This window comes from Streptomyces sp. NPDC051563 (assembly GCF_044454225.1).
Lineage (GTDB): Bacteria > Actinomycetota > Actinomycetes > Streptomycetales > Streptomycetaceae > Streptomyces.
Genome location: NZ_JBITDL010000029.1, coordinates 56394 through 112011, shown reverse-complemented (window position 1 = coordinate 112011; position 55618 = coordinate 56394). Strand labels below are relative to the sequence as shown.

The window sequence follows — 55618 nt, the reverse complement described above, 5'->3', positions numbered from 1 at the left end:
CGAGGCCTTCCGGTGCGCGGAGATCCGGCAGCAGGGCCCCGGCGGCGGGGCGGAGCCGCCCGCGGCCGACTGCGCCATCGCGCACGCGATGGGCCGGGCCGAACTGGCCTGGCGCCGCGCACTGGCCGCCCAGACCCTCGACGAGATCCGGCAGCAGGCCGAACGGCAGGCCCCCGAAGCCCCCGAGCGGCTCCGCGCCTGGCTCGCCGCCGCACACCCCGTGCCCAGCACCCAGCGCACACCGGACAACTGACCCAGGAGCTTGGAATGACGCGCAGCATCACCAACCCGGCAGAACTCCACGACCCCACCGGCTACGGCTACAGCCACGTCGCCTCCGCACCCGGAGAGCAGGTCTTCATAGCCGGCCAGTACGGCTCCGACCCGGCCGGCCACGTGGTCTCCGACGCCTTCGACGCCCAGGTCGCGCAGGCCTTCGCGAACCTCCGCACCGCCCTGGAGGCCGTCGGGCTGGGCCTCGGCGACGTGGTCCGCATCGGGACGTACGTCGTCGGACACGACCAGCAGAAGCTGGACGTGCTGCTGAAGCACCTGCACGCCGCCTGGGGCACCGAACTGCCCGCCCAGACGCTGATCGGCGTGGCCGCGCTCGCCCTGCCGGACATGCTCTTCGAGATCGACGCGGTGGCGGTGCGGACGCCCCCCGGCGCGTAGCCGCCGGCTGCTCCGGTTGCCGGTCACGGGTTGCGGGTGTGCCCTGGATGATGGGAGAGAGGAGCCCGTCATGGCACATGCGGCACCCACCGCCCCCCGGGGGCACCGGCAGCCGGCGTCCCGTACGGCGGCCCACACGAGCAGGGCGGCCCTCGCGCGACCGCTGCTCATGGGACTGGTCTACGGCGTCTACGCCGCCTTCATGAATCGTCAGACGGGGCCCGTGGACGCGGGCAACGTCTTCTACGGGATCCTGTGCGGCGCGATCTTCGCCGCCTGCCTGGTGGCCCTGGCCCGGATCGGCCCGCGGCTGGCGCAGGAGCCGCACGCGGCGGCGTACGGGATCTTCGCGGGCATCTCCTTCGGCTACCTGTACAGCCTGGGCGGCGAGTCCATCCTGAAGAGCTCGGGCCTCGGCCTGCTCGTCGGCGCGGGCGTCGGCGCGGCGGCCTTCTACCGCTATCACAGCCGAAGCCGGGCCTAGAGACGCGTACGACGGAGCCCCGGCCCCCGCGGATCGATCGCGGGGGCCGGGGCGCAACGGGTGACTTCCTTCGGCGAGATGCCTGTAGCGGTCACTGCTGGGACCGCGGGGTTCGGTACTTTCGGCCGGGCGTATCCGGACAAAAGGCCGAGGTGGTGGGGTGGGTCGGTGGCTGAGACTGGTGGAGGCGCCGGTTCCCGTGCTCCGTGGTCGAACCTCACGTGACCACTCTCCGTTGCCGAGGGCGCGGGAACCGGTGCCTCCCCATGTGCTGATGTGCGTTTCTGTACGCGTCCTACGCGCCTACGCGTCCTACGCGGCCGTGTCGTCTCCGGCCGGGGACTCGGCGGTGGTCTGGGCGGTCTTGGCGGGCTCCGGTTCCGGCTGGCGTGCGGGCGGGGCCGGCGGGGAGAAGCGGGCGGCCTCGGCGCGGAGCATGGCGTTCAGGGCGAGGTACGGGTCGAAGGGCATGGCGGAACCTCACGGTGTTTCGGGGGGGTGTGGGGGACGCGCGCCAGGGCCACGGGGCAAGCACGGGGCAGCGTGAGCTGCCGGGTGTGCCCGGTGCCGGGTGCGCGGTGCTGCTGCTCGGACGCTCGGCGCCGTCAGCAGCGCAGGACCACACTCCGTACCGCTCGCAGGGATGCCGCCGGGGCGCCTGCCTCCGCCGGGTGCGGGGCCGTCTCCGGGGGGCCGGACCGGGGAGGTTTCACGTGAAACACCGGGCGCTGGAGTCCCCGTACGCCGGGAACGCTGCGCGCGGGCACCCGTACCGGCACCCGTACTTCGGGATCGCCGGCCGGATCGGAGGGCGCCTCCGTGGGCTCGGCCGGGGCGCTTGGGGCGGAGCGGGAGCTTTCGGCCGCGGTGGTGGACGGGCCGGCCCCGCCGATGCCGAACAGGCAGAGCAGCACGGCGCAGAGCACCGTCAGGGCCGTCATCAGGGCCCTGTCCGGTGTCGTTCGCGTCTGCCGTGTCCGCGGCGGCCTGCTCATGCGGAGGGTGTGCCCCGACACGCGGGCTGACTCTCCTCCGGGACCGCAGCATCCCCCGACCGGGGGACGAAGACACCCCCCACGGCTGTCAGGTGGCCGCAGGGGGTGTCCGTCTTCCGGGGGCCGCCCCGCCGGTCAGCGAGGGGTGCGGCGGTGTCCGGTGAGGCGGGCCAGGACCGCCGTTTCGCCGCTGATCAGCCGGAGTTGGGCCCGGCCGGACGGGCCGCCCCGTCCGGAGATCCCGGGGGAGACCCGGGTCACGGTGAACACGGCCGTACGCCGGTCAGCGCGCGTCACCTCGATCGTCTGCCCGCGCCGCAGTTCGCCGAGCCGGGGCAGGTCCCCGGAGACCACGGCGGTGCCGGCCGCGCCCGGGGCCGGGCTCGCCGAGTCCCACACGGCGCTGTCCTGGACGTGGGGCTTGGCATCGGCGGCGCCGGATTCCAGGTCCGGGGCGTACGGCCCGCGCGGCCCGCCCGGTCCCGCGCCCGTCCCGCCGGGCGGGGCGGCGGCCGTGACCGGTACGTCCGTTCCGAGGGCGGGGACGACCAGGCGCAGCGGAAGGGAGGCCGAGAGGGCCGTGGCCCCCGACCGGCCGGGCCGCCGGGCGCCCTTGCCGGTGGTGTGTGCGCCGGAGTGCTCCAGCTGGCGGGCCAGCCGGCGCGGCCCGGACAGGCCCAGGACCCGCGAGGGCAGGGCGTCGCCCGCGGTCGGGACGGCGGGCCGGCCGCCCTCGGTACTGCGCAACACCCCCAGGCCGGTGCACAGCAGAGCCACCGTCAGTACGGCGACCACCCACTTGGCGCGGGGCATGGGAATCCCTCCTGGTCCGGCTCGGGCGGCCGGTCCCGAGAGCAGTGGACCCTTCCCCGCCCTCCGGAGGTGCACGTAACACGGAAAACTGACGGCAAGTCATTGCCGTATCACCCTCTACGGGGCGCGTCTTCGCAGATGGAGGCGGGTGGGCCGGGGCGGGGCCGCGCATGCGGGCTGTGCGCCCGAACGGGTGAGAACGTCAAGGAGGAACCTTGGGCGTGTCGGATCGGCGGCACGTTCTGCCACGTGCGAAAACCTGTCAAGGCGGACGATATGACGGGTCGTCGGCCGGAGTTGCGGGGTGGGGCCGGGCGGCTTGTCCTTGGACCATGAATGATCCGTATGCATATGCCTTGGTGATGGGACCCCCAGCTCCGGCCGCCGGGCCGTCCAGCACGCGCCGCTCCCACCAGGGGCGTTCCGCCTCGCTCACACCCGCTCCGGGGTCCGCGCGGGCCGCCGGACCGCCGGCAGGGCGGGCGCCGCAGCCCGGGTGAGGTATCCGGCGCCCAGCACCGGGCCGTCCAGCTCGGTCGTGGCCACCGCGGGCCGGAGCCCCGACAGCCGCCGCAGCAGGCCGGGTGCCAGCTCCGGGCCGACGGCCCGGGTCAGAGCCGAGGCCTCCGTGGGGTGCGCGTACACCCAGCCGATGCGGCGCAGCCCCGACCAGCCCGGGTCCTCGGCGGCCGCCGCGAGGGCGCGGGCGGCGGGGGCCAGGGGCAGCAGCCCGACCGCGGCGGGGGATCCCGGCGCCGGAGACCCCGGCCCCAGAGCCCCCCGCTCCGGGGCGTCCGCAGTCGGCCCGACGGACTCGGCGACCGCGAGCCGGGTGAAGGCCGGCCGGGGCAGCTCGGCGTGGTCGGGCAGATCGCTGACGGTCGGGGCCAGGCAGTGCACCCCGGCGGGAAATCCGTCCCGTACCGCCGCGGCGGCGACCGTACGCCCGGCCGGACCCGCGTCACCGATGGTGACCAGGTGGAATGCCGTACGCCTCTCCCCTCCGGAGGCGAGCGGCAGCAGCGCGGCCGCGGTGGCGGCGGGCTGCTCCACGCACCAGACGGCGTCGAAGGGGCCGTCGGGGGCGGACCGGCCGGGGACGGACGGCTCGGGCGCGGACCGGGCGGCTGCCGATGCGGACCGGTCCGCTGCGGCGCCGGCCAGGACCTCGGCGCCCCGACGCGCGTGGAGCCGGGCCGCGAGGAGGTCCACGTACTCGGGATACAGCCCGATCAGCGCGAGCTGACGGGCCAGCAGCAGCCTGCTCTGCCGGACGTCGGAGGCGGTGAGCAGGGTCAGGTGGTGGCCGCGGCCGAGCAGCTCGGCGGCGAGCCGGATGCCGGTGGGGCTGGCGGCCCCGACGAGAGCGATGTGCACGGTGGACTCGTTTCGAAGGGGGTGGGGCGCGCGTGCGTCTACGCGGTGGCGGTGGTTCGGATGGCTCCGGGGGCGTCGGCGGTCCGGGCCGCGCCCGCGGTCCCGGCGGCGGCCGGCACGGGCGGCAGCGGTGCGGTGACGGTGACCTCGCCCGGAATCGCCACCCGCACGAGGAAGGCCCCGCGTTCGGGACCGGCGCCGATGCCGGAGAAGCCGACGGAGTCGCCCGTACCGACGAGCCCGTTCACCACGTCGGTGTAGAAGAGCACCGGGGTCGCGGAGGTGACGAGGTTGCCGAGCTCGCGGGCGTGCGCGGGGGCTTTGCGGGTGTCGAGGCCGGCGAGCCGGTGGTAGTCCTCGACCAGGGCCAGGCCGGCCTGGTGCGTGGAGATCCGCCGCACCTCGTCCACGAAGCCGGGGCGGTGGGCGTCCATGGTCTCCTGGTTCAGCATCATGCCGCACGAGTAATGGCGGGTCAGTTCCGGCCCGTTGAGCCCGAATGCGGACAGCTCGGCGGATCCGGGAAAACGCGGCGGGTGGGCGGCGCCGCCTCCGGGGTAATGGATGAGCGGATCGCTGAATCCAGGATCGCCCCCGAAATCGAGGGAATCGCGCGAAGAGAAACCGAGTCCGGGCTCGAAGCTCTTGTCCCGCTCGAATACCAGGGCGGTCGCGGCATCGGAGAACAGTGCCGCGGAACACCACCGGGTGTGCGCGAAGTGATGCTCCCCGTCCGCGCCGCTGTACTGGGAAATGCTGCCGTTCTCGTCGATGCCGATGGGGCTCGCGGCGTTGTACGAGATCACCAGCGCGCGGCGGGCCCCCGTGCGGGCCAGATGCGCGGCGACGCGGGAGAGCCCGCCGCAGCCGGCGCCGAGCTGGAAGGGGGGCACGCTGCGCGAGCCGGGCCCATGCGTGGAGGGATATGACCTCGCCGATCTGGGCGCCGACACCGGAAATCCGGTAGGGAAACGGGTACGCGTACACGGCGGGGGCGGGGGAACTGGCTGTTTCCGAGGCGGACATGCTTCTCCGGTCCGTGGAATCCGATGGGGACGGCTCCAGCGAACACCAGCGGGTGGACGGGGAGAAGGGAATGCGGGGGGTGGAGGGGTGAAAGCGTTGAATATCGGATGCGCGTATGGGTCCCGATCCCGGGCCTGGTCCCGGCCCTTCCCGGGGCGGGCGTCGTGAGCGGGCGGCGGGTGGCCAATGACCGGCTCGGGGACCTGCTGGCCGAGGCCGGCTGGAGCGGGGCGGAGCTGGCGCGGGCCGTCAACGCGCTGGGGACCCTCCACGGGCTGGCCCTGCGCTACGACCGGACCGCCGTGGCGCACTGGCTGTCGGGCACCCGGCCCCGCCGGCCCGTGCCCGAGCTGATGGCGGCGGCGCTGACCGAACGGTGCGGGCGGCTCGTCACGGTCGCGGAGGCGGGCCTCGGCGCGGGCTCGGCGGGACCCGGCGTACGGCCAGGCGCGGACCCGGCGCCGGCCGGAGCCGGGGGCGACGGGCTGCTCCGGCTCGCGTTGCAGGCCAGGGCGGACGGGGACCCGCACCGCAGGCCGCCGCTGCTGCGCAGCCCGTACCAGCCGGTGCCGGTGCCCGAGGCGGCGTGGGACTCGGACCCGGATCGGGACCCGGACCGGGACCCGGACCGGGACCCGGACCGGGACCCGGATCGGGATCGGGATCGGGATCGGGACCCGGATCGGGATCGGGCGAGCGGTGGCCCGGGTACGCGTACCGGTATCCCGGAGCTGGCCGCGCGTCGGCATCTCGCGGCGCACGCCCAGCAGTTGAGGGACCTCGCAGTGAGCTTCTCGGGCCTCTACCTCACCCATGGCGGCGTCCACACCCGTGCCGCCCTGGCGGCCTGGCTGGCCCAGGACGCGGGAGCCTTCGCCGCCCGCCACCCTGACGGCTCCGGAGCTGGTGCACGCGGCCGCGGCATGCCCGACCCGGGGTGCGGGGCGGCGGACGTGTGGCGGGGATACGCCCAACTCGCGCACTTGCTGGGGGAGATGACAGTGGACTCCGGGCATCACGGGCTCGCGCAGGAGTACCACGGCATAGCCCTCGCGCTGGCCCGGAAGGCCGGGGACCGGCGGATGTACGCCATCACCCTGCGCGCGATGAGCGCGCACGCCGGCCGGCTCGGGCAGCCCGCGCACGCGGTACGGCTCGCCCGGACCGCGGTGGAGACCGCGCCCGCCGACGGGGAACCCGGCACGCTGGCGTTCCTCCTGGTCCAGCGCGCGGCCGCGCACGCCCAGGCCGGGCAGCGGGCCGCCGCCACGGCGGACCTGGCCACCGCCGACCGGCTGCACGGGCGCCACGCGGTGAAGCCGCCCGAGGGGCCCTTCGACTCCTACGCCCGGGCCGACCTCGACTTCGCCCGGGCCCGCACCCACCTCGCCCTCGGGGAGTTCCCGGCCGCGGCCGAGGCCCTGGAACGGTCCCTGCGCGGCCGCCCGCCCGGGCAGCACCGGGCCACCGCACTCACCCACGCCGCGCTCGCCGAGACACTGCTGCGCCTCGGACACCTCACCCGGGCGTGCGAGCACTGGCGGGCGTTCCTCACGGCCGCCCCGGCCGTGCAGTCGCGCGGGGTGCGCGAGGCGCTCGGCCGGCTGCTGCGCGACCTGACCCCGTACCGGCGGAGCCGGGAGGCGGTCCCGACCGTGGCGATGGCCCGGGCCCTGGCCGAACGGCTGCCGTGGGCACGGCTGCCGTGAGCACGGCTGTCCGGGTGCGGCGGGCCGAACGCGACGGCCCCATGGCGGCAGGCCGAGCGAGGCGCGGCACGCGGCGGTTCGCTCAGCCCGCGACCGTGACCGCGACCGTGACGCCGACGGAGGCCCGGCGGTAGCGCAGCTCCCGCACCGGGGAGCCGTCGGCGTCCTCGACGAGGACACCGCCGTCGGGGCGGAAGCCGGCGCGTTCGTAGAACCGGCGTGCCCGGGCGTTGCCCTCGAGCACCCACAGCCGCACCGCGGGGTAGGGCGCCCGGCGCAGCACCTCGGTCAGCAGGGTGCGGCCGACGCCGGTGCCGATGACGTCGGGCCGCGCGTACAGGGTGTACAGCTCACCCTCGTCCGGAGCCGTGCCCTCGGGATCCGTGCTGGTCGCCGGCCCGTAGGCGGCCCACCCGAGGACGGTGCCGTCGGGCCCCTCGGCCACGAGGTTGGTCACGGCCCCGGCCGGGTCGGCGAAGGCGGCCCGCCGCTGCTCGGCGTACGCGGCGACGCTGAGCCCGTCCAGGTAGGCCTGTGGCATCAGCCCCGCGTAGGCGTGGCGCCACGCGCTCACGCGGACCGCGGCGACGGCGTCGATGTCGGGCTCGGTCATCTCGCGTACGCGATAGCGGGGTTCACCCGCGGCGGTGGCGTCCATGCGGGGAGTGTGCCAGCGCGGATGCGGGGCCGGCACCGGGATTTTCAGGGCCGACACCGGGACTTCAGGACCGGCACCGGGACTTCAGGGCCGACACCAGGACCTCAGGGCCGGCACCAGGACTTCAGGGCCGGCACCAGGACTTCAGGACCGGCCCGACCGGTCCAGCCAGGGCCTGCGTCCCGGTCCGGTCGGGTGGGTGCCGGTGACGCCCATGACCACCGAGTAGAGGCTGGTTTCGGCGGTGATGAAGAGCCGGTTGCGCTTGGCTCCGCCCCAGGCGATGTTGGAGACCGTCTCGGGGACGGCGAGCCGCCCGAGCAGCGTGCCGTCGGGGTCGTAGCAGTGCACCCCGTCGCCCATGGCGGCCGCCCACAGCCGGCCGCCGTCGTCGAAGCGGAGGTTGTCGAAGCGGGTCCCCGGGCGGGCCGCCGCTGCGGCGAAGACCCTGCCGTCCGACAGGGTGCCGTCCGCGCGCACGTCGAAGACCCGGATGAGGCCGCCGCGGGTGTCGGAGACGAAGAGCCGCTGTTCGTCGGGGGAGAAGACGAGGCCGTTCGGGGCCTCGAAGCAGTCGGCGACCAGGCGGACTTCACCGGTGCCGGGGTCGATGCGGTAGACGTTGTTGGCGCCGATCTCGCTCTCGGCGACGTAGCCCTCGTAGTCGCTGGTGATGCCGAAGTCGGGGTCGGAGAACCAGATCGAGCCGTCGGACCGGACCGCGGCGTCGTTCGGGCTGTTCAGGCGCTTGCCCTGCCAGCGGTCGGCGAGCACCGTGACCGTGCCGTCGTGCTCGGTCCGCGTCACCCGGCGGTTGCCCTGCTCGCAGGTGACCAGGCGGCCCTGCCCGTCGAGGGTGTTGCCGTTGGTGTGTCCGGCGTCGCGACGGAAGACGGAGGCGGCCCCGGCCTCCTCGTCCCAGCGCAGCATCCGGTCGTTGGGGATGTCGCTCCAGATCACCTGCCGCCAGGCCGGGAGGTAGACGGGCCCCTCGGCCCAGCGGCAGCCGGTGAAGAGCACCTCGGGGGCCTCGTCCCCGTTCATGCACCGTCCGGTGCGGAATCGCTCGTCGAACATCTCGTACATGAGATTCCCCCTCATCCCGGCAGAGCCGAATGAGCTTCGGCCTCAGCGCAATCTTGCAAGATTGTATATGGCTATCGCCAGATCGTTCCGAAAGGAGAGGTGTGGATCACAGTCGCCGGCCCGGCCCGGCCCGCCCCGGCCCGGCCCGGCCCTTCGTTCGGCCGGTCCCGGGACCGGCCGAAAGTACGAGGCGGGACGGGGGTGTCCGCCGGTAAGTCTTAAGCGGGGAGTAAAAGCCCCAGACCGGACCGCCGGACGCACCGCGGCCCGCCGTCCCGCGACCGGTCCCGCACCCCGCGAAGGAGCAGCATGTCCGCCACCTCCCTGAAGTCCCTCGCCCGGCGCGCCCTGCGGAGCCTGAACCGCCCCGCGTCCGCGGTGCTCCTGGCGTCGGAGAACCTCCTGGTACACACCCCCGGGCCGGGCACGGTCTGGCCGAGCGGCAGCAGGCAGGCCGTCGCCTGGTGGGTGGTGGGCCCGGCCGGCGACGTGGTGGACATCGAGCTCGTCACGATGGACGGCGCCCGGGCCCGGACGGAATCCGTCCTGGCCCGGGGCGTCCCGACCCACCACACCGGCGCCACCGTGACGGTCCCCGCCGTCGCCCCCGGCCGCTACCTCGTCCTGGTCACCTCCACCACGGGCGTGCTCGACGCCTACAGCCAGCCGGTCACCGTCACCGCTTGAGGTCCCGCAGGGCCGTGTTCAGCGCCAGGACGTTGACGCGCGGCTCGCCCATGAAGCCGAGGGTGCGCCCCTCGGTGTGGGCCTTCACCAGCTTCGCGACCTCCGCCACCGGGAGGCCGTTGCGCTGGGCGACGCGGGCCGTCTGGAGCTCGGCGTAGGCCGGGGAGATGTCCGGGTCCAGGCCGGAGCCGGAGGAGGTCACCGCGTCCGCCGGGATGTCGGAGAGCCGCGGGGCGTAGCCCGGGACGGTGTTGTCGAGCAGGACCCTGGACCTGGCCTCCTGCACCGCCCTCAGCAGCTCCGGGCTGTCCGCCGCCTTGTTGGTGGCGCCGGAGACCAGCAGCTCGTACTGGCCGTTGACGGTGTTCTTGGCGAGCCCCGCCGCCGGGCGGCCCTGGAACCAGCGCGGGTCGTCCCCGTACGACTGGCCGATCAGGGAGGAGCCGACGACCTTGCCGCTCGCGTCCTTCACCTCGGAGCCGTTGGCCTTGTGGCCGAAGGCGGCCTGGGCGATGCCCGTGACGGCGAGCGGATAGAGGACCCCGCACAGCACGGTGAGGACGAGGAGGGCGCGCAGCCCGGCGCCGAGCAGGCGGGCGGTGTTGCCTACGGAGTTGTTCATGAGGTCACTACGTTCCTAGTCAGCAGAGCCCTGGTTCAGCGCAGGCCGGGGATGAGGGAGACGACCATGTCGATGAGCTTGATGCCGATGAACGGGGCGATGAGGCCGCCGAGTCCGTAGAGGGTGAGGTTGCGCCGGAGCATCTTGTCCGCGCTCGTGGGCCGGTACTGGACGCCCTTCAGGGCCAGCGGGACCAGGGCGATGATGACCAGCGCGTTGAAGATGACGGCCGACAGGATCGCGGAGTCGGGGGAGTGCAGGCCCATGATGTTGAGCTTGTCGAGGCCCGGGTAGACCGCCGCGAACATGGCGGGGATGATCGCGAAGTACTTCGCGACGTCGTTGGCGATGGAGAAGGTGGTCAGCGCGCCGCGTGTGATCAGCAGCTGCTTGCCGATCTCGACGATCTCGATGAGTTTGGTGGGGTTGGAGTCCAGGTCCACCATGTTCCCGGCTTCCTTGGCGGCCGAGGTACCGGTGTTCATGGCCACACCCACATCGGCCTGTGCCAGAGCCGGAGCGTCGTTCGTACCGTCACCCGTCATCGCGACGAGCTTTCCGCCGGCCTGTTCCCGCTTGATGAGGGCCATCTTGTCCTCGGGGGTGGCTTCGGCGAGGAAGTCGTCGACCCCGGCCTCCTCCGCGATGGCCTTCGCGGTGAGCGGGTTGTCGCCGGTGATCATGATGGTCTTGATGCCCATGCGCCGCAGTTCGTCGAAGCGCTCGCGCATGCCCTCCTTGACCACGTCCTTGAGGTGGATGACCCCCAGGACCCGGGCGCCCTTGTCGTCCTCCAGCGCGACGAGCAGCGGGGTGCCGCCGGCGCCGGAGATCTCGTCCACCGCGGCCCGCGCGTCCGGGGCGACCGTACCGCCCTGTTCGCCGACCCAGGCGATGATCGAACCGGCCGCGCCCTTGCGGACCTTGCGCCCGTCCACGTCGACGCCCGACATACGGGTCTGCGCGGTGAAGGGGATCCATTCGGCGCCGGTCAGCTCGCCCTGGTGGCGTTCGCGCAGACCGTACTTCTCCTTCGCGAGCACCACGATCGAGCGGCCCTCGGGGGTCTCGTCGGCCAGCGAGGACAGCTGGGCGGCGTCGGCCAGCTCGGCGGCGATGGCGCCGGTGACGGGGACGAACTCGGCGGCCTGGCGGTTGCCGAGGGTGATGGTGCCGGTCTTGTCGAGCAGCAGGGTGGAGACGTCGCCGGCGGCTTCCACCGCTCGGCCGCTCATCGCCAGGACGTTGCGCTGGACCAGGCGGTCCATGCCCGCGATGCCGATGGCCGAGAGCAGGGCGCCGATGGTGGTCGGGATGAGGCAGACCAGCAGCGCGGTCAGCACGATCATCGACTGCTTGGCATGTGCGTAGATCGCGAAGGGCTGGAGGGTGACGACGGCGAGGAGGAAGACGATCGTCAGGGACGCGAGGAGGATGTTGAGGGCGATCTCGTTCGGCGTCTTCTGCCGGGCCGCGCCCTCGACGAGGTTGATCATGCGGTCGATGAAGGTTTCGCCGGGCTTCGTCGTGATCTTGATGACGATGCGGTCGGAGAGCACCTTCGTCCCGCCGGTCACCGCGGAGCGGTCGCCGCCGGACTCGCGGATGACGGGGGCGGATTCGCCGGTGATGGCGGACTCGTCGACGGAGGCGACGCCTTCGACGACGTCTCCGTCGCCGGGGATGATGTCGCCGGCCTCGCAGACCACCAGGTCGCCGATACGCAGCTCCGTGCCGGGGACCTGTTCCTCGGCGGTCCCGTTCAGGCGGCGGGCGACGGTGTCCGTCTTGGCCTTGCGCAGGGTGTCGGCCTGGGCCTTGCCGCGGCCCTCCGCCACCGCCTCGGCGAGGTTGGCGAAGATGGTGGTCAGCCACAGCCAGGCGGTGATCGCCCAGCCGAAGGGGCTGCCCGGGTCGGAGACGGCCAGCGCGGTGGTCAGTACGGAACCGATCAGCACCACGAACATGACCGGAGACTTGACCATCACCCGGGGGTCGAGCTTGCGCACCGCGTCCGGGAAGGACTTCAGCAGCTGCTTCGGGTCGAAGATTCCGCCGCCGATCTTGGCCCGTTCGGGCTTGTGACCGCTGGGCAGGTCCCCGTGCGGGGCTCGGGTGGAGGTGGCGGTGCTCATGAGGCGAGCCCTTCGGCGAGCGGGCCCAGCGCCAGGGCCGGGAAGTAGGTGAGGCCCGTGACGATGATGATCGTGCCGACGAGCAGGAAGGTGAACAGCGGCTTCTCGGTGCGCAGGGTGCCCGCGGTGGCGGGGACCGGCTGCTGTTCGGCGAGCGAGCCGGCCAGGGCCAGGACGAAGACCATCGGCAGGAAGCGGCCGAGCAGCATCGCCAGACCGGTGGTCGTGTTGAACCACTGGGTGTTGGCGTTCAGGCCGGCGAAGGCGGAGCCGTTGTTGTTGCCGGCCGAGCTGTAGGCGTAGAGGACCTCGGAGAAGCCGTGCGCGCCGCCGTTGGACATCGAGTGTCCGGGGGTGGGCAGGGCCATCGCCAGGGCCGTGAAGCCGAGCACCACGGCCGGGGTGATGAGGATGTAGCAGGCGGCGAACTTGATCTGCCGGGTGCCGATCTTCTTGCCCAGGTACTCGGGGGTGCGGCCGACCATCAGGCCGGCGATGAACACCGCGATGATCGCCATGATCAGCATGCCGTAGAGGCCGGAGCCGACGCCGCCGGGCGCGATCTCGCCGAGCTGCATGCCCAGCAGCTGGATCCCGCCGCCGAGGCCGGTGTACGAGGAGTGGAAGGAGTTGACCGCACCCGTGGACGTCAGGGTGGTCGCCACGGAGAAGATCGCCGATGCTCCGATCCCGAAGCGGGCCTCCTTGCCCTCCATCGCACCGCCCGCGGCCTGGAGCGCCGGGCCGTGGTGGCCGAATTCCGTCCACATCATCAGGGCGGTGAAGCCGAGCCAGATGGTGACCATCGTGGCGAGGATCGCGTAGCCCTGGCGGACCGAGCCGATCATCCGGCCGAAGGTGCGGGTCAGGGCGAAGGGGACGAGCAGGATCAGGAAGATCTCGAAGAGGTTCGAGAAGGGGGTCGGGTTCTCGAAGGGGTGGGCGGAGTTGGCGTTGAAGTAGCCGCCGCCGTTCGTCCCGAGTTCCTTGATGGCCTCCTGGGAGGCGACCGCCCCGCCGTTCCACTGCTGCTTGGCGCCCAGGAACTGACCGACCTCGTGGATGCCGGAGAAGTTCTGGATGACCCCGCAGGCCACCAGCACGACCGCGGCGATCAGCGACAGCGGGAGCAGGATGCGGACGGTGCCGCGCACCAGGTCCGACCAGAAGTTGCCGAGCTCACCGGTGCGGGAGCGCGCGAAGCCCCGTACGAGGGCGACCGCGACGGCCATGCCCACGGCGGCCGAGAGGAAGTTCTGCACGGCCAGGCCGCCGGTCTGCACCAGCGGGCCCATGGCCTGCTCACCGGCGTACGACTGCCAGTTCGTGTTCGACACGAAGGAGGCGGCCGTGTTGAAGGCCTGGTCCGGCTTGATGGAGACGAAGCCGAGCGAGCCGGGCAGGTGGCCCTGCAGCCGCTGGAGCAGGTAGAGGAAGAGGACGCTGACCGCGGAGAAGGCGAGGACCGAGCGCAGGTACGCCGGCCAGCGCATCTCGGCGTTCGGGTTGGCGCCGACCGCCTTGTAGATCCATTTCTCGGGGGCGTAGTGCTTCTTCGAGGAGTAGACGCGGGCCATGTAATCGCCCAGGGGGCGATAGGCGAGGGCCAGGGCCGCGACGAGCGCGAGCAGCTGGAGCACCCCGGCGAGGACGGGACTCATCGGCGCTAGAACCTCTCCGGGAAGACGAGGGCGACGACGAGGTACCCGAGCAGGGCGACGGCGACCAGCAGACCGACGATGTTTTCGGCGTTCACAGCTTGGCCACCCCCTTGGCGACGAGGACCACCAGCGCGAAGACCGCGATCGTGGTGACGACGAAGGCCAGATCGGCCATCGTGAGCTCCCGGAGGGTTCGAGGGTGGGCGTTTTCAGGACACCTCTGAGTGGAACGCCTCTTCCGGCCCCGCACAGGCTTCCTTGACGGGGCCCATACGCCCGTGGGTACGGCCTTGACGGATCCCTAACGCGGGGGGAGGGGTGGACGGGGCGGGTGGACGTGGCGTGGGGTCAGGCTAAGTCGGTGTGCACCTGTATGCCCGGTATGTAGCTATTCGTGGACCATGGATGGAAGATCGAATTCCGTCTTATGGAAATGCCATTCCGTTATGCGGTATTCGGGTTATGCTCCGGCCGTCCGCACGCGCACAGCGAAGCCCTGCCAGGAGGCATGCCATGTCCGAGACCCGTGCCGAGACCGGTGCCGAGACCCGTGCCGAGAACCGCGTCGCCCTCATCACCGGTTCCTCCTCCGGCATCGGCGCCGGCATCGCCCGCCGGCTGGCCGCGGCCGGAATCCGCGTGGTCCTGAACTCGGCGCGCAGCGAGGCCGCGGGCAAGGCGCTCGCCGCCGAGCTGCCCGACGCGGTCTACGTACGGGGCGATGTCGCGGACGCCGACGACGCGCGGCGGATCGTCCGGACGGCGATCGACGCGTACGGACGGCTCGACGTCCTGGTCAACAACGCGGGCATCACCCGGTTCATCCCCCTGAACGACCTGGAAGCCGCCGACGCCGACGCCTGGCGCGAGATCTTCGAGGTCAACGTCATCGGCACCTGGCAGATGATCACCGCCGCCACCCCCCACCTGCGGGAATCCGGTGCGGGCTCGATCATCAACATCTCCTCGGTCTCCGCGACCCGCGCGCTGGGCAGCTCGATCCCCTACGCCGTCAGCAAGTCCGCGGTCAACCACATGACCCGGCTGCTGGCCTCCCAGCTCGGACCCGCCGTCCGGGTGAACGCCATCGCCCCCGGCCTGATCGACACCCCCTGGTACGAGGGCGAGGACCAGGTCTGGGAGAGCTCGCGGGAATGGATCACGGAGAACACTCCGCTGCGCCGCGTGGGCACCCCCGAGGACGTGGCCGAGGCCGCGCTCTACCTGGTCGACGCCGCCTACACGACCGGCGACGTGCTCACCGTCGACGGCGGCCGGCACGTCGTCTGACCCGGCACCGACGCCCTCCCCACCGGATTCCACATCGTGGACAACTACCCTCGGAATATGAACGCAGAAGCCGACGCACGCGACGCCGCCGCACTGGCCACTTCGGCACGGGCCACTTCCGCAAAGGCCACGGTGAAGGACGACGACCGCAGTCACGTCTTCCACTCCTGGTCGGCCCAGGAGCTCATCGACCCGCTCGCCGTGGCCGGTGCCGAGGGTTCCTACTTCTGGGACTACGACGGCAACCGCTTCCTCGACTTCTCCAGCGCCCTCGTCTACACGAACATCGGCTACCAGCACCCGAAGGTCGCCGCGGCCATCGCCGAGCAGGCCGGCAAGCTCTGCACCGTCGCGCCCGGCTTCGCCGTCGACGTGCGCTCGGAGGCCGCCCGGCTGATCGCCGAGCGCACCCCCGGCGACCTCGACAAGATCTTCTTCACCAACGCGGGCGCCGAGGCCGTCGAGAACGCCGTCCGCATGGCGCGCGTGCACACCGGCCGCCCCAAGGTGCTGTCCGCGTACCGCTCGTACCACGGCGCCACCTCGACCGCGATCAACCTCACCGGGGACGCGCGCCGCTTCGGCAACGACACCGCCACCGCCGGCGTCGTCCACTTCTGGGGGCCCTTCGCCTACCGCTCGCCCTTCTACGCGGCCACCCCCGCCGAGGAGTGCGAGCGCGCGCTGCGCCACCTGGAGGACACCATCGTCTTCGAGGGCCCGCAGTCCATCGCCGCGATCATCCTGGAGACCGTCGGCGGCGCCCCCGGCGTGCTCGTGCACCCCGACGGCTACCTGGCCGGGGTCCGGGAGCTCTGCGACCGCTTCGGCATCGTCTTCATCCTCGACGAGATCATGGTCGGCTTCGGCCGCACCGGTAAGTGGTTCGCCTCCGAGCACTGGGACGTGGTCCCCGACCTCATCTGCTTCGCCAAGGGCGTCACCAGCGGCTACGTCCCCCTCGGCGGGGTCGCCATCTCGGCCGCCATCGCCGAGACCTTCGCCCGCCGGCCCTACCCGGGCGGGCTGACGTACTCCGGGCACGTGCTGGCCTGCGCCGCCGCCGTCGCGACGATCAACGTCATGGAGGAGGAGGGCACCGTCGAGCAGTCCGCCCGCACCGGAGCCGAGCTCCTCGGGCCGGGTCTCGCCGCGATCGCCGAGCGCCACCCGTCCGTCGGGGAGGTGCGGGGTCTGGGCACGTTCTGGGCCCTGGAGCTCGTACGGAACGAGGAGACGCGCGAGCCGCTGGTGCCGTACAACGCCGCGGGCGCGGACAACGCGCCGATGGCCGAGTTCGGGGCGGCCCTGAAGAAGGGCGGGCTGTGGCCGCTGCTCGCCGGGAACCGCATCCACGTCGCACCGCCCTGCAACATCTCGGCGCAGGACGTGGAGAAGGGGCTGCGGATCATCGACGAGGCCCTGACGGTGGCCGACGCGCACACGGTCTGACGGGTCTGACCTGCTCGGACCATACGGATGCCCAAACCGTGGGTGCCTGTCTCGGAGGATTCGGTCCCTTACGAACGACATGTGAACGTGCTGGAATCAACAGGCACCTACGGACCGGGATGCACGTCAGTCCCGGGGCGGTCCACGCGAGGAATCGGCGTGACCGAACGGCGGGGGGCGGGCTGCGCGTCCGCCGGACGCCGGGCGTACGGGATCCAGACAACCGGACTCCGTGTTCCCGAGTACCCGAAGGAAGACAGCGCATGAGCAAGCACATCCTCGCCCAGAACCAGTACGGCAAGGCCGAGAACCGCATCGTCAAGGTCACCCGCAAGGGCAGCGACGGCTCCTGGCACGAGATCCGCGACCTCAACGTCTCCGTCGCACTGCGCGGTGAGTTCCGCGACGTCCACCTCACCGGTGACAACGCCAACTGCCTGCCCACCGACACCACCAAGAACACCGTGTACGCCTTCTCCAAGGAGTACGGCGTCGCCTCCCCCGAGGCCTTCGGCATCCTGCTCGCCAAGCACTTCGTCTCCTCCCAGGCCCCGATCCGCGAGGCGCAGATCCGCGTCGAGGAGTACGCCTGGGAGCGGATCCCGGTCCCGACGCGCAAGGAGCAGCACTCCTTCGCCCTCAAGGGCACCGAGGTGCGCACCGCGCAGATCACGTACAGCGAGACCACCGGTCTCCAGGTGATCTCGGGTCTGAAGGACCTGACCGTGATGAACTCGACCAACTCCGAGTTCCACGGCTTCATCAAGGACAAGTACACGACGCTGCAGGAGGCGTACGACCGCATCCTGGCGACCAAGGTCACCGCACGCTGGGCGCACTCGGCGCTCGCCGCCGACGACGCCGAGTACGACTGGGACCAGTCGTACAAGAAGGTCCGCAAGAACCTGCTGGAAGCCTTCGCGGAGACCTACTCGTACTCGCTGCAGCAGACCCTGAACCAGATGGCCGAGCGCGTGCTCGACAACTGCCCCAAGGTCAACGAGGTGCGCCTCAACCTCCCCAACAAGCACCACTTCCTCGTCGACCTGGAGCCCTTCGGCCTCAAGAACGACAACGAGGTCTACTTCGCGGCCGACCGCATGTACGGCCTCATCGAGGGCACCATCCACCGCGACGGCGTGCAGCCGGTGATCGCGACGAGCGACTGGATCGTGGCGTAACACCCGCCCGGCGCTCGTAGGCAGTTCGGCCCGGACCGCGTCGCGGGGTCCGGGCCGTTCCGCGTCCGCGTCCGCGTCCGCCTTACGGAGCCTGCTCCGGCTGTCCCTCCTCCGCCTGTCCCTGCTCCGGCTGTCCCACGAGCAGGTTCCAGCGACCGGAGCGGCCCGTCAGGGTCGTCACCGACGCCGGCCGTACGTCGAGCCGCCAGAAGGCCGCCGCAGGCAGCCTCAGGGCCCACACCACGGCCGCCCGTACGACGCCCTGCCCGGTCACCGCCCGGTGCGTCCCGGGCGCCAGCGCGGCCAGGTGCGCGCCGACCCGGGCGATCAGCGCCTCCACCGACTCCCCGCCGCCCGCGGGCGCGTACGCGGTGTCGGTCAGCCACCGCCGCAGCCCCTCGGGGTCCTCCCCGGCCACCTCGTCCATGCTCCGCCCGGCCCAGGCCCCGTGATCCTGGCCACGCAGCCCTTCGTGCCCCGGGCACGGATCCCGGTAGGGGAACCGGTGCAGCCGCCCGGCCTCGTCCAACGGGGGTCTCACGAGCCGGACTCGTACGAGCGGGGGGTTCATAAGCGGAGCATAAGCGCGGTACGGTCACGGACGACAAGACGACGGTATGACGGAAGTCCGGTTGAGAATCCGGCACGGTCGCGCCACTGTGAATCCTCCCGGAGGGGGAGGAAAGTCAGACCCGCCACCGTCGTCAAAAGCACCACTGACCGGGACGCGTGTTCCCTCTGGAGGCTCTGCCATGGCCAACTCCGCCGTGCCCACGACTGCCACCCCCCTGGCCGTCGCGCCCATCTCCCTCACCGCTCTCGCCCCCTGGGCGCTGTTCGTCGGTGTCCTGATGCTGGTCCTGCTCTACCTCGTCGGCGCCGAGCAGGGTGCCACCGCGATCTTCGAAGGCGACACCGTCCACGAGTGGATGCACGACGGCCGCCACCTCCTCGGCTTCCCCTGCCACTGATCCACCGATCCGCAAGGGACCGACAACTCCATGAACACCATTTCCCCCCGCGTGCTCCTCGTCAGAGGCATGCTCGCCGGCCTGCTGGCCGGTGTCGCCGCGTTCCTCGTCGCGTACCTCCTGGGCGAGTCCCAGGTGGACGCGGCGATCGCCATCGAAGAGGCCGGATCCCACGACCACGGTGACGCCGAGGCCGCCCCGGTCAGCCGCGCCCTGCAGGCCACGGCCGGCCTGGGCACCGGAACCCTGCTCTACGGGATCGCGCTCGGCGGCATCGCCGCGCTCGTCTACTGCTACGCCCTGGGCCGGATCGGCCGCTTCGGCCCGCGGACCACGGCGGCGCTGGTGGCCGGCGGTCTGTTCGTCACCGTCAACCTGGTGCCGTTCCTCAAGTACCCCGCCAACCCGCCGGCCGTCGGCGACCCCGACACCGTGGTCCGGCGGACCACCCTGTTCATCCTGATGATCGCGCTCAGCGTGCTGCTCGCCTCGATCGCACTGATCGTGGGCCGCCGCCTCGCACCGCGCCTGGGCAACTGGAACGCCTCGATCGTCGCCTCGCTCGCCTTCGTGGTGGCGATCGGCATCGCCTACGCGGCCCTGCCCGGCATCAACGAGGTGCCGGCGGACTTCCCGGCTGCGCTCATCTGGAAGTTCCGGCTCTCCTCGCTGGGCATCCAGGTCGCGCTGTGGAGCGCTTTCGGCCTGGCTTTTGGATTTCTTGCCGAACGGGCCCTTGTCCCGGCTGCCGCACCCAAGGAGGCTGTACAGCCTGCGAGTTGACGTCTTGCGTGCAGGTGACTGAAAGGCTGGTGGCGGCGCGGTGACGACGGCGATCCGAGAGCTCGGGGACCACCGAAGACCCAAAGACCGCCGGGAGGGATCGCGCCGCCCACGCCTGCCCCACCTGTCGCGCCCGTCCCGCCTGTCACGCCTGCCGAACCGTCAGCAGTGGCAGGAAGTGCGGGAGTGGCGCGGCTGGACGGGCGCCGCCCCGTTCTGGCTCAACGCGGCGCTCCTGTTACTGACGCCGTTCACCACCGTCACCCTGCTCGCGCAGGTGGGCATCATCGCGGGCCTGACCGCCCTCGCCGGTCTGGCCCGTCACCTCTGGTCGGGCGACTACGGTCATGCGGCCATCCACACGGCCGCCGCGCTGATGGGCGCGGCGGCGGTGACGGTCGTGGTGGTCTGACGAGGAGGCGGTTCGGGGGCTGGCCCCCGAACGACCCTCCCGGCTGCCGGATGGAGCGGCGCAGGATGCTCAACCATCCTCGTTTCATGACCACTTACCGCAGCAGGACCGCGCTCGTCGCCCTCTGTGCCACGGCCGTGGCGGCCACCCTGACCGGGACGGCCGGCGCCGCCGCCGGCACCACGGCTGCCGCCACCGCCACCGCCACCGCTCCGCCGGTCCTGGCCTGGACGGCGTGCACCCACAAGGACCACCTCGACGGGCAGCAGTGCGCGAAGCTGCCCGTCCCCCTCGACTACGCCGACCCGGCCGGCCCGCAGGTCGAGCTCGCCGTGTCCCGGCTCCCCGCCGGCCGTCCCGCCGCCCGGCACGGCACCCTGGCCGTGGTCCCCGGCGGGCCGGGCAGCTCGGGCGTGCGGCGGCTCTCGCAGAAGGGCGCGGCGCTGGCGGGGCAGCTGGCCGGTGCCTACGACCTCGTCGCGCTGGACCCGCGCGGGGTCGGTGGCAGCGTCACCGCGGCGTGCGGCCTGGCCGAGGCCGACCGGCACATGACGACCCTGCGCTCCTGGCCCGGCGCCGACGGGAACATCGCGCAGAACGCCGAACGGGCCCGCCGGGTGGCCGGGGCCTGCGCCGCGAACGGCGGTGCGGTGCTGCGCAGTTTCACCACCGCCAACCAGGCGCGCGACATGGACCGCTTCCGGGAGGCCCTAGGCGAGCGGAAGCTGTCCATGTGGGCCGTCTCCTACGGGACCTACGTGACGGCGGTGTACGCGCAGAAGTTCCCGCACCGCACCGACCGCCTGGTGCTGGACAGCAGCGGGGACCCCGACCCGGCGCGGGTCGAGCGCGGCTGGCTCGCGAACATGGCGCAGGGCGCCGAGGACCGCTTCCCCGACTTCGCCGCCTGGGCGGCGGACCCGGCGCGGGCGGAGGGGGAGCGGCTCGCCGAACGCCCGGAAGAGGTGCGCCCGTTGTTCCTGGCGCTGGCCGCGGAACTGGACCGTGCCCCCAGGGCCTCCAACGTCGCCGGGCTGCCGCTGACCGGCACCATGCTGCGCCAGGCCATGCAGCTCGCCCTCTACGGCGACGCCCAGTTCGCCCCCTTCGCCCGCCTGGTCCGCGCGGCCCGGGACCCCGAGGCGCTCCCGGAGCTGCCCCCGGAGCTCGCCGGGGCGCTGCCCGACACGGACGCGGCGCTGATGGTGGGGGTCATCTGCAACGACGTGGCCTGGCCGAAGGGCGTCTCCGGGTACGGGCGGGCGGTGGCCGCGGACCGGGCGGCGCACCCGCTGACGGCCGGCATGCCGGCGAACATCACCCCGTGCGCCTTCTGGAAGGACGGCCCCGCCGAGCCTCCCACGCGCATCACCGACCGGGGTCCGTCGAACATCCTGATGGTGCAGAACCGCCGCGACCCGGCGACCCCGTACGCCGGCGCGCTGAAGATGCGCGAGGCGCTCGGCTCGCGCGCCCGGCTGCTCACCGTCGAGCGCGGCGGCCACGGGGTCTACCTCGGCAACGGCAACGCCTGCTCCGACCGCGCGGTCACCGCGTACCTCACGACGGGGGAGCGTCCGCCGCGGGATTCCGTGTGCCCGTCCTGAAGATCCGGTCCAGGTGGTGGCGCAGCACCGCGACGGCCGACTCGGGGCCGCGCTGGCCCACCAGGATGCTGGTGCCCATGGTCGCCGCCATGGCGAGGAGGCTGATGGCCTCGGTGCGCGCGTCGGCGTCCGGGTCGGCCAGGCCGGCCTCCTGGGCCCCGGCGATCAGTCCGGCCACCGCGTTCTCGGCGGCGTCGGGGTTGTCGATGAAGGGCTGGGCGGCGAGCGCCTCGTCGGTCACGGACAGGATCGAGTAGGAGCTGTAGAGGAGGTGGAAGGTGCGGCTCTCCTCGTCGGTCGGCAGGGAGGCCAGCAGCAGCGCCTCGATCGTCGCGCGCGGGCCGGGGGCGGGGCCGGCGGCGGCGAGGCGGGCGCCGACGCGCGCGGTGAAGCGGTCGGTGAGGTGCTGGAGCCCGTAGAAGAGCAGCTTCTCCTTGGTCTGGAAGTAGTACTGGACCAGGCGCAGGGAGACCCCGGCCTCGGCCGCCACGTCGCGCATGCCGACCGCGTGCAGCCCGCGCCGTCCGGCGACGCGGATGAGTGCCTCGGCGATCTGGGTGCGCCGTTCCTCGTGGTCCACGCGTTTCGGCATGTTCTGGTGTCTCCGCCCGTCGGTGCCCGTCCTCGGTGCTGAGCCCGCGGCTCCTTTTCATGGTACCGCCGTACCAACATCATGGTACGGTCGTATCACGAAGAACGGATCCCCTCCAGGAGGTGCCCCCGTGCCCGAGAAGAAGCCCGCACGCCGCGACATCGGCCGCTACGTGAGCGACGAACTGCGCGACCGCTACTTCGCCGCCTGCGACGCGCTCTACGCGCTGGGGGCTCCCCTCCGCTCCGAGACGGACGTGGAGACGAGCTTCGGCACCACGCACGTCTACCGCTACGGGCCCACGGACCCGGCGGCGGAGTCCCGTACGCCGATCGTCCTGATCCACGGCTCGGGCGGCTGCTCGGCCCAGTGGTACCCCAACACCGCCGCCCTCAGCGCCGACCGGCCCGTCTACGCCCTCGACACCCCCGGCGACCCGGGCCGCAGCGTCCAGCACGAGGCGATGTGGCAGCCCGAGCGGGCGGCCCGGTGGATGGACGAGGCCCTCGACGCACTGGGCCTGGACCGGATCCACCTGGTCGGCTCCTCCTACGGCGGCTGGCTGGTCATCAACCAGGCGCACCTGCGCCCCGGCCGGCTCGCCTCGGTCACCGCGCTGGACCCGGGCGGCCTGGAGAAGGTGGGGCTGCGCTTCTTCGTGTGGATCTTCGCCAGTCTCTTCGCGACCTTCGCCCCCAAGGCGCTGCGCCCGGCCCTGGCCAAGTGGCTGGAGCAGCCGGTGCTGGTCGTCCCGGAACTGCGCGCGATGATCCGGACGGGCGTCCGCGCCTTCCGGATCCGCCGGCCCGCGCCGCTGCCGCTCTCGGACGCCGAACTGGGCACGATCCGGACGCCGTTCTACCTCATCATGGGCAAGCGGAGCCTGCTCGTGCACCCGGAGCGCCAGCTGGAGCGGGTGCCCCGGGTGATCCCCGGAGCCCGCGCCGAGATCGTCTCCGCGACCGGGCACGGCCCGCAGCTCGACCACCCCGAGCTGGTCAACGCCCGGATGCTCGGCTTCTTCGAGGACGTCGACTCGCTGGACCCGGCCGCGCACGGGGCCGCGTAGCGCAGGCGGGTCGGCGCGGGTGCGGGGCGGCGCGCGTGCGGGGCTCCGTTCGGGCGGTGGTCCGCTCAGGCGGTCCGGAAGCGGAGCCGGTACTCCGTCGGCGTGATGCCGAGCGTGCGGCGGAAGGCCCGTACGAGGGTGTCGGCGGTGCCGAACCCGCAGGTGGAGGCGATGCGTTCGAGCGTGGCATCGGTGGCTTCGAGCCGGTTGCGGGCCAGTTCCACCCGGGCCGACTCGATGTAGGCGGCCGGGGTCATGCCCAGCTCGGCCTTGAAGATCCGGGCCAACTGCCGCTCGCTGACGTGCGCGTGGGCGGCGATGTCGGCCAGGCTGAGCCGCCCGCCGAGGTGCCGCCGGATGAAGTGCCGCAGCTCCTCGCCGCGCCGCGTCGCCGAGACGGGCTCCAGCGGGACGCTGAACTGGCTCTGCCCGCTGGGCCGCTTCAGGTACATCACGAGCTGCCGGGCCACGCGCAGGGCGATGCCCTCGCCGAAGTCCTCGGCCACCAGGGCGAGCGAGAGGTCCAGGCAGGCGCTGATCCCGGCGCCGGTCCACACCTCGCCCTCCCGGATGAAGATCGGATCGGCGTCCACCTCGACCGCCGGGTGCTCGGCGGCGAGCTGCTCCGCGGTGGACCAGTGGGTGGTGGCCCGCTTCCCGTCGAGCAGCCCGGCCGCGGCGAGGAGGTGGGCGCCCACGCAGACGGACGCGACCCGGCGCGCGCACCCGGCGAGCGTCCGCACCTGCTCGACGAGCTCCGGGTCGGTGAGGGCGCGGACGCGCCGCTCGGCGTCCACCTCGACCGCGCCGGGCACCAGCAGCGTGTCGATGCTCCGCGCGGCGGCCTCGCCGAAGGTCAGGTCCGGCAGGATGCGCACCCCGGCCGAGGTGGTGACGGGGTCGAGTGTCCGGGCGGCCAGCACGACCCGGTAGCCGGCCGCGTCCCCGGTCTCCCGCCGGACCAGCGAGAACACCTCCGGCGGCCCGGTGACGTCCAACAGGTCGACGCCCTCGAAGAGCACGATCACGATCAGCCGCGCGACGGGCTCCAAGGGCTCGGGGGGTGCGGGGGGCGCGGTACGGCGGTCCAGCCGGTGTCCATGGGTCTCATGGGTCTCCATGTCATCTCCGTGGGTGCTTCTCGGCCGACGCTCACGAGCAGGTGTGTGCAACGCTAACACGACATGTAAGCGTCGATTACGAAACCCTGCGATGCCCCTTCACCAGGCCCCGGTCTCCCCGGGTCGGATCTGTTAGCGCTGCTACCATCGGCGCCATGTCAACGGCCCGAGAGCGCATCCTGGAAGCCACCGCGGAGCTGCTCGCCACCAAGGACGCGGCGGCGATCTCCACCCGGGCGATCTGCGACCGGGCCAAGGTCGGCATGCCCGAGATCTACCGCCAGTTCGGCGACAAGGAAGGACTGCTCACCGCGGTGGCCGACCTCGGCTTCGAACGGTTCCTCGCCAACAAGAGGCGCAACCCGCGGACCGACGACCCGGTGGCGGACCTGCGCACGGCCTGGGACAGCCACGTCGCCTTCGCGCTCGGCAACCCCCACCTCTACCGACTGATGTTCACCCCGGCCGGCACGGCCAAGCCGCAGGCGATCGCGGAGGCGCAGGCCCTGCTCCTGGCGGCCGTGGGACGCTGCCGCGACGCCGGCCGGCTGCGCACGTCCGCGGCGCTGGCCGGACAGTCGATCCTCTCGGCGAACGTGGGCGTCTGCCTGATGGCCCTGTCCTTCCCCGAGCTGTACGGCGGCCTGGACATCTCGCAGTCGATACGGGACGCGGTGATCGGGAAGGTCACCGGCGACGAGCGGGAGGACACGAGGATCGGCGCCGCGACCGTCCTCGCCCAGACCCTGCTCGACACCCTCACGGGAGCGACCCCCGCGACCTGATGCGGCTCGACCCTGAGCTGACGACGGCCCTACGCCCGGCCGCCGCGGGTGAAGCCGGAGACCAGCTCGACGAACTCGTTCTCCCTCTCGAAGAAGGCGACGTGCCCGGCCTCGATCTCGGCGTACGTGCTGTGCGCGATCGCGGCGTGCAGCGCGCGGCTGTTCTCCACCGGGACGGTGATGTCCAGGGTGGCGCCGATGACGAGCGTCTCGGCCTCGATGCGCGGCAGCAGGTCGCGGATGTCGACGCGGGTGTCGAGGTCCACGTGGCGCAGGGTGCCGGGGGTGGGCGGCATGTTCGGGATCAGGAGCTCGACCTGTTCCCGGCCGATCGCGTTGAGGAAGCCCCGGCTGAAGCCGGTCATGGCCACGGAGCGGCCGAAGGCGGCCGGGTCGGACATGCCGAGGCGCTGCCACAGGGCGAAGAGGTTGCGCAGGTACTCGTCCCCGTCGGTATGGGCCCATCCGGCGACCAGGATCAGCCGCCGCACGAGGTCGGGGCGCAGCGCGGCGACGGCGGCGGACACCGGGGCGCCCATGGAGAAGCCGAGCAGGTCCACCGGACCGGTGCCCGCGTCCTCGATGACGGCGATGACCTGTGCGGCCAGCCCCTCCACGGTCAGCCGGCCCCCGTCGTCCGCGGTGCGGTCGGTGCCGGACAGGTCGGGGGTGATCACCGTGTGGTCGGCGGTGAACCGGGGCAGCGTCTGACCCCAGTTCACGGCGGCGCCTCCCGAGCCGGTGCCGTGCACGAGGACGAGCGCGGGGCCCGAGCCGGTGCGCTCGTAGAACACCTCGGCGTCGGCGACGCGCACGGTGGAGCTCACGGTGGTGGTCGCGGTGGAGCTCGCGGTGGTGGCTACTGAGGTGGTCGCGGGGGTGGTCACGGGGGTGGCGTCGACGGGGGCGGTGAGGGTCGTGGACATGGCTGCTGCTCCTCTGGGTGGCGGTGGCCGCCGGGGTGCTTCCCCTCCGGCAACGCCCACTGTGCCGCCGGGCCGAGGGGGCCGGGAGAGCCCCCTCGAACCTGGGACCGGCGATCCCTGGATACGCCGCCGCGGCGCCGCCCGCGAGGCGTCCGGCAGGATGATCCACATGACGACAGACCGCCGTGAGCTCGCCGACTTCCTCCGCCGTTCGCGCGAGCGGGTGCGCCCGCAGGACGCGGGTCTCACCGCCGGGCCCCGGCGGCGCACGCCCGGGCTGCGGCGCGAGGAAGTGGCCCAGCTCGCGGGCATGTCGGCCGACTACTACATCCGGCTGGAGCAGGCCCGCGGCCCGCAGCCCTCACGGCAGATGCTGTCCGCCCTGGCCCGTGCCCTGCGCCTGAGCGACGACGCCCGCGACCACCTCCACCTGCTCGCCGGGCACCGCCCGCCCGCCGCGCGGGTGGCCGGTGACCAGGTCGGCGCCGGCCTCCTGCACCTCCTCGACCAGCTGTCCGGCACTCCGGCGCAGGTCCTGAGCGACCTGGGCGACGTACTGGCCCAGAACGAGATGGCCCGCGCGCTGCTGGGCGGCGTGTGCACGGTGTCCGAGCACGGCCGCAACGTGGTCTGGCGCTGGTTCGCCGATCCGGCCGCGCGGGACGCCTACCCGGCCGGGGAACACGAGCAGTACAGCCGCCTCCACGTGGCGGACCTGCGGGCGGCCGTCGGCCGGCGCTCCTCGGACCCGGCCGCCACCCGTCTGGTGGAACGGCTGAAGGAAGCCAGCGCGGAGTTCACCGCCCTGTGGGAGCTGCACGAGGTCGCCGTCCGCCGCCACAGCCGCATGCGGGTGATCCACCCGGTCGTCGGCCCCGTCGACCTCGACTGCCAGGTGCTCCTCGCCCCGGAGGGGGACCAGCGGCTCCTGCTCCTGACGCCCCCGCCGGGCACGGACACGGCCGAGCGGCTGAACCTGCTCCGTGTCGTCGGCACCGAGCAGTTCGCGCAGCCGGGCTGACGCGCAGTCCTCGTAAACCATCCATCTCCGCAAACCACCCCGAAGTGCGTCAAAGTGGATCAGGTGTTCAGATGAGGCGATGCCCGGTCCCGGTGTCGCCCCCGCTGAAATGGAGCGAGAGATGGCCAACCCGCCCTTCGAGAGCCTCCCCTTCGAGGACACGACCGACTTCGAGAACGCCGACCGCGGATTCATCGGCGCCCTCGTGCCCGCCGTGGTCAAGGGCGCCGAAGGCCGCACCGTATGGGACAACGACGCGTACGCCTTCCTGAAGGCCGACTGCCCCGGCACCGCGAACCCCAGCCTGTGGCGGCAGGCGCAGCTCGCCTCCAAACAGGGCCTCTACGAGGTCGCGGACGGCATCTACCAGGTCCGGGGCCTCGACCTCTCGAACATGACCCTCGTGGAGGGCGACCGCGGGGTCGTCGTCATCGACCCGCTGATCTCCGCCGAGACCGCCGCCGCCGCGCTGGCGCTGTACCGCGAGCACCGGGGGGACCGCCCGGTCACCGGCATGATCTACACGCACTCGCACGGCGACCACTTCGGCGGGGCCCGCGGCGTGCTCCCGCGCGGCACGGAGGAGGGCGTGCCGATCCTCGCCCCCGAGGGGTTCCTGGAGCACGCGGTCAGCGAGAACGTGTACGCGGGCAATGCCATGACCCGCCGCGCCGTCTTCATGTACGGGGACCGGCTGCCCAAGGCCCCCGACGGCCAGATCGGCGCCGGCCTGGGCATGACCACCTCCACCGGCACCATCACCCTCATCCCGCCCACCGTGGACATCACGTCCACCGGGCAGGAGGAGACGGTCGACGGGGTGCGGATCGTCTTCCAGCTCACGCCCGGCACCGAGGCGCCGGCCGAGATGAACTTCCTCTTCCCCGACAGGCGGGCACTGTGCCTGGCGGAGAACGCCACGCACAACATGCACAACATCCTGACCCTGCGGGGCGCCGTCGTCCGCGACTCCCGCATCTGGTCGCGCTACCTCGACGAGGCGATCGAGTACTTCGGCGACGCCTACGACGTGGCCTTCGCCTCCCACCACTGGCCCACGTGGGGCCGGGAGAACGTCGTCGCGTTCCTCACCGCCCAGCGCGACCTGTACGCGTACATGCACGACCAGACCCTGCGCCTGCTCAACGACGGCCTGACGGGACCCGAGATCGCCGAGGAGCTGGTCCTGCCGCCCGCCCTGGAGAACTCCTGGCACGCGCGCGGCTATTACGGCTCGCTCTCCCACAACGTCAAGGCCATCTACCAGCGTTACCTCGGCTGGTTCAACGGCAACGCCGCGACCCTCTGGGAGCATCCGCCGGTCGAACTCGCCCGGCGCTACGTCGACTCCATGGGCGGCCCCGAGCAGACCCTCAACAAGGCCCGCGCCTACGCCGACTCCGGCGACCTCCGCTTCGCGGCCACCCTCCTCAACCACCTGGTCTTCGCCGAGCCCGGCCGTACGGACGCCAAGGAGGCCCTCGCGGGCGTCTACGACCAGCTCGGGCAGGGCGCGGAGAACGGCACCTGGCGCAACTTCTACCTCACCTCCGCCATGGAACTGCGGCACGGCGAGAACGCCGCCCTGCTGGACACCGCCAACCCGGAGATGGCGGTGGCCCTGACCACCGACATGCTCCTGGACTCGATCGCCGTCCGGATCGACGGACCCCGGGCCTGGGACGAGGACCTCACCATCGACCTGGTCCTCACCGACGAGGACAGCCGCCACCGCCTCACCCTCCACAACGGCGCCCTCACCCACCGCACGGTCACCGACCCCCGCACCCCGGCGGGCCTGACCCTGACCCTCACCAAGCCCCAGCTCCTGGCCGTCCTCGCGGGCAAAGCCCCGGACACCCTCTCCACGTCGGGCTCCCCGGCCCTCCTCAGCCGCCTGTTCTCCTACGTGACGAACCCCGACACGGCATTCCCGATCGTCACGCCGTAGTACCGGCGCCGGTCAGCCCGAGAGCTCCGTCGCCACCGACCGGAACCAGGCGCCGTGGGAGAACGGCTCCGGCGGGTCCACCTCCATGCCGAGTTCCGCGGCGGCCAGGGCGTAGTCGGCCTCGTCCAGGGGGAGGGCGAGCAGTTCGCCCAGTTCGCCCACGAGGCGTGCGACCAGCTGGGGGTGGGTGGTGGCGGCGTAGTCGGCGACGGCGGCGTCGTGGTCGGGGAACTCGTCCACGACGTCCTGCGAGAACCAGCCGCCGAGCAGCTGCGCGGTCTCCGGGAAGCGTGCGTGCCACTCCCAGTGCGTCGCCGGGGACGAGGGTTCCGGTACGTCGCCCTCCTCGATGCTCCGCTTCAGGTGCTCGGCCAGCAGCAGCAGCCAGTCGCCGATCTCCGCCTGCGGCATCCCGGTGTCCGGGATCGCGTAGAACTCGCCCAGGTCCTGCCGGATCCGCCCCGGCGGGTTGCGGCTGTACGCGCGCAGCTGGCGCTCCGCCTCCGCGATGGCGGAGGGGCGGGTGTGCCAGGTGTGGCGCAGGTACGCCTCCAGCGCGCGGCTGCGCCGCTCGGGGGTGTCATCGGCGGGCTGCCCCAGGTAGGCGCGCATCACCTGGTCCAGCTCGCCGTACCGGCGGTCGTGTTCGAGGGGCTTCATGGACATGTGCGGGCAGCCCCTACAGGTAGACCGGGACGGTCGTGTGGACGACGAAGCCGTGCGGGCTCGACGGTTCGCGGCGCAGTACGACGCGCGCCGCCCGTACGTCGACGGGCCCGTGCCCGGCCAGCAGATCGGCCCCCACCTGCACCCGCCCCACGGGCTCCGCGCGGGAGGGCCAGGCCGCCTCGACGGTGAGCCGGGCCCGGGTGCCCTGGGCGAGCCAGCGGTGGACGGCCTGCTCGTTGGCGGTCACCACCTGCTGGGTGGCCCACTGGGCGGTCTCCCGGTCGGGGTAGGAAGCGGAACGGGTCAGCACCGGGGCATCCTCTCAAATCTCCTGGTCATCAGTAGTCGGCGAAGTTCCAGAACATGCCGACCTCGGTGTCCGTGACGACGATCAGGCCGTAGTCCTCGGAGTAGACGCTCAGCGGGCTGTACGCCCAGCTCCGCTCCGTGAAGTCGAGGGTGCCGGGGACCGGCCCGGGCTTGCTGACGTTGGTGTGGAACGTCGCGGAGTCCCCGTACCGCGCGAGGACCGTGCGCGCCATGACGCGCAGTTCCTCCTCGCTCTCCGTGAAGCGCTTGAGGCTGGACAGGGTGCAGCCGTCGTCCGTGAGGGCCAGCAGCAGGTTCTCGGCGCTGCCCCGGTCGATCTCCCACAGGCGGGGCGCGACGTACTCCGGGGGGTGGCCGGCGAAGGGGAAGGCGGGGGACTCCTCGCGCTCGGGTGCCCGCGCCGCGTCGTCGAGACCGGTCCAGCCCCGCGGGTCGGGGACCCGGGCCATCAGCGCGAGGACGTCGAGGACCCAGTCCTCGTGGCGGCGCGGGCCCGTGGCGTCGTACGGGTAGGCGTCCTCGAACAGGTGGCGGACCGCGGCTTCCCAGGAGGTCTGGTCGACGGACATGTGGTGCTGGCCTTTCTCGGCGGGGCGGCGGGTCGGCGGGTCTTCGAGCTCTAGGTCTTCGAGGGCATGGAGGTCATCACGGTGAAGGGCGGGGTGCGGCTGCTGTCGTACTTGATGCGCGTGTCGATGCCGTTCACGTCGTACGCCTTGGCGCCCAGGCCGCCCTGCTTGTACCCGGACAGCGGGTCGTTCGGGTCCACCGGCTGTTTGCTCACGCTGCGGCCGCTGGTCTCGCCGCCCGGCGCCGTCGCGTAGAAGGACTTGACGTCGCCGTCGGTCGCCGGCGGCGGCCCCTTGATCCATGCGTCGATGGCGGCCTTGTTGTGGTTGAGGTTGTACTCGGTCAGGTCTTCGGCCCGCTGGTAGTTCGGGAAGGCGGAGGAGCCGCTCGGCATCGGCTTGCCGTGCGGCCAGGCCGCCGTCGGGCCGTTCGACTGCTGGTCGCGCAGGCGCTGCGCCAGCTGCTCGTCCGTCTTGCCGACGTGCTTGTCCAGCGAATGGCCGTCCGCCGAGTACTCGTTGGCGCCGAGGTTCAGATCGTAGTTCCCGTTCGAGTCGATCTTGAGCCACACCTGCGAGTCCTTGAACTCCTCCAGGGACCGCATGCCGAAGCCGTGCGCACGGGCGACGCCGGCCTCGAACGTGGGGGCGCTCAGGTAGGCCTCGTCCAGCGGCGCCCTCAGCGCCTCCATGCGGGTGGTCAGGCCGGACAGGATGCCGGTGTACGTGTCGACGATCCGGTTCAGCTTGGCCGTGTCGATGTTCAGTACGGTCTTGACGTCGAAGGAGAGGATCAGCCCCACGCCCTTGCCGATGGCGGAGGTCACGGTGCTGATGATGCTCTTGGGGTCCTTGGGCTTGGCCAGGTCGTCGATGATCTCCTTGGCGGCCTTCCACATGGCCCGGTGGAGCTCCTCCGCGACCTCACGGTTCAGGTCGACGGCGGCTTCCGCGTACTCCCGCAGGATGGTGGCCGTGCCGTCGGCCGTGTCCTTCAGCACGGCCAGCACCGGTTCGCTGCCCGTGGGGACGCGGGGCGTGCCGTGCCCGGAGTTGGCGGTCTGCGCCCACTGATAGCCGTTGCGCTGCTGTCCCCACGCCGTCGAGCCCCACAGCGCGCCGCAGAAGGTCCGCATGGCGGCCTCCCAGTCGGCCTGCTGGTGGTTGGTGATGGCGCCGACGGCCTGGGTGAGCTGGTCCGCCACCAGCGTCGCCGTGATGGAGACGTCCATCCAGGCGTGGCACAGGGAGTTGAGGTAGTGCTGCTGCGGGAAGGGGTAGACGTCCGCCACCCGGCCGACCCGGAACACGTGCTTGCACAGCGGCTGGAGCACGTCCCGGACGATCTCGGGGATGCCCTCCATCAGGCCGCGCAGGAAGTCGTCGCCGCCGTCGTCGTCCCCCCACTTGATGTCGGGGACCGGGTCGAAGTGCGGAGCCCTGTCGATGACCGTGGGCCGCGGGCGCTGCTCCGCCGTCTTCCCCGGCTGGGGATGGGCCGCCGCGTCCGCCTTGGTGTAGGCGTTGGCCGTCTCGGTGAACCCGACGGCTACGCCGCCGACACTGAGCACGGAACGGCCCCAGACCTCCAGCCAGCGGTCGCCGATCTTCTTGTACGCCTGGGCGAACCGCTCCGCCTCGGTGCCGGCGCCGCCGGCATCGGGGTGCTTGCGCAGCTCCTCCAGCAGCTTGTTGGCACCGCGCACCAGGAAGTCCTGCTGCGAAGCGACCCGTCCGGAGACCGACCACAGGTCGCTCGGCTTGACGTCGATGGCACCGCCGGCGCCGGTCACACCGGTCCCACCGGTCGCTCCGGGGGGCGGGGTGGGGGAGGGCGTGGGGGACGTGGTCGGGGAGGGCGTGGGTGTGGGCGTCGGAGTGGGCGTGGCGGTAGGTGTGGGCGTCGGTGTGGCGGTGGGCGTCGGCGTGGCCGTGACGGTGGGCGTCGGTGTGGGGCCGGCCATCAGGCGCCGCCTCCCCAGCCTTCGAGCACGGACCTGTTGGCCGCGGCGTAGTTGAGGTGTCCCTTGACCACGACCTCGTGGAGCCAGGCCTGGGCGGCCTTGAGGTCGTCGGCGGAGCGGCTCCACGCGTCCAGCTCGTCGATGAAGGTCTCCCGTGCCTCGCCGTCCCAGCTCAGCACGGCCTTGGTGGCCTGCCCGTACAACACGTCGAGCTTGTCGTTGAGGGCGCCGAGGATCTCCTCCAGGTCTCCCGAAAGGCGTTGCAGGGTGGCGAAGTCGACGGTGATCCGGTCGTCGTCCGGCATGGTGCTGATCCCCTCGGCTCAGATGTCCTGGAGGCGGCTGACCGCCCGTACGGGGTCCGGCGCGGGCGCCTGGTCCGGCACGGTCAGCGCACGGGCCGCGGCGGACACGTCCTGGCCCTCCTGCGACCGCCGGAAGGATGCCAGGACCTCGAGTTCCTGCTCGGTGAACCCGTCGCGCGAGGCGCGGGTCGCCGCTTCCAGCAGGGCCACCACCTTGCGGATGCGCACGGCATCCTCGGCGACCCCGCGGTGCAGCGCCCGGTAGGCGGTGGCGGTGGGCCCCTGCCAGCCCGCGGCGATCTTGTCGACGACCGCGTCCATCCTGCGGACCTGCTGGTCGAGATGGCGCTGCATGTCGTCGAGGTCGTCGGCCAGCCGGCTGAGGCCGGCCTCCGAGACGCCCAGATCGCCGTTCTGCATCCCGGGCCCCCGCCCCCTAGACCGCCGGACGTCCGTCCGGACGTCCGTCCGTACGCCTGTCCGCGCGCACGGGCGCCCACTCTAACGCCGGTCCCCGGCGCGGCCGAAGGCGGCGGCCGCGGCCGCACCGCGTCCGTTCAGGGCGTCGATCTGCTGCCGTCGAGCCGCTCGATGCGCGCGATGTTGCCCCGGTCCTCGGGGTCCGTGCTCGCCGTGGCGGCGAACCAGGCGTCGAGGATCTCCTTGAGCAGCGGCTCCGAGGTCAGGCGCAGGCTGAGGGCGAGCACGTTGGCGTCGTTCCAGCGGCGCGCCCCGTCCGCGGTGTAGGCGTCCGTGCACAGGGCCGCGCGGACGCCGGGCACCTTGTTCGCGGCGATCGAGGCCCCCGTACCGGTCCAGCAGCACACGACGGCCTGCTCGGCGTTCCCGGCGGCGACCTCACGGGCCGCCGCCTCCGAGCAGGCGGCCCACTGCGGGTCGTCCCCGGGGCTCAGGGCCCCGTGGACCAGCACCTCGTGCCCGCGCTCGCGCAGCTGCCCGAGGAGGGCCCGCGCCACGGGTTCGTCCATGTCCGAGGACACACAGATACGCATGACCCGAGGCTAACGGGCCCCCTGCCGGCGGGAGCTCCCGCCGTGGCTCCCCGTGACCGCCCGCCGTGACCGCCCGCCGTGTCAGCCGCGGGTGGCGCGGCGGCCGAAGGCGAACCAGAGGCCCAGCAGCACCCCGCCGCCCACGGCGACGACGGTGGTGGCCGTGCCCGAGGCGAGGCTCGCGGTGGCGACGACGGCCAGCGCGTACGCCAAGGGCAGCAGCACGTTCAGGTTGGTGACGGCTGTCTTCGGACCTTGTGACATGGGTGGGTCCCCCTGCTGGGTGGTTGGGTGGTACCCGGCCGCAAGTCGTGTGCGCAGCGGGCGGGTTGGTCGTGGAGCGCATCGTTCCGGAAGGATCATCTCACCTGGCGGCGGGTGCCGTGAGCGCTCGCACTGGATCTCACGCTCCGTCACATTGCGTGCCCTCAAAGCCGGTTCGCGGTGCCTGCCATCTGCGGGCCCGCCATCCGCGCGAAGAGCCCGTGCGTATCGGCCATGAGCTCGTCGAACGTGCCCTGCTGGACGACCCGGCCCCGTTCCATGACCACGATGCGGTCCGCGTCGACCACCGTGGACAGCCGGTGCGCGATGACGATCCGGGTGGCGTTCAGGCGGCGCGTGCTCTCGGCGACCAGCCCCTGGGTGGGGTTGTCGAGGGCGCTGGTCGCCTCGTCGAAGAAGACCAGGCGGGGCCGTGCCACCAGGGCGCGGGCGATCATGAGGCGCTGGCGCTGGCCGCCGGAGAGGGTGTTGGTGCCCTCGGAGAGCACGGTGTTCATGCTCATCGGCATGGCCCGGATGTCGTCGGCGAGGCCGGTCATCTCGGCGGCCGCCCAGGCGTCGTCGAGGGTGTGGCCGCCGGAGCCGACGATGTTCGCGAGGATGTCGCCGGCCTGGAGCGAGCCGTTCTGCAGCACCACTCCGCACTGGCGGCGGACCGCCGAGACGTCCAGCTCGGCGAGGTCCTGGCCGTCGTACAGCAGGCTGCCGGACAGGGGGGTCTCGAAGCCGAGCAGGAGCCGCAGCAGGGTGGACTTGCCGCTGCCGGAGGCGCCGACGACGGCGATGAACTCGCCCGGCATCACGGTGAGGCTGACGTCGTCGAGGACGAGCGGGCCGTCCTGGCCGTAGCGGAAGGACAGGTGCGAGACGGCGATCCGGCCGGACAGGTCGCCGGGGTCGGCCTTGGTGCCGTCGTTCTCCGGTTCCGCTTCGAGGATGGGCTTCAGCCGCTCCAGCATCGGAACGGTGCCGACGGCGGTCACGGCGGAGGCGGTGAACTGCAGGCCCGCCGAGAGCAGCAGGTTGAAGGCCGCGAAGAACGGCAGGAAGGTGGCGAGCGGCACCTCTCCGTGCAGGGGGCCCGCGGTCACCCCGAAGACGACGGCCGAACACAGCAGCGGGAAGCCCGCGTTGAAGGTCGTCACGCTGTTCTGTACGCGGCGGACGCGGGCGGACAGGCCGTGGCCGCGGGCGGCCAGCCGGGTCCACTCGGCGAAGGCCCGTTCCTCGGCGGCGGCCACCCGCAGCTTCGGCATGGCGGTGAGCATCTGGAAGACCATCGCGGACATCGCCTGTTCGTGCGTGTACTCGCGGCGGGCCCAGCGGAGTTGGAGCCGTCCGGCCGCGGCGGCGAACAGGACGCCGACGGCCGTGAGGCCGGTGGCGACCAGGGCCAGGGTCAGGTCGTACCAGAAGACGAGGGCCAGGTTGGCGAGGCCGGTCAGCAGGGCCAGCGCGGCCGTGGTGAGCATGCCCGAGAGGAGTTCCTGGGCGGCGGTGACACCGAGCACGGTGGTGCCCAGCTCGCCCGTGGAGTAGCGGGTGAAGAACGCGGCCGGCAGGGACAGCAGCCGGTTCCACAGCCCGGCCTGCAGGGCGGCTCCGGTGCGGCTCTCCAGCCGGAGGACGGCGAGGTTCTGTACGACGGACAGCGCGGCGGTCACCAGGCCCGAGCCGACGACGACCAGGGACCCCTGCACGATCAGGTTCCGGTCGGCGTCGGCCACGAACTCGCCGAGCACCTTGCCGGTCATGACCGGGATGATCAGGCCGATCAGGGCGACGAGCGCGCCGGTGAGGGCGAGCCGGGCCAGGTCCCGGCCGTGCCCCAGGGAGGGCGAAAGGCCGAACCTCAGCAGGCTGGGGACGTCGCGCACGGCCGCGGGCAGCGGCCGGTACAGCACGACGGCGGCGGGGCGCAGCCGGCCGGCCGTCTCGGCGTTGAGCAGGGTGACCCGGCCCTGGTCGACGAGGACGTACCCCTGGCCCAGGGGCAGCAGCGCGACGGGCCGGCCCGTGACGTGGTACCCGAGCACCGGCCCCACGTCGCGGGTCCACCAGCGGTCCTCCAGCCGGATGCCGCGGGTGCGGAATCCGGAGGCGAGGGCGATGGCCCGCAGGTCCTCGGCGGCGCTGCGGCGGCCCGGGCCGGGGCTCCGCACCGGGGGGCTGACGGAGAAGCCCTGCCGGGAGGCGACCAGGCGGACCGCGGCGAGCGTCGGCTCGTCGTCGGCGACGTCCGCGAGCTTCAGGCGCGCGCCGGTGTCGTGGAGGACCGCGTCGAAGGTGCGGACGGCGGACGACAGGACCTTCCCGTCCTGGGTCCGGCGCGCGGCGAGTTCGGCGCGCTCGCGGGCCCGCTGGACGGCGATGCGGTGGTCGATGGTGGTGCGCAGCCGGGCGGAGTGCTCGGTCAGCGCGTCCGTCAGCCGGCCCTCCCGGTAGACGGAGAGGAGGGAGGCGGTGGTGAGGCGGGCGGCGCCGCGGGCGCGGACCCAGTCCTGCTCGGTGAGGACCAGCTCGGCGCCGGGGCCGACGGGCTCCAGTGCGCCGGTGCCCTCCTCCCCGTCGGGGTCCGCGGCGCCCTCGGTGGCGGGGTCGCCCGGATCGAGGAGGCCGGATTCCACGCGGACGAACTGCACCCCGTCGACGGAGCGGGCCACGTCGCCCGGGTCGAGGTCGGTGCCGTCGGTGGTGCTCAGGGACGTGAACTGGCGGGGTGCGAGGGCGCCGGGGAGCGCGTCGGCGAGGGCGGTGAGCCCGGCGGTGAGGCCGGTGAGGAGCCGGGCGTGGTCGAGCCCGGCGGGGCTCTCGCCGTCCGGCCGGGGCAGCGTCGCGTGGCCCTGGCGGATCTGGTCGAGGAGGGACAGCGGCAGCCGGGTGAGCCGGGCGTCGAGCACAGGCCGGGCGATGAGGGTGTGCCGGCTCTCGGCGCCGGTGCCGCACACCACGATCATGCCGGCCTCGGCGCGGCACAGGAAGTAGCGCCGGCCGTGCGCTCCGCCGGTCCCGCCGTCGGGTCCGCGGTCCACGGCGAACAGGTCGGCCGCGCCCGATTCCACGTACAGCAGGGTGGCGGGGTCGTCGAGGCAGAAGGTCCGGGCGGGGGAGGCCGCGGGGGAGCCTGCGGCGGGGGGAGTGCTCACAGGGTGTCCTTCTCCTCGGAGCGGCTGGAGTCGAACAGGGCGGCGTAGCGGCCCTGGGCGGTCAGCAGTTCGTCGTGCGTGCCGCGTTCGGCGATGACGCCCCGGTCGAGGACGATGATCTCGTCGGCGTCGCGCACGGCCGAGAGCCGGTGGGCGATGATCAGGCAGGCGCAGCCGCGGCGGCGCAGGTTGTCCATGACGGTGCGTTCGGTCGCCGGGTCGAGTGCGCTGGTGGCCTCGTCGAGGACGAGCAGGGTGGGGCGGGAGGCGAGTGCGCGGGCGAGTTCCAGGCGCTGGCGCTGGCCGCCGCTGAAGTTGCTGCCCTGTTCGCACACCCGGGCGTTGATGCCGCCGGGGCGGGACATGACCTCGTCGAAGACGGCGGCGTCCTGGAGGGCGGCGAGGACGACCTCGTCGGGCACGGTGTCGTCCCACAGGGTCAGGTTGTCGCGGACCGTCCCGGCGAAGAGGGCGATGTCCTGGTCGACGTAGGCCATGGAGGCGGCCAGGACGGTACGGGGGATCTCCTCGCGGGGCTGTCCGCTGATGAGGATCTGCCCCGAGCGCGGCTCGTAGAGGCCGGTCACGAGCCGGCCAACGGTGGACTTGCCGCTGCCCGAGCCTCCGACGAGCGCGATGCGGGAGCCGGGGGCGACGGTGAGGCTGAGCGCGGTGACGACGGGGTCGGAGAGCGGGCCGTAGCCGAAGGTGATCTCGTCCAGGGTGAGTTCGCCGTCGAGCCGGTTGGCCGGTACCTCGGACCGGCCGCCCGTGGCGCCCTCGTCCAGGGCGTCCGTACCGGGTGCGCCGGGCTGGAAGCTCCGGGCCTGCGGGTACTTCTCCACGTCGTGGATGCGCTTGAGGTCGGCGTTCATCTCCTGGAGCCGGCTGCCCAGGTTGGTGAGCTGGGTGACGGGGCGGCTGAGGGACGCCAGCAGGGTCTGGAAGGTGACGAGGATGCCGACGCTGAGGGTGCCGTCGGCCACCCGCAGGCCGCCGACGAGCAGCATGACGCCGATGTTGACGACGGCGAGCAGGGGCGGCAGGACGGTCAGTACCGCGGTGGTCTGGCCGAGCCGCTGCTGGGCGGTGGTGACCTTGGCGAGGAAGCCGGCCCAGCGGGTGAAGGCGTCGGGCTCGGCGCCGGTCGCCTTGACGGACTCGATGGTGGACAGAGTCGCGAAGGTGGTGCCGATCAGGTTGCCGCGGTCGGCGCGCAGGGCGTCCACGGCGTCCTTGCGGGTGCGCGAGACCAGTTGCAGGACCAGTACGTTGAAGCCGGCGGTGGCCAGGCCCAGCAGGCCGAGCAGGACGTCGTAGCGGACCATCAGGGCGCCGTAGAAGACCACGAGCACGCAGTTGATGGTGGTGGCGGCGACGTCGCGCGAGAGGATCATCGCGACGGTGTCGTTGCTCGCGACGCGCCGGGCGACCTCGGCGGGGCGGCGCTGCAGGAAGAACTCGATGGGCAGCCGCAGCAGATGGCGGAAGAAGCGCGCCGACGCCACCAGTCCGGTACGGATCTCCATGCGCAGCAGGTAGTGCTGCTGGACGGAGGTCAGGACGAAGACCATCAGGGCGGTCACGAGCATCGCCAGGACCAGCGGCAGCACGGCCGTGGGCGAGTCGGAGACGAGCACCCGGTCGAGGAAGACCCTTGAGTAGGAGGCGCCGACGATGCCCGGCACCACCAGCAGCAGGCTGGCGAGCAGGACCAGCGGCAGGGCGCGGCCGGACGGCAGGCGGCGGTCCAGGAGGGCGGCGGCGGTGCTGCTGCGGCGGCCGCCGGGCGTGAAGTCGGGGCCGCGTTCGAAGGTGAGGACGATGCCGGTGTACCCGGAGTCGAACTCGGACCACTCCATCAGCCGGGGCCCGCTGGCCGGGTCGTTGACGGCGACCTGGGTGCGGCCGAACCGGGTGGTGATGCCCTCGACCACCATGAAGTGCTGGAACGCCCAGAAGATCATGACCGGCCCGGTGCGGAGCTTCTCCTCCAGCTGGTCGGTCTCCGCCTGGAAGCCCTTGGCGACGAGCCCGAACGAGCGGGCCGCGGCCAGCACGGAACTCGCCCGGGCGCCGTCCCGGGAGACTCCGCACAGGGCGCGCAGTTCCTCCAGCGGGACGTGCCGCCCGTAGTGGGCGAGGATCATCGACAGACTGGCCGCGCCGCACTCCACCGATTCCATCTGCAGGACGGTGGGCACCCGGTGCGCGCGGCGCCGGGCCCAGCGCCGCTTGCGGGCGGCGGTGCGCCGGGTGCGGCGGGCGTCCCGGCGGGAGGCGGCGACGGGGGGCCGGATCTTCGTGTCGGTCATGGCTGCCGTTTCCTCAGCTCGGTGTCGGGTGTCGCGGCGTCGGTGGCGGCGGCGTCGGCGGCACCGCTCAGCGCCCCAGCACCAGGTCGAACGGCGACTGGGTGCGCAGCTCGATCGAGGCGGACACGGAGGTCTGCGAGCTGAGCCGGATGGGCGGGGGCTTGGCGGAGCTCCAGGCGTAGCCGGAGGCGGAGCCAGATTCGGGGATCAGGTCGACGGTGACCAGGCGCGGCGCCTGGTCCTGCTGGAAGCTCTGGGCCGCCAGTTCGCCGCCGGCGATCGCCGCGAGGCCCTCGCGGGTCAGCGGGTACGGGGCGACGCTGGTGACCGTGCCGCGCAGCAGGCCGAACACGGCCGGGGGCGCGGTGGACACGTTCAGGTCGACGGGACGGCCGGGCACGAGCCGGGCGGCCCGGTCGGCGGGTACGAAGACGAGCGCGACGAGGCGGTCGCCGGGCAGGTCGGTGCGCTCGACGGTGGCGACGGTGGCGCCGGCCGGGACGAACTGGCCGGTGGTGAGCGTGGCGCTGATGACCTTGCCGGCGAACGGGCTGGTGATCGTCTGGATCTTCCCGGCCTGGTCGGTGAGGCGGGCGACGGGCTGCCCCGCGCTGACCTCGTCGGCGGGCCGGACCAGCAGGTCCTGGGCCATGCCGGTGTACGGGCTCTGCACCTGGCTGGTGCCGCCGGGGTGGGTCAGCACGCCCGGGGCGTCGACGGTGACGTCGAGCCGGACGAGCACCGCCCACACGCAGGCCCCGGCCATCACGATGAGCACGACGAAGACGGCGATCCAGCCGCGGGGGGCCGCGAGCATGACGGCGGCGTCGAGCTCGTCCGGCTCCCGCTTGCGCTGGAGTGCCTGGTAGCGGAACTTCATGGTGGTGTGTCCCCCCTGGCCGGGTCAGAGGCCCGCGGCGGCGGGCTCGGCGGCGGACTCGGTGCCGGACTCGGCCGAGGGCTCGGCGGCGGGCTCGGCGGGTCGGCTGCCCAGGACGAGCTCGCCGACGGTGCCCTCCAGCAGCGGGTCGCGGCCGGTGGCGGCGGCGAACGCGGTGGTGTCGCCGCCACCGAGTCCGCACACGGCCAGGCCCATCGCCGTGGCCACCAGGTAGACCGTCTGGTAGAGCACGCCGACGTGCTTGAGGATCAGCGGGTAGGCGACCGTCTCGTACTTCCACATCACGCGGCCGAAGCGGGCCGCCACGAGCAGTACGACCTGGGGGTCCCCCTCCATCATGGTGCCGCCGCGGGCCTCCTTGACCAGGGTCGCGGTGGCCGGGCCCGGCGCGGCGACCAGTTCCAGCTCGTGCCGGTCGGGCGCGTACCGGTACAGCCCCGGCTCCAGCCCCTCGCAGTGTGTGACCAGCGGGTAGACCTCCAGCTCGTGCACGGCTCCGCCGCTGGGCAGCGGGCGGTCGGCGAGTTCCTGCCCGTCGCTTCCGGTGAACGTGCCGCGGATGCGGACGGTCCGGTAGAGCAGCTCGGCGAGCTGGGCCAGCGTCAGCGGGTTCCCGGGGTCGTGCGCGCGCGTGGAGGTGCGCTGCTCGATGGCCTCGGTGAGGGTCAGGTCCCGGGCGGCGATCGCTTCGAGGTCGGGCACGGGCAGTGTCACGCGGGGCCCGTCGGCGGCGGGGGCCGCGACCGGCTCGGGGCCGAAGCGGTCCGCGTGCCGGTAGGTGCCGCCGTAGCCGGGGGCGGAGGCCGGGACGCGGGTGCGGGCGTGGAAGGCGAGGTCGACCGGGTCCCACTGGACGCTGCCGCGCTCCTCGGCCTGCGGGTCGCTGCCGGGGCCGCCGGGGGCCAGCGCGCCGGCGGTGGCGAGCAGCCGTACCAGCGGGGCCGGGACCTCTTCGGTCCAGGTGGTCAGCAGCGGGAGCAGCGCGGCCGCGCCGGCGCCCAGTTCCACGGCCAGCGGGCTGCCGGGGGCGCGCAGCGCGAGGGTGCCCTCGGCGGGTGACAGCAGGGCGTGCCGGCTCAGCCGGACGGGGCCGCGCGGGGCGGGCTTGAGGGTGGTGGCGCCGCGGCCGACGGGCACCAGGCGGGCGAGGGGAGCGCCGTCCGGGCCGGTCACGGCGTGTTCGAGGAGGCCCGCGGCTTCGAGCCTGGAGCGCAGCATCTGCCAGCGCAGCAGGCCCGTTTCGCCGTCGTGGGCCACCACGAGGGCGTTGATCGCGGTCTCGTCGCGGTCGCCCTCGCCGAAGGCGTGCAGCGCGGCCCGGGCGCCGGGGGTGATGGCGCCCAGGCGCACGGCGCCGAGGTGGGTGGTGATCTCCCCGTCCTCGAAGGTGCCGCCCCTGGCCAGCCGGCTGGTCAGGGTGTACGTGCCGGACGCCGCGGCGGCCGGCGGTGCCTGCCCGGGGAGTGTGCTCGTACTGGTCATGGCTCCAGCCCTGATGAGGCGCGGGCCGGGTCGTGCCCCGGCCCGCGGAGGTGTCGGATGATCAGGTACCGGTCTGCGCGCGGGGGCGGGCCCGCGCGGAGCGGCTCCGGCTCAGAAGAAGACGTTCCAGGTGTTCAGGTCGGCCTCGGCGAGGGGCTCCGTGAGGCGGCCCATGCGGACCGGAGCCTCGTAGAGCCGGCCGGGGCCCAGCCGCCGCCAGAAGTGACGCAGGCCGGGGGCGATCACCTTGACCACGTTCAGCTCCAGGTCGGGGCGCGTCTGGTCGACGACGATGACCTCGGAGCCGGCCTCCTTGATCCGCTCGACCTGGTCGCGGATGCGGGCGGCGAGGTCGAACCCGGCCTGCGGGCCGACCTTCGTGGCCGGCAGTTCCGGGTCGGGCAGCAGCCAGGGTTCCGCGGCGACGGTGGCCGTCTTCAGCCAGGTCAGGGTCTCCAGGTCGCCGACGAGGTAGGAGGTGTTCCCGGCGGCGTCGCGGGTCTCGATCATCGGCAGGAACTGGTTGAGCTCGGTGAGCGCGCGGAAGGCGGCGACGCGCGGGTCCGGGTGGGCGCCGAAGCCGACCATGATGTCCTCGACGCTGTGGCGGCGGCGCGAAGCGGCCACGTACACCGGCATGCCGAGGTCGGTGGTGAGGTCCATCATCCACAGGTCGCGGTCCATGGCGCCGTAGTAGCTGCGCAGTTGGTCCACGTACGGGTCTTCGAGCGAGTCCATGTCGAAGGCCGGCAGGCGCAGCCGGTTGTACCACCAGATGGCGACGGCGTCGCGCTCGGTCAGCTCGCACAGGCCCTGGAGGATCGCCTCCTCCAGGGAGTTGCCGGCGGCGGTGCCGTTGGAGTCGGCGATGCAGAAGAAGTGCTCCTGGAGGTCCGGGTGGCCGTACCAGGAGTAGGCGGCCGGGATCAGGCGCTCCTCGTCGTGGGTGAGGGACCAGCCGCTGGTCCAGTCGATCGCGACGTCCTCGGGGAACCGGTCCGGCACCTTGTGCAGGCGGTTGGCGGGGTCCTGGTTCCAGGTGTCCCGCGCGGCGACCTGCGCCTCGGAGAAGTGCAGCAGGCTCGCGGGGTGGACCACCGTGCCGGGGTCGAGGTCGCGGTAGGCGGCGCGCCGTACGGCCTCGTCGCCGCGCCAGACGCCGGCGTAGCGCTCGATGGCCTCGCAGACGGCGCTGACCTTGGCCTGGATCTCGGAGCGGCCCTTGCCGCCGCTCTGGCCGCGCAGGTTGCGGCGCAGCAGGTCCATGCTGTCGTTGACCATCGCGAAGTTGTGGCCGGCGGCGTAGCTGTAGGTCAGCGTGTTGGACTCGGGCGTGTGCGAGACCAGCTTGGTGATGGCACCGAGGTGCGGGCTGATGTGCTTCTCCAGGCGGGCCAGCGTGGCCTCGGGGCTGTTGACGCGGTAGCCGCCGTCGCTGGTGTGGCTGGCGTCGCCGGAGGTCAGGACGATCTTGGGGCTGCGCTCGCTGACCAGGGCCGGGTCCCCGCAGGAACGGCACTGGGGCTGGCGGATCAGCGGGTGCCGGTCGGTGGTGAGGGTGGAGAGGTCCAGGGTGACCATCTGCCCGCACAGCGCGCCGGGTTCGCCGGTGGCGGCGATCCGGGCGGCCTCGGCGGCGATCAGGCCCGCGGCGGCCAGCGGGCCGGCCGGGATGGAGGCGCGCGCCGGGTGGCGGGGCACGGAGTCGCCGCGCTTGCCGGCCAGGTAGCGCTCCAGCTGGCGGTTGCCGGCCAGGCGCTGGGCCAGACAGGTCCAGCAGCCGGTGTGGTCCGGGTCGAGGAACGGGCCGATCCAGGGCGAGATGCCGCCGGTGCGGGCCAGCAGCCACGGCCTGGCGGCCGCCAGCTGGCGCTCGTTGCGGGCTTCGAGGGCCGGGTCGAGGTAGTCGTCGACGAGGGCGACGGAGATCCCCTCTTCCGGCACGGTGTCGAACGCGCCGGTGAGGGCGGTCAGTCCGAGGGCACGCAGCGCCGCGAGGACCGGCTCGGGGTCGACACCCGCGGTCGCGCAGACCGTGACGGGGGCGGTGGCGAGGGTGGTGGCGGGGTCGATGCCCAGGGCGTCCCAGTACGCGAGGGTGGCTTCCGGCAGGTCGGGCCGGCCCTCGGCCAGGTGCCCGGCGGCGCCGAAGCGGGTGAGGGCCGCGAGCACGGTGGGGATGGGCAGCGTGCCGGCGAGGACCTGCACGATCTCCATGACGGTCTTGCGGCCGTCCAGGTACGGGAGCACAGCCGCGGCCGCTTTGCCGGGCACCAGGTAGTCCTGGCCCTCCGCGTAGAGGAAGACCCGCTCGCCCTCCACCACCTCGACGTGGAAATGGGCCTTGAGGCGCGGCTTTTCCATCTGTCCCCCTTGGTTCTCGCGGTCAGCCCTGACGTGGCATCACACCGGCAACCCAAACACGGGGCCGACCCCGGGTAAATGCTTCACCTGATACGCAGGAAGCGCCTCGAATACGTACTCCGGCGGTGATGCGTACGTACCGGGCCGCGCGCGGGCCGCGAGGCCGCGCGCACGGAATCGAGCCATCCGGTTGCGATGTAAGAAGCTGGCCCAACTGGACTGCAACTACTGCCCCTTTGGCTTGATCTGCCCCCGGCGCAATGCGACATTGACCCCATGCATTCACCCAACGGGGATCTGTACCACCGTGAGCGTGAGATGGGCCTCCTTCAGGGTGCCGTCGGTGAACTCGCCCTGGGGCGCCCGACGGTGGCCACCATCCACGGGTCGCACGGAATCGGGAAGTCCGCGCTGCTGAACGCGGTGCCCCGGCTGCTGCCCGCCGGGACCCTGGTGCTGCGGGCGCGCTGCCATCCGAGCGAGAGCCAGTTCCCGTACAGCATGGTGAGCCAGCTGTTCGACCCGGTCCTCGGCGGCGCCGCCGGCCACGGCACGCCCGGGCCCGGGCTCGGGGAAGCCGGTCCCACCCACGAGGCCCTGCTGGGCCTCCTGCGGACCACGCGCTCCCTCGCCGTCGACCGGCCGGTGGCCATCCTCGTCGACGACCTGACCACGGCCGACCCGCACTCGCTGCGCTGGTTCTCGTACATCGCCCGGCGGCTCGACGACCTGCCGGTGCTGATGGTGGCCACGCTGCCCGCCTCGGCGGCCGCCCAGGTGGCGGAGCAGCTCGGCCCGCTGCCGTACCTGCTGCGGCTGTGGCCGGAGCCGCTGTGTCCGACCTGTACGACCGAGCTGGTCGACCGCGCCTTCGACAGCCCCGTCGACCAGGAGCTGGCGGCGCTCTGCCACACCCTGGCGCACGGAAACCCGCTCGTGCTGCACGACCTGGTGACCCGGCTGCGGCGCACCCACGTGCCGCCCGGCTCGCCTGACCCCGGGCAGGTGCTGCCGATCGGGGCCCAGGCCCTCTCGGAGACGGTGCTCGCCTGGCTCGACGAGGACGAACCCTGCGCGAGCGAGCTGCTCACGCAGCTGGCCGTGCTGGGCCCCGACACCGACCCGGCCGTGTGCGCCGCGCTCTCCAAGCACGGCGAGGTGCACGACCAGCAGGCCCGCGAAACGCTCGTACGGGCCGGGCTCCTGGAGGCCGGTGTGCCCGGCCGTTTCACGCACACGGCGGTCCGGCCCGCGGTCCTCGCCCGGGTGTCGGCGCACGAGCGGCTCGTGCTGCACGGGCGTGCGGCGGCGGTCCTGGCCCGGCTCGGCGCCCCGGTCCGGCAGACCGCGGACCAGCTGATCCTGGCGGGCTGCGACTGGGGGATCGACGTGCTGCGCGGCGCGGGCATCCAGGCCTCCGGGGTCGGCGATCACGAGTCCGCCGCCCGCTACCTGCGGCGCGCGCTCACCCTGCTGGAGCAGCGGGGCGCGCCCGGGGCGGAGGGCGACGAGAGCGCGGCGAAGGAGGCCAGGGAACGTGAAGAATCGTTTCTCGACCTGACGGTGCGGCTCGGAGCCGTCGAACTCCACCGAGACCTCGACGCCTGCGCCCGGCAGGCCGCGGCCGCGGCCGACAGCCTGCTGGGTCCGGTCCGGCGCGCCGAGGCCCTGGCCCGGCTCGCCTCGCCCGCGCTCGTCTCCCGGGTCGAGGGCGCCCAGCCGTTCGTCCGAGTCTGCGGCGAGCTGGCGGCGCTGCCCGCGCCGCCGCGCGAACACCTGCTGCGGCTCACCGCGCAGACCCTGCTCACCGGGCACCGCTCCGGCCTGCGCCGGGCGGCCCGGCTCGCCGCAGCCGACCCCGGGGACCCGGCCGCGCACGTCTTCGCCGGGGCGCTCGCCGCGGCCGCCGCCGCCAGCGGCCGGCTCGGCACCGCGCGCCGGATGGCCCTGCGGGTCGCGGCGGGCACGGCGGGCGCGCCGGAGGGGGCGGCGCCCGCGTCGGCGGCCGGCCCGGTGGGCGCCGCCCTGGCCCTGACCTGGACCGGCGACCTCGACGGGGCCGCGGCCCTCGTCGACCGGCTGATCAGCATGTCGCGCGCGTCGGACGACCCCGCCACCACCCTGCTCGCCCACCTCGTACGCAGCGAGGTCCGCCACCGCCGGGAGGCGCACGCCGACGCGCACGCCGACGCCGAGGCCGCGCTGCACCTCGCCCGCCGGCTGAACGCCCCCGCCCTGGCCGGCGCCGCCGCCGCGGCCGCGGCCCGCGCCCTCGTGGGCCTGGACCGGGCGGCCGAAGCGGCCGTCCTGCTGACCGCCGAGCCGGAGACCGGGGACGCCCACCCGTTCATCAAGGCGCTGTCCCTCCAGGCGCACGGCACGGTCGCCGCGGCCCTCGGCGACCACACCACCGCCGTACGCCTGTTCCTCGACTGCGGCCACCGGCTCGCGCTGCGCGGCATCACCCACCCGGGTTGCGTGACCTGGAGGGCCCAGGCGGCCGCCTCGTACCGGGCCCTGGGCGAGGAGTCCGCCTCGGCCACGATCCTGGACGGCGCGCCCCGGCAGCGGGGCCCGGCGCAGCGGTCCCGGCCGGGGACACCCCAGGGGACACCGCAGGGGACACCGCCGGGGCGCGAGCGCACCCTGCTGAGCCCGGCGGAACAGCGGGTGGCCGAGCTGGTGGTGCGGGGCAGCTCCAGCCTGGAGGTCGCGGAGAAGCTGTTCCTCAGCAAGCGCACCGTCGACACCCACCTGGGCCGCATCTACCGCAAGCTCGGCATCCACAGCCGGCACGAGCTGGCCCGCGCGATCGGCGAGGAACTGGCGGTGTGACACGGGACGGTGGGCGGAGGAGCCGTCCGCAGGCCCCCGCCCACCGCGCCCCCGCCCACTGTGCCCCCGCCCACTGTGCCCCCGCCCACTGTGCCCCCGCCCACCGTGCCCGCGCCCACCGTGCCCGCGCTCCCGGGGGTCAGGCGCGCGCCGCCTCCGCGGACCGCCCGGCCCGGCCTATGCCCAGCCGGGGCGTGGTCGTCAGGTACAGCCCCGTCGCCGCGTCGTGGCCGCCGATGTCGTGCTGCCCGGCGGACATCCGGTCGGCCAGGACCTCGGCGGGGAGCGGGCCCGCGCCGCCCGCCCGCCGGGCGTCGTCGAGGTCCAGGACCCCGGCGGTGAGCGCCGCGAACGCCCCGCTGTCCGGTGCGGAACGCATCGGGTCCGGGCTCTCCCGAGGGGCCATCAGCTCGGGGTGGCGGCCGCGGGCGAGGCGCTGGGCGAGCCAGAAGTACGTGGACTTGCCGCGGTACTGCTCGTAGAAGCCGGCCACCATCGAGAACATGCGGGCGTACGCGTTGCGGTAGAGCGCCTCGTAGAAGGACAGCGCCTCCTCCTCGGTCACCTCGCCCGCGTCGACCGCGCTGATCGAGGCGGCGGCGAGCATGCCGCTGTACATGCCGAGGTGGACGCCGGTCGACAGCAGCGGGTCCAGGAAGCACGCGGAGTCGCCGGCGAGGAAGTAGCCGGGCCCGCAGAAGCTGTCCGCCGTGTACGAGAAGTCCTGCTCGACGCGCACGTCGTGCTGGAAGGTGCCGTCCGCCACCAGCTCGCGCACGGTCTGCGACTCCTCCACGGAGTCCAGGAACAGGGCCTCCATGCCCGCCGCACCTGCCGGGTAGCGCTGCTTGCGCTTGAGGAAGTGGTCCTGGTGGGTCACGAAGCCGACGCTGTACACGTCGTCCTTGAGCGGGATGACCCAGTACCAGCCCTCGGGGGCGGAGATGACGTTGATGCCGCCGCGGGGGGTGCGCGGCAGCAGCGCGCCGCCCTGGTAGTAGCCCCAGACGGCCACGTTGCGGAACACGTCGTGGGGCGTGCGGTTGTCGAGGTGGCGCACCGACAGCAGGCCGGCCCGGCCGGTCGCGTCGATCACGTGGTCGGCGCGGGTGGTGTGCTCCCGGCCCTCGTGGGTCCACTCGACCCCCACCGCGCGGCCCTCCTCGAAGAGCACCTTGCGGGCCTGGGCCCCCTCGACGACCTCGACGCCCTGGGAGGCGGCGTGGCGCAGCAGGACCTCGTCGAAGTCCGCGCGGTCGACCTGCCAGGAGGTCTGGGCGGTGGTGCCGAAGATCTCGGGCCAGTCGACGACCCAGTCGCGCTCGGCGCCCCAGCGCAGCAGCAGGCCCTCCTTGACCTGATAGCCGCGCGCTTCCACCTTCTCCAGCGCACCGGCCAGTTCGATGATGGACCGGCAGGACGTCGCCACGGATTCCCCGATGTGGTATCTCGGGAAATGGGCGCGCTCCAGCAGTTTCACGCGCGCGCCCTGGCGGGCCAGCAGCGCCGCGGCAATGGAGCCGGCCGGCCCACCGCCCATGACCACGATCTCGGATGCCATCGCTTTCGCCTTTCCCGTTCCCCGACGGAATTCCACCGCATTCCCTGCGTTGCGCGCGGGCGCGGGAATTCTTCGCAGCGGATGCCTCGCGGCGGATGTCTCGCATCGGATTTCCTCGGCCGAAGCGACCTTCGCACGACGGGCGGCGCGAATGAACGGGGGGCGATGCGCAGCGAGGGATTACGTATCCGGGGGATTGCGTAAGGGACCGCGGTGCGGGGCGTCCCGGCAGGCTCAAGCGCTGCCGAACCCGTCCGTCACGCCGAACACCGCTCCCCAGGGATCGGCCAGCAGCCCCGGGGCGAGCACACGGGCGCCCGCCGCGCGGGCGAGGCGCTCGAACGCGGCGGTGTCGGCCACCCCGAACCGCGGCACCCAGCGCGCGTCCGCCGCCTGCGCGACCTCCTCGGTCTCCGGCCGGGCCCCGCAGACCTCTCCGTAGAACGCCTCCGACTCGCCCGGCCGCGGGGTGTGCAGGGCGGCCCCGGTCAGCGCGCCGGCCTCGTCGACGACCACCACGCCCTCGTCGTGGGCGCCCTGCCACAGCCCGAAGGGCGCGCCCTGGGGGTCGACGGCGAGGCTGAGGCGGCCGTTGCCGCCGGCCGGGACACCGGCCACCACCACGCGGGCGCCGTGCCGCTCGGCCCGCCGCCCGGCGGCGTCGAGGTCCTTGGCCGCGAGGTACACGGTCCACGCGGAGCCGAAGCGGGGTCCGGCCGGGCTCGGTCCGAGGCCGCCGACGATCTCGCCGCCGAGCAGGACCAGGTGGTAGCCCCGGCCGCCCTCGGGCCGGAACTCCCAGCCGAAGAGGGCGGCGTAGAAGTCCTTGGCGCCGGTGGGGTCGACGCCTACGTGGTCGATCCAGCAAGGAGTTCCGTCAACGTACGAGCTTCGGCGGGGCACGGCACGGTTCCCTTCGGGGTGGTCGCGGACAGGCGTCCGTCGAGCAGGTCGGCGGCCTCTTCGGCAGCGCCCGATTCGGGCAGCAGGAGGCGCATCCGGGGGGTGGCCGCGAAGGCGGGGTCCGCCGAGGCGTCGGGGGGCCACACCGAGGCGGCGAAGTTCCAGTCCTCCAGCCGGGACCGCTGGGTGCCCCTGCTGCAGAGCCGGACCAGCGTGGCCGGGCCGAACCGTTCGAGGATGCCGGCCGTGGCGATCAGCCGCTCGGGGCGGACCATGACGGACGGGCCCGTCAGCGGCGAGCAGACCGTGCGCACGTCGTCGCGGGGGCCGTCGGTGAGGCCGCCGGCGCGGGCGCCCTCCAGGGCGGGTCCCCGCAGTTCCAGGGGCAGTTGGTAGGGCAGCGTCTCCCCGGTGACGCGATCGACGACCAGGTACTGGCCGGAAACCATGCGCCAGCCGCGTGCGCCGAGGGCGAGCGCCACGGAGTTCCGCGGTGAACCGATGCCGCCGACCAGCGCCACCACTGCGGCGCCCTTGGCCAGCACGGCGGCCTGGACGACCGCGTACGGGTGCTCCATGACGGCGAAGGGCGGCAGAACTGGCGGGATTCCGCCTATGCCGTGGTAGGCCCAGCGGCGTAGCACGCGGCCCTCACCGTCGAGCACGCGCACCTCGTGTGCCACCTGCCCGACCCCGGTGTGCGAGGCGAAGTGCAGGCTGACCGCGCTGCGCACCGGCTCCGCCCGCTCTTCGAGCAGGTGCCGGCCGAAGTGAAAGGCGAGGTCGGACTGGTCCACCAGGCCCATTACTTGGAGGATCATCCCAAAGAACTCGAGCGTGAATATCGGCATGTGTCCCCGCCCCCCGATTTACTTCCCTTGATCACTTTATACGGGCATCGACAGGCCTATTAAGTGACTAACAGGCCAAGAGGTGGTCCAGCAGCAGCGGCGCCACGGCCCACGGCTGCTCGAGAAAGGGCAAATGACCTGCGCCGGGGACCACATGGGACCGGCAGTGGGGCACCACCCGGGACAGCAAAGCGACGTTGGCGTGGAATGCGGGCATATCGGCACTGCCGGTTAGTGCGAACGTACGAGCCGTGATCCGTGCCAGGTCCTCCCCGGAGTGCACGTGCGAGCTCAGCCCCGCCATCGCCCCGTTGTCCAGCTCGGCCCAGGAATGGCGGGCCACGACGGACCGCAGCTCGGCGCGGAGCAGCGGATGGGCCTCGGTGCCCCGGAAGATGTCGGGCGGCGCCGCCATCCACAGATCGGCCAGCAGCTCGGCCGCCTCCGCCCCGCGCATCCGGCGCAGCATCAGCATCTCGATGTACCGCTTGCGGGCCGCCGGGTCGGGCGGTCCGCCGGCCGGGGTCGGCGCGCCCACGACGAGGCGGTCGACCTCGTCCGGGTAGGCGAGCGCCATCTCCAGCGCGACGGTCGAGCCGAAGGACAGGCCCACCCACCGCCGGGCCTCCTGCTCACGGGCCAGCCCCCGGACACGTGCGGCGAGTTCCGGCAGGCTCAGCCCCGGGCGCAGCGCCTCGGAGCCGCCGTGCCCCGGCAGGTCCACGCCGACGTGGCGCAGCCCCGGGAGCAGCCGCCACAACGGCCGCCACAGGGTGGCGTCCATGGTGTAGCCGTGCAGCCACAGCACGGTGGGGCCGCTGCCGTAGGCCAGGGTGCGCAGTCCGCCGTACGCGCCCTCGCGCTCGCCGGGCAGCGGCTCGCGGGAGGCGTGGCGGTGGCCGGCGTCGGCCGCCGCGGCGGCCGCCGTCCCGGGTGCGGTCGCCGTCCCGGGCGCGGTCCCGTTCGGATTCCCGCTCATGACGCCTCCCCGTCGCCCAGCTCGGCGAAGCCCGCGCAGAACTCCCGGTACGCGACGACGGCCGCGTCGGCCGCGTCGTAGCGGGGGGTCACCCGCGGGTTGAGGTGCTCCCAGACGGCGATGTCCTCGGCGAGGGCCCGTTCGCTGCCGGCGACCAGCATGGGCAGCTGGTTCTCGCGGCCCTCGCGCACGCCGACGGCGACCCGGGCGACGCAGCCCCCGCGCCCGTCGGGCACGGCGCCGGTGACGATGACGTGCACCTCGTCGGCGGGCCCGAACTCGGTGACGACGACCCCGGGGCTGTACGCGCGCGCGTGGAAGCGCGGCACGTACGGCGCGGCGGCCGCCGCCGCGCCGCGGCCGGCCCAGGGGGAGGCCGTCATCGGGAACTCCCCGTCCATCACCAACTCGCCGTGCACACCAATGGAATGGCTCATGCCGCGGATCCGGTGGACTTTGTGCAGAGCGGTGAAGTGGTCCGTGTCGAAGGCGTTCTCGACGATGAGGTCCGCGGCCGCGGCCACCGGCCGCTCCACCGCCTTGACCAGAGGCATCGACCCGGCCAGTTCCTTGAGTACGGTGCGCAGTCCGCGGTCGTCGTCCGGTCCGTCGGTGAGGCGTACGAAGACGGCGTCGCCGCATTCGACGACCTCGTGCTCGCGCACCCACGGCCGGCTGCCCTCGCCCGAGGGCTGCCCCAGCCCGATGCGCCGCCCGTGGAAGGGGCACACCAGGCAGCCGCCCTCCACCCGGCCGCCGTAGCCGAGATGGGCGCCGCGGTGCGGGCAGTCGGCGTCGTACGCACGCAGGCCGCGCTCCGTGCGCACGGCCACCAGACGGCGCGGGCCGATGTCCAACGGGACCACCTCGCCGTCCAGTTCGGATGCGAAGGCGGCCAGGTACCACCCCGAGTGCACGTTCAAGGACATCGCTTCCCCGCCTCCAGAACTTCCTGTGCGGCGCGCCGCCCGTCGGCGTACGCGCCCTGAAGCCACGGCAGGGCCCGCCCGGTCACGGCGGCCTCTCCCGCGAAGAACAGCCGCCCGTCGGGTCCGTGCAGGGGACGGGCCCAGTCCCGGGCCGCCCGGTCCGTGCCGGGTCCCGGGGCGCAGAACGCCCCGCCGCTGTACGGGTCGGCGGTCCAGTCGGCGGTCTCGGCGTCCACCACCGCCACGCCCCGGGTCCACGGCAGCGCCACGGCCAGCAGCCCGGCGAGGTGCACCGCGGATCCGGCCGCCTCCCGGACGCATGCGGCCGCGGCGGACTTGGCGACGATCAGCACCTCGGGGCGGCCCTGCCGGCAGGAGACGAACCCGCCGACACCGTCCGCGTCGAACACGGCGGCCGTTTCGGGAGCCGGGCCGGCCAGGGTCACCACGGCGCAGAAGCCGTCGCCGGGTACAAGCACCTGGGCGGCGGCGGTCTTGTCCGGGCCGAGCCCCTCGACGGTGAGCAGGCCGCCGGCGACCACGGCGGGCGGTACGGCCAGGACCGCCCGGTCCGCGGTGAGTTCGCCGTCGGCGGTGACGATGCGCACGCCGCCTCCGGGCCCGGCCGCGATCCGGTGGACGGGGGTGCCGGTGCGCACGTCCAGTCCTGCGGCGAGGGTGTGGGGCAGCAGGTCCAGGCCGCCGGGCACGGTGAACTCCCCGCGGCCGCCGCCGTCCTGGCGCACCGCGGTGGCCACCCCGGCGGCGTCGAGCCGGTCGGGGTCCGCGGCCCAGGTCTGGCGCAGCCATTCGCGGGCCGTGGCGGCCTCGGCGGGGGAGGCGCCGCTCGCCGCCAGCCAGCCGCCGACGCTGAGTCCGCCGACGCTGCGTCCGCCGGCGTCGAGTCCGCCGCCGGCGCCGCCGGGGGCCGGGGCGTAGCCGGCGAGCCTGCCCTCCAGCAGCCACGGCGGGTTCGCGCCGCGGGCGAGGACGCCCATGGGGCGGGCGACGCGGCCGGTCACGACGTACGCCGCCGACGGGCGGGGTGCGGCGGGCAGCGGGCCGAGGACGGTGTGGGCCGGGTTCCGGTCGCCGTGCACGACCTGCGCGCCGAGTTCGAGGACCGGGCCCCCGTCGGCCGGGCGGAAGGTACGGACGCGGCCGCCGATCCGGGGCCGTGCCTCCAGGACGAGGGCGTCGACGCCGGCCTGCGCCAGGCGCTGGGCACAGGCCAGCCCCGCGACCCCGGCTCCGATCACCACCACCTCAGGCACGCGCGTCCTCCAGCCCGGCGGTGCCCCGTACGCCCGGGTCCCGTACGCCCGCGTCCCGTACCTCCGCGCCCAGGTCGACGGGGAGAGCGGTGAGGCGGCGCGGGATCAGGGACGGCGCCCAGCGCGGGTCCGGGCCGGAGATGACGGCCTCGGGGAAGCGGTGGACGATCCGGCCGAGCAGCACCGCGCCGGACTGCTTGACCAGGCGGGCGGCCAGGCAGAAGTGCGGGCCGCCGCCGAAGGCGAGGTGCGGGTTGGGCCGCCGGTCCCACACCAGGCTGCCGGGGTCGGCGAAGACGGCGGGGTCCCGGTTGGCGGCGGCGAGCACCGCGAGGACCCGCTGCCCGGCCGGGATGCGCCCGCCGGGCAGCTCGGCGTCGCGCAGGGTGACGCGGGCGGTGAAGGGGATCGGGGCTTCGAGGCGCAGCAGTTCGTCGACGGCGGTCTCGGCCGCGTCCTGGCCGGCGGCGCGCAGGGCGGCGCGCACCCCGGGGCGCGGCAGCAGCCAGTACAGGGCGTTGCTGACGGCCTCGGCCAGCGGCTGCCAGCCTCCTACGACGGCCAGGCCGAGGACGCCGAGCATCTCCTGCCGGGTCAGCCGGGTGTCGGCGGCGAGCCGGCCGAGCGGGCAGTGCGGGTCGACCCGGCCGGTGTGGGCGTCCAGGAACCGGGTCAGCTCGCCCATGGCGGCGCGGCCCAGGCGCGCGATGTGCGGCGGGGCGAGCGGGTCGAGGTTGACGGACGCGGCACGGGCCAGTGCGGAGAGGGTCTCCCGCTGCTCTTCGGGCAGCCCGAAGAGGCGGGCCAGTACGGCGGTGGCCAGCGGTGCGCCCAGCTCCTCCACGGCGTCGAGGGGCACGCCGCGCTCCACGGCCCGGTCGAGCAGGGCGTCGGCGTCGGCGGCGATCGCCCCGGCCACGGACGCCAGGGCGGCCGGGCCCAGCAGCAGGGCGCCGGGGGCGCGCAGCCGGGTGTGGTCGACGCCGTCGGTGGTCAGCATGGACACCGGCAGCTCGTCGTCCCGGGACCGCTCGCGCTGCCCCGAGGCGGCGGAGAAGGCCGGATCCTTCAGCAGGGCCGTGCAGTCGGCGTGCCCGGTGACCAGCCACATGCCGGTCATCGGGTCGCGGTGCACGGGGTCGTGGGCCCGCAGCCACTCGTACGCCGGGTACGGGTCGATCCGCCCGGCGGGGCTGAAGGGGTGGGCCAGGTGGGCGGGCAGCCCGGCAGCCTTGGTCATGTACGCGTTCTCCTCATCACGGCGGCCATCTCGCTCATCGGGGGTGCCCGCACCTCGGGGGTGCCCGCTCTTCCGGGGTGCCCGCTCAGCGCACCCGCGGGCCGCGCCAGTCGAACGTCAACCCGGTCGCCAGCAGGCCGCCGACCGCCCAGAGCGCCAGGACCAGGGCGATGCGGCCCAGCTCCCAGGACCCGGCCGGCTCGACGGCGGTGAAGGAGTCGGGCAGGAACACCGAACGGAAGCCCTGCGCCATCCACTTCACGGGGAACAGGGCGGCCGTGTTCTGCATCCACAGCGGCAGGTTCTCGAACGGGTAGAACACGCCCGAGATGAACTGCAGCACCATGAAGACCGGCGTCACCACGGCCGCGGCGGACCGGCTGTTGGGGATCAGCGCGCTGTAGGCGGTGCCGGCCAGCGCGCAGGCCGCGGTGCCCAGGGCGAGGCACCACGCGAGGGTGCTCCACCGCTCGGCGGTCTGCGGCAGGGGCAGTCCGAACGCGGTCACGGCGATGCCGATGAGCAGGGCCGTCTCCAGCACGGTGGTGACCACCACGCGGACGAGTTTGCCCACGAAGTACGCCGACTTGGGCATCGGTGTCAGGGCCAGGCGG

54 protein-coding genes (2 of these 54 only partly in view) are annotated in these 55618 nt (G+C 73.2%); 17 read left to right on the top strand and 37 right to left on the bottom strand.

The window, feature by feature from the left end:
- The 3 genes from ACIA8F_RS29960 to ACIA8F_RS29950 all read left to right on the top strand — a co-directional run.
- On the top strand, positions 1-253 hold the final stretch of the coding sequence (locus tag ACIA8F_RS29960) for an RrF2 family transcriptional regulator (protein WP_399383453.1). Its footprint begins 254 nt before the window's first position; 253 of the gene's 507 nt are visible here — the last part of the coding sequence; its start codon lies off the left edge, out of view; it ends in the stop codon at positions 251-253.
- A gap of 14 nt (positions 254-267) precedes the next feature.
- On the top strand, positions 268-675 hold the full coding sequence (locus tag ACIA8F_RS29955; protein ID WP_399383439.1) for a RidA family protein: 408 nt from the start codon (positions 268-270) through the stop codon (positions 673-675).
- A 70-nt stretch (positions 676-745) separates the two neighbouring features.
- Positions 746-1159, top strand: coding sequence for a hypothetical protein (locus ACIA8F_RS29950; protein ID WP_399383438.1), 414 nt, complete (start codon positions 746-748; stop codon positions 1157-1159).
- A gap of 312 nt (positions 1160-1471) precedes the next feature.
- On the opposite strand, the gene ACIA8F_RS29945 is transcribed toward ACIA8F_RS29950, so the two are convergent.
- From ACIA8F_RS29945 to ACIA8F_RS29925, 5 genes are all read right to left on the bottom strand, one after another.
- On the bottom strand, positions 1472-1630 hold the full coding sequence (locus ACIA8F_RS29945; protein ID WP_399383436.1) for a hypothetical protein: 159 nt from the start codon (positions 1628-1630) through the stop codon (positions 1472-1474).
- Positions 1631-1764: 134 nt separating this feature from the next.
- Positions 1765-2100 carry a hypothetical protein gene (locus ACIA8F_RS29940; protein WP_399383434.1) on the bottom strand — a complete coding sequence of 112 codons (336 nt, stop codon included), beginning with the start codon at positions 2098-2100 and terminating at the stop codon, positions 1765-1767.
- Between the two features lie 189 nt (positions 2101-2289).
- Positions 2290-2967 (bottom strand): hypothetical protein, encoded by a 678-nt coding sequence (locus ACIA8F_RS29935; protein WP_399383433.1) that lies wholly within the window; start codon positions 2965-2967, stop codon positions 2290-2292.
- Between the two features lie 432 nt (positions 2968-3399).
- Positions 3400-4344 (bottom strand): hypothetical protein, encoded by a 945-nt coding sequence (locus ACIA8F_RS29930; protein ID WP_399383431.1) that lies wholly within the window; start codon positions 4342-4344, stop codon positions 3400-3402.
- Between the two features lie 38 nt (positions 4345-4382).
- The gene (locus ACIA8F_RS29925) at positions 4383-5237 is read right to left on the bottom strand and encodes a 3-oxoacyl-[acyl-carrier-protein] synthase III C-terminal domain-containing protein (RefSeq protein WP_399383429.1); all 855 of its coding nucleotides are present in this window, start codon (positions 5235-5237) and stop codon (positions 4383-4385) included.
- Between the two features lie 240 nt (positions 5238-5477).
- Between ACIA8F_RS29925 and ACIA8F_RS29920 the strand changes: the two genes are divergently transcribed.
- The gene (locus tag ACIA8F_RS29920; protein WP_399383427.1) at positions 5478-7079 is read left to right on the top strand and encodes a hypothetical protein; all 1602 of its coding nucleotides are present in this window, start codon (positions 5478-5480) and stop codon (positions 7077-7079) included.
- 82 nt (positions 7080-7161) lie between these two features.
- Here ACIA8F_RS29920 and ACIA8F_RS29915 read toward each other — a convergent pair whose 3' ends face one another.
- Together ACIA8F_RS29915 and ACIA8F_RS29910 are read right to left on the bottom strand one after the other, a co-directional pair.
- A complete protein-coding gene (locus tag ACIA8F_RS29915) occupies positions 7162-7737 on the bottom strand; it encodes a GNAT family N-acetyltransferase (protein WP_399383426.1) in 576 nt (191 codons plus the stop codon).
- A 144-nt stretch (positions 7738-7881) separates the two neighbouring features.
- A complete protein-coding gene (locus ACIA8F_RS29910; RefSeq protein WP_399383424.1) occupies positions 7882-8823 on the bottom strand; it encodes an SMP-30/gluconolactonase/LRE family protein in 942 nt (313 codons plus the stop codon).
- A 309-nt stretch (positions 8824-9132) separates the two neighbouring features.
- On the opposite strand from ACIA8F_RS29910, the gene ACIA8F_RS29905 reads away from it, so the two are divergent.
- Positions 9133-9510, top strand: a complete 378-nt coding sequence (locus tag ACIA8F_RS29905) for a Ser-Thr-rich GPI-anchored membrane family protein (protein ID WP_399383422.1) — start codon at positions 9133-9135, stop codon at positions 9508-9510.
- Here ACIA8F_RS29905 and kdpC read toward each other — a convergent pair.
- The 5 genes from kdpC to ACIA8F_RS29880 are packed head-to-tail and all read right to left on the bottom strand — an operon-like array spanning position 9500 to position 14178.
- Positions 9500-10132 (bottom strand): potassium-transporting ATPase subunit KdpC, encoded by a 633-nt coding sequence (gene kdpC, locus ACIA8F_RS29900; protein WP_399383420.1) that lies wholly within the window; start codon positions 10130-10132, stop codon positions 9500-9502. The two genes, ACIA8F_RS29905 and kdpC, sit on opposite strands and share 11 nt — an antisense overlap.
- Before the next feature lie 35 nt (positions 10133-10167).
- The gene (gene kdpB / locus ACIA8F_RS29895; RefSeq protein WP_399383418.1) at positions 10168-12267 is read right to left on the bottom strand and encodes a potassium-transporting ATPase subunit KdpB; all 2100 of its coding nucleotides are present in this window, start codon (positions 12265-12267) and stop codon (positions 10168-10170) included.
- Positions 12264-13928, bottom strand: coding sequence for a potassium-transporting ATPase subunit KdpA (gene kdpA, locus ACIA8F_RS29890; protein WP_399383416.1), 1665 nt, complete (start codon positions 13926-13928; stop codon positions 12264-12266). The genes kdpB and kdpA overlap by 4 nt, the downstream gene beginning before the upstream one ends.
- A gap of 5 nt (positions 13929-13933) precedes the next feature.
- Positions 13934-14023, bottom strand: coding sequence for a K(+)-transporting ATPase subunit F (gene kdpF, locus ACIA8F_RS29885; protein WP_351372351.1), 90 nt, complete (start codon positions 14021-14023; stop codon positions 13934-13936).
- On the bottom strand, positions 14020-14178 hold the full coding sequence (locus ACIA8F_RS29880; RefSeq protein WP_399383414.1) for a hypothetical protein: 159 nt from the start codon (positions 14176-14178) through the stop codon (positions 14020-14022). Before ACIA8F_RS29880 ends, kdpF begins: the two co-directional genes overlap by 4 nt.
- A 263-nt stretch (positions 14179-14441) precedes the next feature.
- Here ACIA8F_RS29880 and ACIA8F_RS29875 point away from each other — a divergent pair, with 263 nt between their 5' ends.
- The 3 genes from ACIA8F_RS29875 to pucL all read left to right on the top strand — a co-directional run bounded on the left by ACIA8F_RS29875 (position 14442) and on the right by pucL (position 17851).
- Positions 14442-15218, top strand: a complete 777-nt coding sequence (locus ACIA8F_RS29875; RefSeq protein WP_399383413.1) for an SDR family NAD(P)-dependent oxidoreductase — start codon at positions 14442-14444, stop codon at positions 15216-15218.
- 57 nt (positions 15219-15275) lie between these two features.
- On the top strand, positions 15276-16670 hold the full coding sequence (locus ACIA8F_RS29870) for an aspartate aminotransferase family protein (protein WP_399383411.1): 1395 nt from the start codon (positions 15276-15278) through the stop codon (positions 16668-16670).
- 263 nt (positions 16671-16933) lie between these two features.
- On the top strand, positions 16934-17851 hold the full coding sequence (pucL, locus tag ACIA8F_RS29865) for a factor-independent urate hydroxylase (protein WP_399383409.1): 918 nt from the start codon (positions 16934-16936) through the stop codon (positions 17849-17851).
- A gap of 82 nt (positions 17852-17933) precedes the next feature.
- On the opposite strand, the gene ACIA8F_RS29860 is transcribed toward pucL, so the two are convergent.
- The gene (locus tag ACIA8F_RS29860) at positions 17934-18392 is read right to left on the bottom strand and encodes a histidine phosphatase family protein (protein WP_399383407.1); all 459 of its coding nucleotides are present in this window, start codon (positions 18390-18392) and stop codon (positions 17934-17936) included.
- A gap of 211 nt (positions 18393-18603) precedes the next feature.
- Here ACIA8F_RS29860 and ACIA8F_RS29855 point away from each other — a divergent pair, with 211 nt between their 5' ends.
- From ACIA8F_RS29855 to ACIA8F_RS29840, 4 genes are all read left to right on the top strand, one after another.
- A complete protein-coding gene (locus ACIA8F_RS29855) occupies positions 18604-18822 on the top strand; it encodes a CbtB-domain containing protein (RefSeq protein WP_399383405.1) in 219 nt (72 codons plus the stop codon).
- A 30-nt stretch (positions 18823-18852) separates the two neighbouring features.
- Positions 18853-19605 (top strand): CbtA family protein, encoded by a 753-nt coding sequence (locus ACIA8F_RS29850; RefSeq protein WP_399383403.1) that lies wholly within the window; start codon positions 18853-18855, stop codon positions 19603-19605.
- A gap of 178 nt (positions 19606-19783) precedes the next feature.
- The gene (locus ACIA8F_RS29845; RefSeq protein WP_399383401.1) at positions 19784-20017 is read left to right on the top strand and encodes a hypothetical protein; all 234 of its coding nucleotides are present in this window, start codon (positions 19784-19786) and stop codon (positions 20015-20017) included.
- A gap of 86 nt (positions 20018-20103) precedes the next feature.
- Entirely contained in the window at positions 20104-21624 is a 1521-nt protein-coding gene (locus tag ACIA8F_RS29840; protein WP_399383400.1) for an alpha/beta hydrolase, read from the top strand.
- Here ACIA8F_RS29840 and ACIA8F_RS29835 read toward each other — a convergent pair.
- Positions 21578-22216 carry a TetR/AcrR family transcriptional regulator gene (locus ACIA8F_RS29835; protein ID WP_399383399.1) on the bottom strand — a complete coding sequence of 213 codons (639 nt, stop codon included), beginning with the start codon at positions 22214-22216 and terminating at the stop codon, positions 21578-21580. The genes ACIA8F_RS29840 and ACIA8F_RS29835 overlap by 47 nt on opposite strands.
- A gap of 130 nt (positions 22217-22346) precedes the next feature.
- Between ACIA8F_RS29835 and ACIA8F_RS29830 the strand changes: the two genes are divergently transcribed.
- Positions 22347-23285 (top strand): alpha/beta fold hydrolase, encoded by a 939-nt coding sequence (locus ACIA8F_RS29830; protein WP_399383397.1) that lies wholly within the window; start codon positions 22347-22349, stop codon positions 23283-23285.
- A 65-nt stretch (positions 23286-23350) separates the two neighbouring features.
- Here ACIA8F_RS29830 and ACIA8F_RS29825 read toward each other — a convergent pair whose 3' ends face one another.
- Positions 23351-24337: a GlxA family transcriptional regulator gene (locus tag ACIA8F_RS29825; RefSeq protein ID WP_399383452.1), complete on the bottom strand. Its 987-nt coding sequence runs from the start codon at positions 24335-24337 to the stop codon at positions 23351-23353.
- 224 nt (positions 24338-24561) lie between these two features.
- Between ACIA8F_RS29825 and ACIA8F_RS29820 the strand changes: the two genes are divergently transcribed.
- Entirely contained in the window at positions 24562-25191 is a 630-nt protein-coding gene (locus tag ACIA8F_RS29820; RefSeq protein WP_399383395.1) for a TetR/AcrR family transcriptional regulator, read from the top strand.
- A gap of 29 nt (positions 25192-25220) precedes the next feature.
- Here the strand turns inward: ACIA8F_RS29820 and ACIA8F_RS29815 are convergent, their stop codons facing one another.
- Positions 25221-26117 (bottom strand): alpha/beta fold hydrolase, encoded by an 897-nt coding sequence (locus tag ACIA8F_RS29815; RefSeq protein WP_399383393.1) that lies wholly within the window; start codon positions 26115-26117, stop codon positions 25221-25223.
- 160 nt (positions 26118-26277) lie between these two features.
- Between ACIA8F_RS29815 and ACIA8F_RS29810 the strand changes: the two genes are divergently transcribed.
- Together ACIA8F_RS29810 and ACIA8F_RS29805 are read left to right on the top strand one after the other, a co-directional pair.
- Entirely contained in the window at positions 26278-27138 is an 861-nt protein-coding gene (locus ACIA8F_RS29810) for a helix-turn-helix transcriptional regulator (RefSeq protein WP_399383391.1), read from the top strand.
- A gap of 121 nt (positions 27139-27259) precedes the next feature.
- The gene (locus ACIA8F_RS29805; RefSeq protein ID WP_399383390.1) at positions 27260-29089 is read left to right on the top strand and encodes an alkyl/aryl-sulfatase; all 1830 of its coding nucleotides are present in this window, start codon (positions 27260-27262) and stop codon (positions 29087-29089) included.
- A 12-nt stretch (positions 29090-29101) separates the two neighbouring features.
- Here the strand turns inward: ACIA8F_RS29805 and ACIA8F_RS29800 are convergent, their stop codons facing one another.
- From ACIA8F_RS29800 to ACIA8F_RS29740, 13 genes are all read right to left on the bottom strand, one after another.
- Positions 29102-29755, bottom strand: coding sequence for a contact-dependent growth inhibition system immunity protein (locus ACIA8F_RS29800; RefSeq protein WP_399383388.1), 654 nt, complete (start codon positions 29753-29755; stop codon positions 29102-29104).
- A gap of 13 nt (positions 29756-29768) precedes the next feature.
- Entirely contained in the window at positions 29769-30068 is a 300-nt protein-coding gene (locus tag ACIA8F_RS29795) for an RNase A-like domain-containing protein (protein WP_399383386.1), read from the bottom strand.
- Positions 30069-30096: 28 nt separating this feature from the next.
- Positions 30097-30657 carry a hypothetical protein gene (locus ACIA8F_RS29790; protein ID WP_399383384.1) on the bottom strand — a complete coding sequence of 187 codons (561 nt, stop codon included), beginning with the start codon at positions 30655-30657 and terminating at the stop codon, positions 30097-30099.
- A gap of 50 nt (positions 30658-30707) precedes the next feature.
- Complete coding sequence (locus ACIA8F_RS29785; protein WP_399383382.1) at positions 30708-32450, bottom strand: RNase A-like domain-containing protein; 1743 nt, start codon at positions 32448-32450, stop codon at positions 30708-30710.
- Positions 32451-32620: 170 nt separating this feature from the next.
- The gene (locus ACIA8F_RS29780) at positions 32621-32926 is read right to left on the bottom strand and encodes a WXG100 family type VII secretion target (protein WP_399383380.1); all 306 of its coding nucleotides are present in this window, start codon (positions 32924-32926) and stop codon (positions 32621-32623) included.
- Between the two features lie 18 nt (positions 32927-32944).
- On the bottom strand, positions 32945-33346 hold the full coding sequence (locus tag ACIA8F_RS29775; protein ID WP_399383378.1) for a WXG100 family type VII secretion target: 402 nt from the start codon (positions 33344-33346) through the stop codon (positions 32945-32947).
- 137 nt (positions 33347-33483) lie between these two features.
- The gene (locus tag ACIA8F_RS29770; RefSeq protein ID WP_399383377.1) at positions 33484-33939 is read right to left on the bottom strand and encodes an RpiB/LacA/LacB family sugar-phosphate isomerase; all 456 of its coding nucleotides are present in this window, start codon (positions 33937-33939) and stop codon (positions 33484-33486) included.
- Positions 33940-34020: 81 nt separating this feature from the next.
- Positions 34021-34203, bottom strand: a complete 183-nt coding sequence (locus tag ACIA8F_RS29765; RefSeq protein ID WP_399383375.1) for a hypothetical protein — start codon at positions 34201-34203, stop codon at positions 34021-34023.
- A 164-nt stretch (positions 34204-34367) separates the two neighbouring features.
- Positions 34368-37370: an NHLP bacteriocin export ABC transporter permease/ATPase subunit gene (locus ACIA8F_RS29760; RefSeq protein ID WP_399383373.1), complete on the bottom strand. Its 3003-nt coding sequence runs from the start codon at positions 37368-37370 to the stop codon at positions 34368-34370.
- A complete protein-coding gene (locus ACIA8F_RS29755) occupies positions 37367-39685 on the bottom strand; it encodes an NHLP family bacteriocin export ABC transporter peptidase/permease/ATPase subunit (protein ID WP_399383372.1) in 2319 nt (772 codons plus the stop codon). The genes ACIA8F_RS29760 and ACIA8F_RS29755 overlap by 4 nt, the downstream gene beginning before the upstream one ends.
- Positions 39686-39752: 67 nt before the next feature.
- Positions 39753-40565, bottom strand: a complete 813-nt coding sequence (locus ACIA8F_RS29750; protein WP_399383370.1) for an HlyD family efflux transporter periplasmic adaptor subunit — start codon at positions 40563-40565, stop codon at positions 39753-39755.
- A 24-nt stretch (positions 40566-40589) separates the two neighbouring features.
- Positions 40590-42068, bottom strand: a complete 1479-nt coding sequence (locus ACIA8F_RS29745; protein ID WP_399383368.1) for a SagB family peptide dehydrogenase — start codon at positions 42066-42068, stop codon at positions 40590-40592.
- Between the two features lie 111 nt (positions 42069-42179).
- Positions 42180-44432 (bottom strand): TOMM precursor leader peptide-binding protein, encoded by a 2253-nt coding sequence (locus ACIA8F_RS29740; RefSeq protein WP_399383366.1) that lies wholly within the window; start codon positions 44430-44432, stop codon positions 42180-42182.
- A 276-nt stretch (positions 44433-44708) separates the two neighbouring features.
- Here ACIA8F_RS29740 and ACIA8F_RS29735 point away from each other — a divergent pair, with 276 nt between their 5' ends.
- Positions 44709-47267: an AAA family ATPase gene (locus ACIA8F_RS29735; RefSeq protein ID WP_399383364.1), complete on the top strand. Its 2559-nt coding sequence runs from the start codon at positions 44709-44711 to the stop codon at positions 47265-47267.
- Positions 47268-47406: 139 nt separating this feature from the next.
- Here ACIA8F_RS29735 and ACIA8F_RS29730 read toward each other — a convergent pair whose 3' ends face one another.
- The 8 genes from ACIA8F_RS29730 to ACIA8F_RS29695 all read right to left on the bottom strand — a co-directional run.
- Positions 47407-48828: an NAD(P)/FAD-dependent oxidoreductase gene (locus ACIA8F_RS29730; protein WP_399383362.1), complete on the bottom strand. Its 1422-nt coding sequence runs from the start codon at positions 48826-48828 to the stop codon at positions 47407-47409.
- Positions 48829-49062: 234 nt separating this feature from the next.
- The gene (locus tag ACIA8F_RS29725; protein ID WP_399383360.1) at positions 49063-49731 is read right to left on the bottom strand and encodes a VOC family protein; all 669 of its coding nucleotides are present in this window, start codon (positions 49729-49731) and stop codon (positions 49063-49065) included.
- Positions 49677-50552, bottom strand: a complete 876-nt coding sequence (locus tag ACIA8F_RS29720) for a hypothetical protein (RefSeq protein ID WP_399383359.1) — start codon at positions 50550-50552, stop codon at positions 49677-49679. The genes ACIA8F_RS29725 and ACIA8F_RS29720 overlap by 55 nt, the downstream gene beginning before the upstream one ends.
- A 97-nt stretch (positions 50553-50649) precedes the next feature.
- A complete protein-coding gene (locus ACIA8F_RS29715) occupies positions 50650-51561 on the bottom strand; it encodes an alpha/beta fold hydrolase (RefSeq protein WP_399383358.1) in 912 nt (303 codons plus the stop codon).
- Positions 51558-52490, bottom strand: coding sequence for a Rieske 2Fe-2S domain-containing protein (locus ACIA8F_RS29710; RefSeq protein WP_399383356.1), 933 nt, complete (start codon positions 52488-52490; stop codon positions 51558-51560). Before ACIA8F_RS29710 ends, ACIA8F_RS29715 begins: the two co-directional genes overlap by 4 nt.
- On the bottom strand, positions 52481-53764 hold the full coding sequence (locus ACIA8F_RS29705; protein WP_399383354.1) for a flavin monoamine oxidase family protein: 1284 nt from the start codon (positions 53762-53764) through the stop codon (positions 52481-52483). Before ACIA8F_RS29705 ends, ACIA8F_RS29710 begins: the two co-directional genes overlap by 10 nt.
- Positions 53757-55004, bottom strand: coding sequence for a cytochrome P450 (locus ACIA8F_RS29700; protein ID WP_399383353.1), 1248 nt, complete (start codon positions 55002-55004; stop codon positions 53757-53759). Before ACIA8F_RS29700 ends, ACIA8F_RS29705 begins: the two co-directional genes overlap by 8 nt.
- Positions 55005-55089: 85 nt before the next feature.
- Positions 55090-55618 carry the 3' portion of an ABC transporter permease gene (locus ACIA8F_RS29695; RefSeq protein WP_399383351.1) on the bottom strand. 296 nt of this gene lie beyond the right edge of the window, so only the last 529 of its 825 coding nucleotides appear in the window; the start codon falls outside the window, past its right edge; the stop codon is at positions 55090-55092.

Bases quoted from the DNA above. Each gene is read 5' to 3' on its own strand.
- ACIA8F_RS29940 (WP_399383434.1), bottom strand. From the start codon at position 2,100: ATGACGGCCCTGACGGTGCTCTGCGCCGTGCTGCTCTGCCTGTTCGGC.
- ACIA8F_RS29870 (WP_399383411.1), top strand. From the start codon at position 15,276: ATGAACGCAGAAGCCGACGCACGCGACGCCGCCGCACTGGCCACTTCG.
- ACIA8F_RS29945 (WP_399383436.1), bottom strand. From the start codon at position 1,630: ATGCCCTTCGACCCGTACCTCGCCCTGAACGCCATGCTCCGCGCCGAG.
- ACIA8F_RS29805 (WP_399383390.1), top strand. From the start codon at position 27,260: ATGGCCAACCCGCCCTTCGAGAGCCTCCCCTTCGAGGACACGACCGAC.
- ACIA8F_RS29835 (WP_399383399.1), bottom strand. From the start codon at position 22,216: ATGCCGAAACGCGTGGACCACGAGGAACGGCGCACCCAGATCGCCGAG.
- ACIA8F_RS29765 (WP_399383375.1), bottom strand. From the start codon at position 34,203: ATGTCACAAGGTCCGAAGACAGCCGTCACCAACCTGAACGTGCTGCTG.
- ACIA8F_RS29935 (WP_399383433.1), bottom strand. From the start codon at position 2,967: ATGCCCCGCGCCAAGTGGGTGGTCGCCGTACTGACGGTGGCTCTGCTG.
- ACIA8F_RS29720 (WP_399383359.1), bottom strand. From the start codon at position 50,552: ATGATCCTCCAAGTAATGGGCCTGGTGGACCAGTCCGACCTCGCCTTT.
- ACIA8F_RS29840 (WP_399383400.1), top strand. From the start codon at position 20,104: ATGACCACTTACCGCAGCAGGACCGCGCTCGTCGCCCTCTGTGCCACG.
- ACIA8F_RS29700 (WP_399383353.1), bottom strand. From the start codon at position 55,004: ATGACCAAGGCTGCCGGGCTGCCCGCCCACCTGGCCCACCCCTTCAGC.
- ACIA8F_RS29910 (WP_399383424.1), bottom strand. From the start codon at position 8,823: ATGTACGAGATGTTCGACGAGCGATTCCGCACCGGACGGTGCATGAAC.
- ACIA8F_RS29715 (WP_399383358.1), bottom strand. From the start codon at position 51,561: ATGAGCGGGAATCCGAACGGGACCGCGCCCGGGACGGCGACCGCACCC.
- ACIA8F_RS29770 (WP_399383377.1), bottom strand. From the start codon at position 33,939: ATGCGTATCTGTGTGTCCTCGGACATGGACGAACCCGTGGCGCGGGCC.
- ACIA8F_RS29755 (WP_399383372.1), bottom strand. From the start codon at position 39,685: ATGACCGACACGAAGATCCGGCCCCCCGTCGCCGCCTCCCGCCGGGAC.
- ACIA8F_RS29905 (WP_399383422.1), top strand. From the start codon at position 9,133: ATGTCCGCCACCTCCCTGAAGTCCCTCGCCCGGCGCGCCCTGCGGAGC.
- ACIA8F_RS29855 (WP_399383405.1), top strand. From the start codon at position 18,604: ATGGCCAACTCCGCCGTGCCCACGACTGCCACCCCCCTGGCCGTCGCG.
- ACIA8F_RS29815 (WP_399383393.1), bottom strand. From the start codon at position 26,117: ATGTCCACGACCCTCACCGCCCCCGTCGACGCCACCCCCGTGACCACC.
- ACIA8F_RS29740 (WP_399383366.1), bottom strand. From the start codon at position 44,432: ATGGAAAAGCCGCGCCTCAAGGCCCATTTCCACGTCGAGGTGGTGGAG.
- ACIA8F_RS29850 (WP_399383403.1), top strand. From the start codon at position 18,853: ATGAACACCATTTCCCCCCGCGTGCTCCTCGTCAGAGGCATGCTCGCC.
- ACIA8F_RS29780 (WP_399383380.1), bottom strand. From the start codon at position 32,926: ATGCCGGACGACGACCGGATCACCGTCGACTTCGCCACCCTGCAACGC.
- kdpC (WP_399383420.1), bottom strand. From the start codon at position 10,132: ATGAACAACTCCGTAGGCAACACCGCCCGCCTGCTCGGCGCCGGGCTG.
- ACIA8F_RS29955 (WP_399383439.1), top strand. From the start codon at position 268: ATGACGCGCAGCATCACCAACCCGGCAGAACTCCACGACCCCACCGGC.
- ACIA8F_RS29790 (WP_399383384.1), bottom strand. From the start codon at position 30,657: ATGTCCGTCGACCAGACCTCCTGGGAAGCCGCGGTCCGCCACCTGTTC.
- ACIA8F_RS29730 (WP_399383362.1), bottom strand. From the start codon at position 48,828: ATGGCATCCGAGATCGTGGTCATGGGCGGTGGGCCGGCCGGCTCCATT.
- ACIA8F_RS29735 (WP_399383364.1), top strand. From the start codon at position 44,709: ATGCATTCACCCAACGGGGATCTGTACCACCGTGAGCGTGAGATGGGC.
- ACIA8F_RS29875 (WP_399383413.1), top strand. From the start codon at position 14,442: ATGTCCGAGACCCGTGCCGAGACCGGTGCCGAGACCCGTGCCGAGAAC.
- ACIA8F_RS29810 (WP_399383391.1), top strand. From the start codon at position 26,278: ATGATCCACATGACGACAGACCGCCGTGAGCTCGCCGACTTCCTCCGC.
- ACIA8F_RS29915 (WP_399383426.1), bottom strand. From the start codon at position 7,737: ATGGACGCCACCGCCGCGGGTGAACCCCGCTATCGCGTACGCGAGATG.
- ACIA8F_RS29745 (WP_399383368.1), bottom strand. From the start codon at position 42,068: ATGACCAGTACGAGCACACTCCCCGGGCAGGCACCGCCGGCCGCCGCG.
- ACIA8F_RS29950 (WP_399383438.1), top strand. From the start codon at position 746: ATGGCACATGCGGCACCCACCGCCCCCCGGGGGCACCGGCAGCCGGCG.
- ACIA8F_RS29820 (WP_399383395.1), top strand. From the start codon at position 24,562: ATGTCAACGGCCCGAGAGCGCATCCTGGAAGCCACCGCGGAGCTGCTC.
- kdpB (WP_399383418.1), bottom strand. From the start codon at position 12,267: ATGAGCACCGCCACCTCCACCCGAGCCCCGCACGGGGACCTGCCCAGC.
- ACIA8F_RS29800 (WP_399383388.1), bottom strand. From the start codon at position 29,755: ATGTCCATGAAGCCCCTCGAACACGACCGCCGGTACGGCGAGCTGGAC.
- ACIA8F_RS29775 (WP_399383378.1), bottom strand. From the start codon at position 33,346: ATGCAGAACGGCGATCTGGGCGTCTCGGAGGCCGGCCTCAGCCGGCTG.
- ACIA8F_RS29920 (WP_399383427.1), top strand. From the start codon at position 5,478: ATGCGCGTATGGGTCCCGATCCCGGGCCTGGTCCCGGCCCTTCCCGGG.
- kdpA (WP_399383416.1), bottom strand. From the start codon at position 13,928: ATGAGTCCCGTCCTCGCCGGGGTGCTCCAGCTGCTCGCGCTCGTCGCG.
- pucL (WP_399383409.1), top strand. From the start codon at position 16,934: ATGAGCAAGCACATCCTCGCCCAGAACCAGTACGGCAAGGCCGAGAAC.
- ACIA8F_RS29750 (WP_399383370.1), bottom strand. From the start codon at position 40,565: ATGAAGTTCCGCTACCAGGCACTCCAGCGCAAGCGGGAGCCGGACGAG.
- ACIA8F_RS29710 (WP_399383356.1), bottom strand. From the start codon at position 52,490: ATGTCCTTGAACGTGCACTCGGGGTGGTACCTGGCCGCCTTCGCATCC.